The organism is Rhodococcus sp. 14-2470-1a, from assembly GCF_002259425.1.
GTDB classification, from domain to species: Bacteria; Actinomycetota; Actinomycetes; order Mycobacteriales; family Mycobacteriaceae; genus Rhodococcoides; species Rhodococcoides fascians_E.
In genome coordinates this window covers 1-57,671 of record NZ_NPFZ01000020.1, presented here as the reverse complement: position 1 = coordinate 57,671, position 57,671 = coordinate 1, and the positions used below count along the sequence as shown (strand labels likewise).

At 64.3% G+C, this 57,671-nt stretch carries 56 protein-coding genes and 1 pseudogene (1 of these 57 running past the window's edge); 38 read left to right on the top strand and 19 right to left on the bottom strand.

The annotated features are described in order from the left end of the window. Positions 1-39, top strand: partial view of a hypothetical protein gene (locus CH292_RS10315; RefSeq protein WP_094654637.1) — the end only. The gene continues 759 nt to the left of window position 1, outside the view; only the last 39 of its 798 coding nucleotides appear in the window; the start codon falls outside the window, past its left edge; the stop codon is at positions 37-39. Between the two features lie 2 nt (positions 40-41). On the opposite strand, the gene CH292_RS10310 is transcribed toward CH292_RS10315, so the two are convergent. Further along, positions 42-680, bottom strand: coding sequence for an isochorismatase family protein (locus tag CH292_RS10310; protein WP_026347465.1), 639 nt, complete (start codon positions 678-680; stop codon positions 42-44). Positions 681-787: 107 nt separating this feature from the next. Here CH292_RS10310 and CH292_RS10305 point away from each other — a divergent pair, with 107 nt between their 5' ends. Further along, positions 788-1,735 (top strand): GlxA family transcriptional regulator, encoded by a 948-nt coding sequence (locus tag CH292_RS10305; protein WP_094654636.1) that lies wholly within the window; start codon positions 788-790, stop codon positions 1,733-1,735. 9 nt (positions 1,736-1,744) lie between these two features. Here CH292_RS10305 and CH292_RS10300 read toward each other — a convergent pair whose 3' ends face one another. Further along, entirely contained in the window at positions 1,745-2,389 is a 645-nt protein-coding gene (locus CH292_RS10300; protein ID WP_026347464.1) for a VWA domain-containing protein, read from the bottom strand. Between the two features lie 135 nt (positions 2,390-2,524). On the opposite strand from CH292_RS10300, the gene CH292_RS10295 reads away from it, so the two are divergent. Continuing rightward, positions 2,525-3,208, top strand: coding sequence for a tellurium resistance protein (locus CH292_RS10295; RefSeq protein ID WP_094654635.1), 684 nt, complete (start codon positions 2,525-2,527; stop codon positions 3,206-3,208). A gap of 38 nt (positions 3,209-3,246) precedes the next feature. Here CH292_RS10295 and CH292_RS10290 read toward each other — a convergent pair whose 3' ends face one another. Together CH292_RS10290 and CH292_RS10285 are read right to left on the bottom strand one after the other, a co-directional pair. Further along, on the bottom strand, positions 3,247-3,789 hold the full coding sequence (locus CH292_RS10290) for a DUF2231 domain-containing protein (RefSeq protein ID WP_094654634.1): 543 nt from the start codon (positions 3,787-3,789) through the stop codon (positions 3,247-3,249). A gap of 75 nt (positions 3,790-3,864) precedes the next feature. Further along, on the bottom strand, positions 3,865-4,866 hold the full coding sequence (locus CH292_RS10285; protein WP_094654633.1) for an AraC family transcriptional regulator: 1,002 nt from the start codon (positions 4,864-4,866) through the stop codon (positions 3,865-3,867). A gap of 110 nt (positions 4,867-4,976) precedes the next feature. Here CH292_RS10285 and CH292_RS10280 point away from each other — a divergent pair, with 110 nt between their 5' ends. The 6 genes from CH292_RS10280 to CH292_RS10255 all read left to right on the top strand — a co-directional run bounded on the left by CH292_RS10280 (position 4,977) and on the right by CH292_RS10255 (position 14,002). After that, positions 4,977-6,422: an aldehyde dehydrogenase gene (locus tag CH292_RS10280; RefSeq protein WP_094654632.1), complete on the top strand. Its 1,446-nt coding sequence runs from the start codon at positions 4,977-4,979 to the stop codon at positions 6,420-6,422. A gap of 17 nt (positions 6,423-6,439) precedes the next feature. Continuing rightward, positions 6,440-7,231: a maleylpyruvate isomerase N-terminal domain-containing protein gene (locus tag CH292_RS10275; RefSeq protein ID WP_094654631.1), complete on the top strand. Its 792-nt coding sequence runs from the start codon at positions 6,440-6,442 to the stop codon at positions 7,229-7,231. Positions 7,232-7,262: 31 nt separating this feature from the next. Continuing rightward, positions 7,263-8,099 carry an SDR family oxidoreductase gene (locus CH292_RS10270; RefSeq protein WP_094654630.1) on the top strand — a complete coding sequence of 279 codons (837 nt, stop codon included), beginning with the start codon at positions 7,263-7,265 and terminating at the stop codon, positions 8,097-8,099. A 174-nt stretch (positions 8,100-8,273) separates the two neighbouring features. Further along, entirely contained in the window at positions 8,274-10,556 is a 2,283-nt protein-coding gene (locus CH292_RS10265; RefSeq protein ID WP_094654629.1) for an excinuclease ABC subunit UvrA, read from the top strand. 5 nt (positions 10,557-10,561) lie between these two features. Next, the gene (locus CH292_RS10260) at positions 10,562-11,443 is read left to right on the top strand and encodes a hypothetical protein (RefSeq protein ID WP_094654628.1); all 882 of its coding nucleotides are present in this window, start codon (positions 10,562-10,564) and stop codon (positions 11,441-11,443) included. Positions 11,444-11,596: 153 nt separating this feature from the next. Beyond that, complete coding sequence (locus CH292_RS10255; protein WP_094654627.1) at positions 11,597-14,002, top strand: ATP-dependent Clp protease ATP-binding subunit; 2,406 nt, start codon at positions 11,597-11,599, stop codon at positions 14,000-14,002. Positions 14,003-14,031: 29 nt separating this feature from the next. Here the strand turns inward: CH292_RS10255 and CH292_RS10250 are convergent, their stop codons facing one another. Then, positions 14,032-14,343: a hypothetical protein gene (locus CH292_RS10250; protein WP_094654626.1), complete on the bottom strand. Its 312-nt coding sequence runs from the start codon at positions 14,341-14,343 to the stop codon at positions 14,032-14,034. 73 nt (positions 14,344-14,416) lie between these two features. Between CH292_RS10250 and CH292_RS10245 the strand changes: the two genes are divergently transcribed. Both CH292_RS10245 and CH292_RS10240 read left to right on the top strand, forming a co-directional pair. Next, on the top strand, positions 14,417-14,713 hold the full coding sequence (locus tag CH292_RS10245) for an antibiotic biosynthesis monooxygenase (RefSeq protein WP_033187949.1): 297 nt from the start codon (positions 14,417-14,419) through the stop codon (positions 14,711-14,713). 37 nt (positions 14,714-14,750) lie between these two features. After that, positions 14,751-15,614: an alpha/beta fold hydrolase gene (locus CH292_RS10240; RefSeq protein WP_256978008.1), complete on the top strand. Its 864-nt coding sequence runs from the start codon at positions 14,751-14,753 to the stop codon at positions 15,612-15,614. On the opposite strand, the gene CH292_RS10235 is transcribed toward CH292_RS10240, so the two are convergent. Continuing rightward, on the bottom strand, positions 15,607-16,959 hold the full coding sequence (locus CH292_RS10235; protein WP_020112725.1) for a cytochrome P450: 1,353 nt from the start codon (positions 16,957-16,959) through the stop codon (positions 15,607-15,609). The genes CH292_RS10240 and CH292_RS10235 overlap by 8 nt on opposite strands. 86 nt (positions 16,960-17,045) lie before the next feature. Between CH292_RS10235 and CH292_RS10230 the strand changes: the two genes are divergently transcribed. The 3 genes and pseudogenes from CH292_RS10230 to CH292_RS29295 all read left to right on the top strand — a co-directional run bounded on the left by CH292_RS10230 (position 17,046) and on the right by CH292_RS29295 (position 18,075). Continuing rightward, complete coding sequence (locus CH292_RS10230; RefSeq protein ID WP_371828051.1) at positions 17,046-17,660, top strand: TetR/AcrR family transcriptional regulator; 615 nt, start codon at positions 17,046-17,048, stop codon at positions 17,658-17,660. A gap of 19 nt (positions 17,661-17,679) precedes the next feature. Beyond that, positions 17,680-17,808 (top strand): annotated as a pseudogene (locus CH292_RS29300) (DUF2256 domain-containing protein); the annotation flags it as partial. A gap of 15 nt (positions 17,809-17,823) precedes the next feature. Further along, positions 17,824-18,075, top strand: coding sequence for a DUF3253 domain-containing protein (locus CH292_RS29295; protein ID WP_230594088.1), 252 nt, complete (start codon positions 17,824-17,826; stop codon positions 18,073-18,075). Here CH292_RS29295 and CH292_RS10220 read toward each other — a convergent pair. Beyond that, positions 18,072-18,686: a TetR/AcrR family transcriptional regulator gene (locus CH292_RS10220; RefSeq protein ID WP_033187951.1), complete on the bottom strand. Its 615-nt coding sequence runs from the start codon at positions 18,684-18,686 to the stop codon at positions 18,072-18,074. The genes CH292_RS29295 and CH292_RS10220 overlap by 4 nt on opposite strands. Before the next feature lie 128 nt (positions 18,687-18,814). Between CH292_RS10220 and CH292_RS10215 the strand changes: the two genes are divergently transcribed. After that, entirely contained in the window at positions 18,815-21,025 is a 2,211-nt protein-coding gene (locus tag CH292_RS10215; RefSeq protein ID WP_094654624.1) for an MMPL family transporter, read from the top strand. Between the two features lie 67 nt (positions 21,026-21,092). Here the strand turns inward: CH292_RS10215 and CH292_RS10210 are convergent, their stop codons facing one another. Further along, on the bottom strand, positions 21,093-22,037 hold the full coding sequence (locus CH292_RS10210) for a sugar-binding transcriptional regulator (protein WP_094654623.1): 945 nt from the start codon (positions 22,035-22,037) through the stop codon (positions 21,093-21,095). A 130-nt stretch (positions 22,038-22,167) separates the two neighbouring features. Between CH292_RS10210 and CH292_RS10205 the strand changes: the two genes are divergently transcribed. From CH292_RS10205 to CH292_RS10160, 10 genes are all read left to right on the top strand, one after another. Beyond that, positions 22,168-22,809: an SIS domain-containing protein gene (locus CH292_RS10205; protein ID WP_256978007.1), complete on the top strand. Its 642-nt coding sequence runs from the start codon at positions 22,168-22,170 to the stop codon at positions 22,807-22,809. Beyond that, on the top strand, positions 22,806-24,290 hold the full coding sequence (gene xylB / locus CH292_RS10200) for a xylulokinase (RefSeq protein WP_094654621.1): 1,485 nt from the start codon (positions 22,806-22,808) through the stop codon (positions 24,288-24,290). The genes CH292_RS10205 and xylB overlap by 4 nt, the downstream gene beginning before the upstream one ends. Then, a complete protein-coding gene (locus CH292_RS10195; protein WP_094654620.1) occupies positions 24,287-24,904 on the top strand; it encodes a hypothetical protein in 618 nt (205 codons plus the stop codon). The genes xylB and CH292_RS10195 overlap by 4 nt, the downstream gene beginning before the upstream one ends. Continuing rightward, on the top strand, positions 24,901-25,944 hold the full coding sequence (locus CH292_RS10190; RefSeq protein ID WP_094654619.1) for an NAD(P)-dependent alcohol dehydrogenase: 1,044 nt from the start codon (positions 24,901-24,903) through the stop codon (positions 25,942-25,944). The genes CH292_RS10195 and CH292_RS10190 overlap by 4 nt, the downstream gene beginning before the upstream one ends. Then, positions 25,941-26,705: an SDR family NAD(P)-dependent oxidoreductase gene (locus tag CH292_RS10185; RefSeq protein ID WP_094654618.1), complete on the top strand. Its 765-nt coding sequence runs from the start codon at positions 25,941-25,943 to the stop codon at positions 26,703-26,705. The genes CH292_RS10190 and CH292_RS10185 overlap by 4 nt, the downstream gene beginning before the upstream one ends. Then, a complete protein-coding gene (locus tag CH292_RS10180) occupies positions 26,699-27,754 on the top strand; it encodes a zinc-binding dehydrogenase (RefSeq protein ID WP_094654617.1) in 1,056 nt (351 codons plus the stop codon). Before CH292_RS10185 ends, CH292_RS10180 begins: the two co-directional genes overlap by 7 nt. Next, positions 27,751-29,334, top strand: coding sequence for a sugar ABC transporter ATP-binding protein (locus tag CH292_RS10175; protein WP_094654616.1), 1,584 nt, complete (start codon positions 27,751-27,753; stop codon positions 29,332-29,334). Before CH292_RS10180 ends, CH292_RS10175 begins: the two co-directional genes overlap by 4 nt. Continuing rightward, on the top strand, positions 29,331-30,350 hold the full coding sequence (locus CH292_RS10170) for an ABC transporter permease (protein ID WP_094654615.1): 1,020 nt from the start codon (positions 29,331-29,333) through the stop codon (positions 30,348-30,350). Before CH292_RS10175 ends, CH292_RS10170 begins: the two co-directional genes overlap by 4 nt. 46 nt (positions 30,351-30,396) lie before the next feature. Next, a complete protein-coding gene (locus CH292_RS10165; RefSeq protein ID WP_019667692.1) occupies positions 30,397-31,437 on the top strand; it encodes a substrate-binding domain-containing protein in 1,041 nt (346 codons plus the stop codon). Between the two features lie 95 nt (positions 31,438-31,532). Then, positions 31,533-32,291: a GolD/DthD family dehydrogenase gene (locus CH292_RS10160; protein WP_094654614.1), complete on the top strand. Its 759-nt coding sequence runs from the start codon at positions 31,533-31,535 to the stop codon at positions 32,289-32,291. A gap of 18 nt (positions 32,292-32,309) precedes the next feature. Here CH292_RS10160 and sigJ read toward each other — a convergent pair whose 3' ends face one another. From sigJ to CH292_RS10140, 4 genes are all read right to left on the bottom strand, one after another. After that, positions 32,310-33,227, bottom strand: a complete 918-nt coding sequence (gene sigJ, locus CH292_RS10155; protein WP_094654613.1) for an RNA polymerase sigma factor SigJ — start codon at positions 33,225-33,227, stop codon at positions 32,310-32,312. Between the two features lie 7 nt (positions 33,228-33,234). Further along, positions 33,235-34,572, bottom strand: a complete 1,338-nt coding sequence (locus CH292_RS10150) for an NAD(P)/FAD-dependent oxidoreductase (protein WP_094654612.1) — start codon at positions 34,570-34,572, stop codon at positions 33,235-33,237. Positions 34,573-34,655: 83 nt separating this feature from the next. Continuing rightward, entirely contained in the window at positions 34,656-35,885 is a 1,230-nt protein-coding gene (locus CH292_RS10145; protein ID WP_094654611.1) for a DUF4185 domain-containing protein, read from the bottom strand. 238 nt (positions 35,886-36,123) lie between these two features. Continuing rightward, positions 36,124-36,960 (bottom strand): type IV toxin-antitoxin system AbiEi family antitoxin domain-containing protein, encoded by an 837-nt coding sequence (locus tag CH292_RS10140; protein WP_027498970.1) that lies wholly within the window; start codon positions 36,958-36,960, stop codon positions 36,124-36,126. Between the two features lie 159 nt (positions 36,961-37,119). Between CH292_RS10140 and CH292_RS10135 the strand changes: the two genes are divergently transcribed. After that, on the top strand, positions 37,120-37,776 hold the full coding sequence (locus tag CH292_RS10135; RefSeq protein ID WP_033187959.1) for a hypothetical protein: 657 nt from the start codon (positions 37,120-37,122) through the stop codon (positions 37,774-37,776). A gap of 12 nt (positions 37,777-37,788) precedes the next feature. Beyond that, complete coding sequence (locus tag CH292_RS10130; protein ID WP_019667685.1) at positions 37,789-38,715, top strand: ABC transporter substrate-binding protein; 927 nt, start codon at positions 37,789-37,791, stop codon at positions 38,713-38,715. Here CH292_RS10130 and CH292_RS10125 read toward each other — a convergent pair. The 4 genes from CH292_RS10125 to CH292_RS10110 form a co-directional block, all read right to left on the bottom strand. Next, complete coding sequence (locus CH292_RS10125; RefSeq protein WP_094654610.1) at positions 38,712-40,775, bottom strand: helicase-associated domain-containing protein; 2,064 nt, start codon at positions 40,773-40,775, stop codon at positions 38,712-38,714. The genes CH292_RS10130 and CH292_RS10125 overlap by 4 nt on opposite strands. A 72-nt stretch (positions 40,776-40,847) precedes the next feature. After that, on the bottom strand, positions 40,848-41,945 hold the full coding sequence (galK, locus tag CH292_RS10120) for a galactokinase (RefSeq protein WP_094654609.1): 1,098 nt from the start codon (positions 41,943-41,945) through the stop codon (positions 40,848-40,850). Next, a complete protein-coding gene (galT, locus tag CH292_RS10115; RefSeq protein WP_020112691.1) occupies positions 41,942-43,027 on the bottom strand; it encodes a galactose-1-phosphate uridylyltransferase in 1,086 nt (361 codons plus the stop codon). Before galT ends, galK begins: the two co-directional genes overlap by 4 nt. Next, positions 43,024-43,806 carry a DeoR/GlpR family DNA-binding transcription regulator gene (locus CH292_RS10110; protein WP_019667681.1) on the bottom strand — a complete coding sequence of 261 codons (783 nt, stop codon included), beginning with the start codon at positions 43,804-43,806 and terminating at the stop codon, positions 43,024-43,026. The genes galT and CH292_RS10110 overlap by 4 nt, the downstream gene beginning before the upstream one ends. 186 nt (positions 43,807-43,992) lie before the next feature. Between CH292_RS10110 and CH292_RS10105 the strand changes: the two genes are divergently transcribed. The 8 genes from CH292_RS10105 (at position 43,993) to CH292_RS10070 (ending at position 50,666) form a co-directional block, all read left to right on the top strand. Then, positions 43,993-45,699, top strand: coding sequence for a sodium:solute symporter family protein (locus tag CH292_RS10105; protein WP_371828052.1), 1,707 nt, complete (start codon positions 43,993-43,995; stop codon positions 45,697-45,699). A 13-nt stretch (positions 45,700-45,712) separates the two neighbouring features. After that, positions 45,713-46,000, top strand: coding sequence for a hypothetical protein (locus CH292_RS10100; RefSeq protein ID WP_094654608.1), 288 nt, complete (start codon positions 45,713-45,715; stop codon positions 45,998-46,000). Positions 46,001-46,094: 94 nt separating this feature from the next. After that, positions 46,095-46,349, top strand: coding sequence for a BatC protein (locus tag CH292_RS10095; protein ID WP_094654607.1), 255 nt, complete (start codon positions 46,095-46,097; stop codon positions 46,347-46,349). Between the two features lie 5 nt (positions 46,350-46,354). Further along, positions 46,355-47,605, top strand: coding sequence for a cupin domain-containing protein (locus CH292_RS10090; RefSeq protein WP_033187978.1), 1,251 nt, complete (start codon positions 46,355-46,357; stop codon positions 47,603-47,605). Positions 47,606-47,632: 27 nt separating this feature from the next. Beyond that, complete coding sequence (locus CH292_RS10085) at positions 47,633-48,754, top strand: YbfB/YjiJ family MFS transporter (protein ID WP_094654606.1); 1,122 nt, start codon at positions 47,633-47,635, stop codon at positions 48,752-48,754. A gap of 23 nt (positions 48,755-48,777) precedes the next feature. Continuing rightward, positions 48,778-49,173 (top strand): hypothetical protein, encoded by a 396-nt coding sequence (locus CH292_RS10080; RefSeq protein ID WP_094654674.1) that lies wholly within the window; start codon positions 48,778-48,780, stop codon positions 49,171-49,173. Beyond that, the gene (locus tag CH292_RS10075) at positions 49,170-49,577 is read left to right on the top strand and encodes a CoA-binding protein (protein ID WP_371828315.1); all 408 of its coding nucleotides are present in this window, start codon (positions 49,170-49,172) and stop codon (positions 49,575-49,577) included. Before CH292_RS10080 ends, CH292_RS10075 begins: the two co-directional genes overlap by 4 nt. A gap of 93 nt (positions 49,578-49,670) precedes the next feature. Beyond that, positions 49,671-50,666: an MBL fold metallo-hydrolase gene (locus tag CH292_RS10070; RefSeq protein WP_033187982.1), complete on the top strand. Its 996-nt coding sequence runs from the start codon at positions 49,671-49,673 to the stop codon at positions 50,664-50,666. Here CH292_RS10070 and CH292_RS10065 read toward each other — a convergent pair. Beyond that, positions 50,640-51,713, bottom strand: a complete 1,074-nt coding sequence (locus tag CH292_RS10065) for a DNA polymerase IV (protein ID WP_026348231.1) — start codon at positions 51,711-51,713, stop codon at positions 50,640-50,642. The two genes, CH292_RS10070 and CH292_RS10065, sit on opposite strands and share 27 nt — an antisense overlap. 126 nt (positions 51,714-51,839) lie before the next feature. Between CH292_RS10065 and CH292_RS10060 the strand changes: the two genes are divergently transcribed. Beyond that, positions 51,840-52,505 (top strand): SIMPL domain-containing protein, encoded by a 666-nt coding sequence (locus CH292_RS10060; RefSeq protein WP_037160181.1) that lies wholly within the window; start codon positions 51,840-51,842, stop codon positions 52,503-52,505. Between the two features lie 46 nt (positions 52,506-52,551). Here the strand turns inward: CH292_RS10060 and CH292_RS10055 are convergent, their stop codons facing one another. Then, entirely contained in the window at positions 52,552-53,226 is a 675-nt protein-coding gene (locus tag CH292_RS10055; protein ID WP_094654605.1) for a GntR family transcriptional regulator, read from the bottom strand. A gap of 263 nt (positions 53,227-53,489) precedes the next feature. Between CH292_RS10055 and CH292_RS10050 the strand changes: the two genes are divergently transcribed. Beyond that, positions 53,490-54,905, top strand: a complete 1,416-nt coding sequence (locus tag CH292_RS10050) for an MFS transporter (protein ID WP_094654604.1) — start codon at positions 53,490-53,492, stop codon at positions 54,903-54,905. Between the two features lie 3 nt (positions 54,906-54,908). After that, the gene (locus tag CH292_RS10045; RefSeq protein ID WP_020112672.1) at positions 54,909-55,631 is read left to right on the top strand and encodes an aspartate/glutamate racemase family protein; all 723 of its coding nucleotides are present in this window, start codon (positions 54,909-54,911) and stop codon (positions 55,629-55,631) included. On the opposite strand, the gene CH292_RS10040 is transcribed toward CH292_RS10045, so the two are convergent. After that, positions 55,586-57,325: a metallophosphoesterase gene (locus CH292_RS10040; RefSeq protein WP_373454675.1), complete on the bottom strand. Its 1,740-nt coding sequence runs from the start codon at positions 57,323-57,325 to the stop codon at positions 55,586-55,588. The genes CH292_RS10045 and CH292_RS10040 overlap by 46 nt on opposite strands. Positions 57,326-57,671: the final 346 nt, after the last annotated feature.

The window sequence follows — 57,671 nt, the reverse complement described above, 5'->3', positions numbered from 1 at the left end:
ACGAACCGCGAATCACGGAGCGCAAGCCGTCGACGCTGAGGTCACTCTCCTCCGAAAGTGTCGTTCCCCTGGGCTGCGGACACGACCAGGTTGTTCGCGGTGAGGCTCGATCCGGACTTGACGGCCTCGATCCAGTCCGACGTCGACGCCACCGCGGCGAAGTTGGACTGATAGAGCACCATCAACGTGCTGTGCAGATCCTCTGCCGACACCGTGCCGGCCTCGTTCGCGAGATTGATCGCGCCGGTGGCGTCGGAGAGGATCTCAGCGCTGACATCGAGCGCCTCCGCACCGGCTGCCGTGGCCAGGTCGCAGTTGTTGGTCATGTATCCGACGATCGTGATCGTGTCGATCCGGTTGGCTGTCAACCACTCCGCGACGGAGGTTCCCTCGAACACGCTGCTGAACTTCTTCTCGACGCGTTCGAACGTAGGTTGTACCAGCGCAGCGATCCGCGGATGGAGTTCCCAGGTGGGTGTGCCCTTGACGAATGCGGGCGACCCTTCCGGCATCTCGTGCTGCACGATCGCAACCGGAATATCCTGCGAGGCAGCAACTTCGATGGCGCTGGCAATGTTGGCCAGCGACTCCTCGCGCGGTGGGTATTGAATTTTCAGTACACCGTCGAAGTACTCCTGCTGGACGTCGACGACGATCAGCGCGCGGCGTGGTGCAGTCATGGTCATCCTCCTCGTGTTGGGTAGCTCCGATTCTTCAGCCTGATTCTTGCGCCGACGAGTGGCACGGATGCATACTTTCGATGACTTTGCGCCACAGTTGGAGGGGTATGAAGATTGCGCTGTACGCATTCGATGGAATCACCATGTTCCATCTCGCCGCGCCGCTCATGGTGTTCAGCGAGGTCACTCGACTCGACGAGGCGCAGGACTGGCAAACGCGCGTGTGGTCGGACGATGCACAGCAGGTAAGGACGGCCGAGGGCTACTCGTTGGGTGACCTCGCGGGACCCGAGGCAATCGAATGGGCGGACATCGTGATCGTCCCGTCCTGGCCGGTGTCCCTGCCGCCTGTCGACGTCGAACTCGGCTCACGCATACGACAAGCTCATCGGCGCGGCGCAGAGGTCGCCGGACTGTGCCTCGGCTCCTTTGCGATTGCCGACACAGGCATCCTCGCGGGCCGCCCGGCCGTCACGCACTGGACCAAGATGGCGGAACTGCAAGCGAGGACCACCCAGACACAACCCGACTCCTCGGTGCTCTACGTGGACCACGGCGACGTCCTCACGTCGGCGGGAACCGCGTCGTCGATCGATGCGTGCCTGCACATCGTCCGCAAGCACCTCGGATCCGCCGCGGCCACCTCCGTCGCGCGCAGCCTCGTCGTCGCACCCCACCGCGAGGGCGGTCAAGCCCAGTACATCGAGCGGCCCGTCACGCACGCCGAGGACACGACCATCGCCGACGTACTGGAGTGGGCTCTTGCACGCCTGCACGAGCCCCTACCGATCAACCGGCTAGCCGAACGTGCGCACATGAGCCGGCGGAGCTTCATCCGGCAGTTCCAGTCGGCAACCGGAACCACGCCCGCACGGTGGGTGCTGGATCGACGCCTCGACGAAGCCAGGAGCCTGCTGGAGACGACGACGAAATCCATCGACGACGTCGCGACTGCCTGCGGATTCGGCAGCACGGTGACCTTTCGCCAGAACTTCGCTTCGGCGTTCGCGGTTGCACCCACGACATACCGAAAACAGTTCGCCCCCAGGCGGTAGCGGGCTCGCTCACTCCCCTCGAGCTCGGCGACGATCCTCCTCCGAGAAGCCCTGCACCGGGGGCGCCCCCATCACCGAGGCGCGCTTGCGACTCTGATAGCTCGCCACCGAATCGAACGCGGACGTGACGCCCACTGTGGTGGACACGTACGTCATGGACTTGTCACGGGCGAAGCCGAGGCCGGTGCCCACGTCCACTGCATCGATGTTGGCGCCGAGAAACACGAAGTCCCACTGATAGTCCCGCTCCTGCTGTTCGATGAGGGTGCGAACAGCCGTGTTGCTCCACTCCTTGCTCGCGTTCTCGTGACCGTCGGTCATCACGAGGAAGGTGACGGAACCAGGACGCTCGTCCTCGGGTGTTGCTGCGAGCTCCGAGCCCACATCGGTGATGAGTCGGCCGATGGCGTCGTACAGCGCCGTCATGCCCCGAGGCTCGAGCACGAGAGGCGGAACCGAATCGATCGGTTGCGAGCTGTAGACCATGTCGTAGCGATCGTCGAACTGCGCAAGAGTGACCACCGTGTCACCCTCGTGCGCACGCTCTTTCGCGATGAACGAGTCGAAACCACCGCGAGTGTCATCGGCGATGGCGTTCATGGAACCCGAGCGGTCGAGCAACGCGGCCACCAGAGACAACTGTGGATTCGTCAAAGAAAACCTCCTGAGAAAGTGCGCGGACTCGCGCGGGTGAAGCTGATGAAAAGAACCGTACCGAGGGGTACCGACACGTTTGCCCGCTATTCTCGGACAAGGCAAAACGGACACCACGACGAGTAGGCAAATTTCATGGCGATCGACTACACCCGCAAGCCTTCGACCCCGGCAACGCCCGCAGTGAGCCTGAGCAAGGTGACGCTGTCCAAGTCGGCGCCCTCGGTGAACCTGACGAAGGCGGGCGAGCCACAGGGCACGATGCGTGTCAATTTGAACTGGTCGACGGGTGCGACCCCCGCACCGAAGAAGAAGGGCTTTCTGGCGAAGCTGGCCGCGGCGTCCTACGGGACCGGCGGCGTCGACCTCGACCTCGGCTGCCTCTACGAACTCGCCGACGGCTCCAAGGGCGTCATTCAGGCGCTCGGCAACAGCTTCGGCGCGGTCGATCGCGCTCCGTACATCGCACTGGACGGTGACGATCGCTCGGGCACTGTCGTCGGCGGCGAGAACATGCACATCAACCTCGCCCGCCCCGAGATGTTCAAGCGGGTCCTGATCTTCGCGATGATCTACGAGGGCGCCCCCAACTGGGCCGCAGTCGACGGCGTCGTCACCCTGTTCCCGACCTCGGGTCCACAGGTCGAGGTGAAGCTCGAATCGGACAGCAACTCCGCTCGAATCTGCGCAATTGCGTTGCTGGAGAGCGGGAAACAGGGAGTCACCGTAACCCGCTTGGTGGAATACATCCAGGGCAGCCAGTCGGATCTCGACAAGAAGTACGGCTGGGGCATGAAATGGGCTGCGGGACGAAAGTAGCCGAAGGCGATCGTCCCGCCCCGCGTGGATTCGAGGTTCTACGTCAGCTGGTGCTCGTCGAACGCGGGCTGCTCGGCCGGCTCCTCGGTGACACTGTAGGCAAGGTGACCACCGATGACGCCGCCGAGACCGGCGGCGGTGAGTCCGGCGAGCGCGAGACCCTTCGCGGCTCCGTCCGTGCGACGGCGTCGGCGGAGGAACGAGCCGAGAAACAGGAACACGCCGGTGGCGTTCGCTCCCGCATGGATGATCCCGACTCGGCGTGCACGTGGGCCGCGGGTGGACCAGTCACCCCACCCGGTGGCAATGGTTGCGGGCGCCGACAGCAGACCGAGCCCGATCAGCCGCTGAGCGGCCTTCGACTCGAAGCCGACGAGGTCGAGCACGACGGCGCTGGTCCATGCTCCGACCGTGACGTTCACCAACGCCGGGTGGATGGGGTGGCCTACGAACGACCCGCGTAGGAGCCCACCGACCACCGTGTCGTCGAGTGCGGGCTTCAGGACGCTGTTGATCGCATCGCTTTCCTTGTCCAGGAACGACGCATCTTCGAGACTGTTCAATACTCCGGGGAGGCTCATGTGATCTCGCCTACCCCGCGGATCACGACGTCAACCTCTGGGTTGGCTAACCACACCTGCCGAGACGGGATGCGATCAGGGTCGCGACGTGAGTTCTCGCCGCTTCGCGAGAGGAGTCATTCCGAACCAGCGCTTCGCACTGCGCGTCAGAGTGCTCGGCTCGGAGTAGCCGAGTTGTCTGGACACTGCGGACAGCGGGACGTCCGTGTTCGCGAGCAGACTCAATGCGAGCTCGCGCCGGGAGTCGTCCGCCAGAGCGTCGAACGTCGTGTCCTCGGACGCCAGTCGACGCTGGAGCGTTCGAGGATGCAACAGCATCAGAGCGGCCACGCGGTCGAGGTTCGCCGCCCCGGCGGGCAGTGATCGAACGATCAACGTCGACACGGCATCTCGGAATGCGACCGAGGTGTCTCGTCCTGCCATGTATCGCACAGCCACGTCGTAGGCCAGCGGATCGACCCGAGGCAGGTGCCGATGCAGGACCCCACGCGGGAAGTCGAGCGCGTTACGGTCGCAGCCGAACTCGACCGTGCACCCGAAATAGTCTCGGTACGTCGATATCTCGGAGATCCGCGGGTGTTGGAACGCGATTCTCGATGGGTGAAAATCCTGACCTGCCATCATCCGAACCGTCGTCAACGTGACGCCCAGCGCCAGTTCGACGACGTGCGCCCGGTGCGGTAGACGATGCAGCACCGTATCCACGGAGTACGACGCTTCCATACCCCCGACCGTCAGGTCGGCGGACAGCGCAGGGCTGTACACATGCGCGTACTTCACGACGCCACGAAGTGCATCGCCGACTGTCTCGGCGTTGCGGGCCGCGATCGCGACGGGACCGAGAATGTCGGGATCCTGACGAGCTGCGAGTCGCAGAGCGAAGTCCGGTGCGCTGAGCTCGCGCGCACACAGACCGAGCAGTGTGGACAGCGCGCTGAACGGCACGAAGTTGTCGTACGTTCCGATCACGTCCGGGTCGATGCCCACCCTGTCGCAGTACTCGTACGGATCTCCGCCACATTCCTCGATCAGCTCGGTCACGCGGGTAAGCGACGACGCGCTGATCAGATCGGCCATGTGTCGAAATGTAAAAAACTTGGCATGTGATGTCAATTATTGGGTGCTGTTGGGCGTGATGATCGACACAGCTGCCGTTCAACGCAGAACGCGCCTCAGGAGGAACCGACATGACCGCTCGCATCGACCACGACGCTCTCTTCATCGACGGAGGCTGGACACCTCCTCGTACCGACGCCCGGACGTCCGTCGTCTCGCCCCTCACCGAGCAGGAAATCGGCTCGTTTCCCACATCGACCGACGCTGACGTCGACTCTGCCGTGTCGTCGGCTCGGGTCGCGTTGCGCCGCCACGACTGGGCCGGGCTCACTCCCGCCATCCGGGCCGGGCTCATACGTCGATTCGCCGACGAACTCGAGAAGCGAGCCGAAGAGCGCGCAACGACGGTGACCCGACAGAACGGAATGCCCGTCGAGCTAGCTCGTTTCGCCGAAGGCGCTGCCCCGGTCCAGTTGCTGCGCTACTACGCGGACCTCGCCGAGTCGACGCCGCTGGAAGAGCGCCGCGCCAGCCAACCGATGCCGGGGACGACGATCGTGCGCCGCGAACCCGTCGGCGTCGTCGCCGCCATCGCGCCGTGGAACTTCCCAGCGGTGCTGTCGATGTTCAAGATTGCTCCGGCCCTGGCTGCAGGGTGCACAGTTGTACTGAAGCCGTCGCCGGAGACGACTCTCGACTCCTACGTTCTGGCCGAGGCCGCGATCGCCGCGGAACTCCCGGCCGGCGTGATCAACATCGTCACCGGCGGCCCGGACGTAGGGCAGTACCTTGTCGCACATCCAGGCGTCGACAAGGTTGCCTTCACCGGTTCGACAGCGGCCGGACGGCACATCGGCCGGGTCTGCGGGGAACTGCTCCGACCCGCCACCCTCGAGCTCGGAGGTAAGTCCGCTGCCCTGGTTCTCGACGACGCCGACGTCGAACGAACCGTGACGGGACTGTCCACCGCATCACTGCTCAACAGCGGACAGACTTGCTACATGTCTACTCGAATTCTAGTTCCTCGCAACAAGAGTCGCGCCTACGTCGACGCCATCACCGCCATGGCGTCGAGCCTGCCCGTCGGCGATCCCATGGACCCGGCCACCTTCATCGGTCCGATGGTCAGCGCCGCACAACGTGACAGAGTGCTCTCGCTGATCGATCAGGGACGTGCCGAAGGCGGAAACATCACCACCGGCGGTGGACGAGTAAACGGCGTCGGATACTTCGTGCAGCCGACGGTGTTCGCCGACGTCGACAACGCCAGCACCATCGCACGCCAGGAGGTGTTCGGTCCGGTTCTGTCCGTCATCGCCTACGACGACGTCGACGACGCAGTCGCTCTGGCCAACGACTCCGAGTACGGCCTCGGCGGGACGGTGTGGACCTCCGACGAAGAACGTGGCATCGGCGTGGCACGGCGCGTCGAGACGGGATCGTTCGGCGTCAACACCTTCAACCTGGACTGGGGCTCGCCGTTCGGCGGGGTCAAGGCCAGCGGTCTCGGCCGTGAACTCGGCCCGGAAGGTCTGGCCGCGTACCAGCAACTCAAGTCCATCTTTCTCGCATCGTAGAAGAAATCGAGGATTCGATGTCCGACGCAGGACTCGCCGGTGCCCGCGCACTGGCCGCCGACACACTGAAGATCGCCGAGCAATTCGGCACCGTCGAGTGGGAAGCAGACACCGCCTGCCACGGCTGGCGCGTGCACGACCTGATCGGCCACATGGCGTTCTTCTTCAATTTCATCGCCGATCCCGACCTGGTGTTCCCACCGAATCCGAGCGGAAAGTCCGAGCGTCTCAACGACGCTGCCGTCCGCGAACGCGCCGATCTACCGCACGAGGAAATACTCGAGTACTACCGCGAGCAGTCCGAGGCCGGACTTGCCACGCTGTCCGCACTGAACTCTCCCGACCTGCGGGACGGCACCCTCGACATGCTCGACCTCGGAACGTACAAGCTGCATCAGCTGAGCGATGCCGTGTCCTTCGATCACCTGGTGCACCTCACGTCGGATCTGTTGCAGCCGTTCGGCCCCGTGACCGCAGGTGACGTGGACGTGGCCACCGCGATCGATCCAGCGATCGACTGGATGATCGCCGGACTCCCCCAGATGTGCGGCGACAGCGTCGGCGCCTCGCTTGATTCACCTGTGGGGCTTCATCTCACCGGCGCTACCGACAGGACCTTCGTCCTGTCCCGGCAAGACGACGCCGTCGTCGTCACCGAGGACGGCGACCTCCCCGATCACGTCGCCACCTCGTCGGCGACGGATTTTCTGCGCTGGGGCACAACACGATCCGCATGGCGATCCGCCGTCACGGTCAGCGGTGACCGCACGCTCGTGGCGTCGGTCCTCGACGCCATCGACATCGTCTGAATTCGACCATCCACCGAAGAGAGAGAACACAATGTCTCAGCACCTGCAGGACAAAGTCATTCTGATCACCGGCGCCGGCGGCGGCTTCGGCCAGCTCATAGCCGAGAAAGTCGCAGCCCGGGGCGCCAAGGTCGTGGGCCTCGACATCAACGAAGCAGGCCTGAAAGCCGTGTTCGACGGTATCGACGCCAAAGGCCATGCCGGGACGTACTCTGTCGCCGACGTGACCGACATGGATCAGGTAGTCGCAGCAGCACAACACGCCGTCGACACCTTCGGCGCAATCGACGTGTTGGTGAACAATGCAGGCGTGATGCCCCTCGCATACTTCGCCGACCACGAGCGCGCATGGCAGAAGTGGCACAAGGCAATCGACATCAACATCAAGGGCGTCGTCAACGGGATCTCCGCCGTCTACGACCAGATGATCGAGCAGGGCCGCGGCCAGGTCGTCAACATCTCGTCGATCTTCGGCAACGCCGGTATCGACGGTTCCGGCGTCTACAGCGCAACGAAAGCCGCAGTCACCACGATCTCCGATTCACTGCGGATCGAGGCCAAGGGCAAGATCAAGGTCACGACGGTCAAGCCCACAGGTGTCACAGGCACGAACCTGGCGAGTTGGATCGTCAACGACGAGGCGATCCTCGGACTGACCGGTCAGCGCGGTGCCATCTTCACCGAGAACATGACTGCCGCGACCACAGACACCCTGCGCCCGGAGCAGAAGGACGTCGACAACATCGAGTACTGGCTCATCAAGCCCGACGACCTCGCCGACGCCGTGGTGCACGTCATCGACCAGCCCTGGGGAATCAGCATCAGCGACATCACCGTCCGCGCCAGCGGCGAGGACTATCTGTACTGATCCCTGTAGGAGTGGAAATGTAGGCCCTGGCCTGCATTTCCACTCCCATAGGTGAGGGTCAGGCCACCTCCGAAGCCTGCGTCTGTGTCTGTGTCTGCGAAAACCAGGAACGCCTGACGTACAGCGTACGGTATACTGGCCGCTCACTCGACCGGCGAAAGGCAACTACACGCGATGACCACGGCCGAATCACTCGACACCATCCTCGTTCGAGGCGCACGCGAGAACAATCTGCACGGCGTGGACCTCGACCTGCCCAAACGCGAACTGATCGTGTTCGCCGGAGTCTCCGGTTCCGGCAAATCCTCGTTGGTGTTCGACACCATCGCCGCCGAAGCGCAGCGCCAGATCAACTCGACCTTCACCGCATTCGCCCAGACGTTCCTTCCGTCCTACGGCCGACCCGATGCCGATCTGATCGCCAACCTCTCCGCCGTCGTCATCGTCGACCAGAAGCGCCTGTTCGGAGGACCCCGGTCGACCGTCGGCACCATCACCGACATCGGTGACTGGCTGCGCATGCTGTGGTCCCGCGGGGTGACGCCGTCGATCGGCTACGCGAACGCGTTCTCCTTCAACGACCCGGCCGGCATGTGCCCCGAATGCGAGGGACTCGGGGAAGCGAAGATCATCGACATGCACGAACTCGTCGACGAATCGAAGTCGTTGCGCGAAGGCCCTTTCAAGCACCCGGACTTCGAGCCGGGCAAGTGGCCGTACCGGGTGTTCGCCGACTCCGGGTTGTTCGATCTGGACGTTCCCGTCGAGCAGTACTCCGCCCGTGAACGCCACATCTTCTTCGATGCCAAGCCCGGTGAGGTCGACGTGGTCAACACCGAGGCCCTCATGAAGAGCTACGAAGGAATCGTTTCGCGCTTTCGTCGCAGCTATCTGTCGAAGGATGCCGATGCACTCAAGGGCAAAGCGAAGGCAGCGTTCGACCGGATCGTCACACGCGGCGAGTGCGAGGCATGTGGCGGCACCCGCTACAACGAGACCATCCGCGGCGCGACCCTCCACGGACTGTCGTTACCCGACGCCTTCGCCATGCAAGTGTCCGAACTCGCCGAGCGCATTGCCGGATGGAACCTGAGGGAACTGAACACCTTCCGTGACGAGATCGTGCTGCAACTGCGCAGGCTCGTCGATCTCGGGCTCGGCTATCTCAGTCTGAACCGAGCGACGTCGACCCTGTCCGGGGGCGAATCTCAGCGCATCAAGATGGTGCGCCACCTCGGCGCGACGCTCAACGACATGCTCTACGTGTTCGACGAGCCGACCACCGGCCTGCACCCACGCGACGTGCACCGCCTCAACGACATGCTCCTTGCGCTGCGAGACAAGGGAAACACGGTCCTCGTCGTCGAGCACGATCCTGAAGTGATGGCCATCGCCGATCGCATCGTCGAAATAGGCCCAGGCGCAGGCAAAACCGGCGGGAACGTGGTGTTCGAAGGAACCTACGACGAATTGGTGGCCGCCGACACCAGAACAGGTAGTGCGCTCCGCCGCGACGGTCACTCCATCTCCGCTCCACGAACACCCACCGACTACCTGCACATCACCGGTGCCGACACCCACAACCTCCGAAACGTCAGTGCCGACATTCCACTGGGCGTTCTGACAGCCGTCACCGGCGTCGCGGGATCGGGGAAATCGAGTCTCATCCACGGTCATCTGCGTTCGGTCGCACCCGACGCCGTCATCATCGATCAATCGCCCATCCGCGGGTCACGGCGCTCCTCCCCCGCAACGTATTCCGGACTCCTCGACCCCATCCGTGCGTACTTCGCGAAGAAGACCGGCCAGCCGGCGTCTCTGTTCTCTCCCAATTCCGACGGTGCCTGCCCCGACTGTCAGGGCAGCGGCATCATCTTCACCGATCTGGGGTTCACGGACCCGGTGTCCAGTACCTGTGAAACGTGCCAGGGACGGCGTTTTCGGCCGGGAGCGATCCGGCACACCGTCGACGATGTCAGTATCGCGGACGTATTCGAGATGTCCGTCGAGGACGCGCAGGACTTCTTCGAGGTCAAGAAGATTCGTGACATCCTGCACCGGTGCTCCGACGTCGGCCTCGGATATCTCTCGCTGGGCCAGAATCTTTCGTCGTTGTCCGGTGGAGAACGTCAGCGCCTCAAGCTCGCGACGGAACTGGTCGGGTCGTCTCCCATCCTGGTCCTGGACGAGCCCACTACCGGCCTGCACCCGTCGGATGTCTCGAATCTCATCGCACTGTTGTCCGGCATGGTCGACGAGGGCCGCAGCGTGATCGTCATCGAGCACAACCTCGACGTCGTCGCAGCGGCCGACTGGGTCATCGATCTCGGACCCGACGGCGGTCTGGGCGGAGGTGAGGTCGTGTTCACCGGAACGGTCGCGGATCTGGTGAACACCGACACGCACACAGGTGTCCATCTCGCCAAGAGCCTGAGGCGCCGACCCGACGGCAGGTAGGTTCGGTGATCATGAGCAGCGACACATCGACCGGCCTGGCCCGCGCCGCCTACACGACGTTCGAGCCGTTTCACATCACCGCCTATTTCAATCCCCTGCTGAAGACGGTCTCCGCGGACGCCGGGTTGGACGGGCACGCGTGGTACGTCGGGTCGCGTGCCGCACCGCTCGGTGAGACCGCGGCGAGTGTCGTCGCAGCGACGTTCTACAACTTCAATCCCGCGCTGATCGAGCGCGTGTGGCCGGCCGCCGTCGACGCCGGGCTGGAGAAGATCACCGAACGCCGCTGGACCACGCTCGACACCGTCCTCGGCGACGCACTGGGCGAACTGGTGTCCGACCCCGATCTCCCCCGTGTGGCCGATCGACTGCGCGACATCGGCGACACCGCCTGTTTCGCAGGTCGGCCACTGTCTGCAGCATGGCACTCGACACAGCGACCGGACGCACCACATCTGGCGCTGTGGCATTCCATCGCCGTGATCCGCGAATGGCGAGGCGACGGTCACCTGGCCGCACTCGTCGACGCCCAACTCGATCCGACGGAAGCCGTCGTGTTCCACGAGGCGGAGCATCCGGACCCGAAAGCTCGACGAGTGCTCGGCAAGCGCATCACCCAACTCACCCGCCAGTGGTCGGACGAGGAGTGGGCCGCCGCCGCGGATCGTCTCGCCTCCCGCGGACTGCTCACGACCACCGACGGGCGAGAAGCCCTCACCGATCGAGGCGTCGAACAGGACGCGCACATCGAAGCCAGGACCGATGCGCTGGCGTCGTCGATCTGGAAGAACGTGCCCGACGCGGAAGCCCTGGTCACCAGTGTCCGCCCGTACGTCAAGGCCGTCATCGATGCGGGCATTCTGCCCGGCACCAAGAAGAAGAGCTGATCGACCGAGCGTCTCCGAGCACGAGGCCCCGTCGACCGTGGTCGGCGGGGCTTCGTGCTGCCCGGGGGAATTTATTCTTGTCGGAGGGAATTGATATCGTCGCGAGCACGTTAATTGAGCCGAAGACGCTCAACCTTGCAGTAGGAGGAACGCATGCCGGCATACCTGGGTCCGCAGGGTCCCCGCCGTATCGACATCAGCCGTTTGATGAGCACGGCTACCCAGTCGCTCATCGGAGATGCAGCCACGTTCGCTGCCGGTCGCGGTGATGCAGAATTGGATGCACTGCACGTTCTGCACGTCATGGCGAAGAACGACCCCACCCAGGACCTCATGCAGCGCGCGGGTGCGACGCCCGACTCGGTGGCGGACGCCGTGGAGCTTCGGCTCCCCCAGGCGCGCGAGACCTCGGTCAGCGCCACCACCCTGAGCAGCACCTTGAAAACCGCCATTCTCGAGGCCCACCACATCGCACAAAGCCTCGGTTCGACGTACATCGATCCCGAACACCTGTTCCTGTCCTTCGCCGCCGATCCGGAGCACATCGCCGGCCGGCTGCTTGCGGACGAGGGCATCACTCCCGAAGGCCTGCAGACCGCACTGAAGGGTGGTTCCGTGGAACCGCAGTCGCAGTCCGAGACGCCGACGCTCGACAAGTACGGCGTCGATCTGACCGAGCGTGCGCGCGAGGGTGGTATCGACCCGGTCATCGGCCGTTCCGACGAGATCGCGCAGACCATCGAAATCCTCTCCCGTCGCACCAAGAACAACCCGGTCCTCGTCGGCGAGGCAGGTGTCGGCAAGACTGCCGTCGTCGAAGGGTTGGCTCAGCGCATCGTCGACGGTGACGTTCCCGATCGCTTGTCGGGCAAGCGCATCGTGCAACTCGACCTGTCGTCCATGGTCGCGGGCACCCGCTACCGCGGTGATTTCGAGGAGCGCTTGACCAAGGTGATCGACGAGATCGTCGCGCACTCCGACGAGCTCATCGTGTTCATCGACGAGGTGCACACCATCGCCGGCGCGGGCGGAGGCGCCGAGGGCGCCATGGATGCCGGAAACATCCTCAAGCCCAAGCTCGCTCGCGGCGAACTGCACATCGTCGGCGCCACCACCCTGGACGAGTACCGCACGAACATCGAGAAGGACCCCGCCCTCGAACGCAGGTTCCAGCCGGTGACGGTTCCCGAGCCGAGCGTGGACGACGCCAAGGCCATCCTCACCGGGCTGCGTAGTCGGTACGAGGAGCACCACGGTGTCACCTACACCGACGAGGCAATCAGTGCCGCCGTCGAACTCTCCGATCGCTACATCGGTGACCGCTTCCTCCCGGACAAGGCCATCGACCTGATCGATCAGGCGGGTGCCCGCAAGCAACTCGCCAGGCCGAGCATCGACGTCGACGCGATCGAGAAGAAGATCGCCGCAGTGGAAGTCGAGAAGGCGACGGCCATCGAGAAGGAAGACTACGAGCGCGCATCTCAGCTTCGCGACGAGGCACAACGGTTGCAGGACCGTCTGAACGGCAAGTCCGGTGACGATGCACCCGAGGTGTCCGCCGAGGACATCGCCGAGATCGTCTCGCGGGCAACCGGAATTCCGGCAAGCCAGATGACGCAAGAAGAGAAAGAACGTCTACGGCGACTGGAATCCGAGCTGCACGAGCGCGTCGTCGGACAGGACGAGGCCGTCGAGGCCATCGCCCGTGCGGTGCGGCGCAGCCGGACCGGCATGAGCGACCCGGACCGTCCCGTCGGCAGCTTCCTGTTCCTCGGGCCGACCGGCGTCGGCAAGACCGAGCTCGCAAAAGCACTGGCCGCGTCTCTGTTCGGTGACGAGAAGAAGATGCTTCGCCTCGACATGAGCGAGTTCGGTGAACGCCACACCGTCAGCCGACTCGTCGGTGCACCTCCCGGATACGTCGGTTACGGCGAAGCCGGCCAGCTCACCGAGCAGGTGCGACGCAATCCGTACTCGGTGGTGCTGCTCGACGAGATCGAGAAGGCCCACCCCGACGTGTTCGACACACTTCTCCAGGTGCTCGACGACGGCAGGTTGACCGACGGCCAGGGCCGCACGGTGAACTTCAGAAACACCGTGGTGATCATGACCAGCAACCTCGGTTCGGACATCATCTCCAGCAAGTCCGGTGGTACCGGATTCAACACCGGAGCACTGGACGAGAAGCCCTTGCGTGCGCGAGTCATGGGACGCCTCCGTGAAGCGATGCGACCGGAGTTCCTCAACCGCATCGACGAAATCGTGGTGTTCCGCAAGCTCGATACCGAACAGCTCCACCGGATCACGGACCTGATGCTCGCCGAAAGCCGGGAACGTCTCTCGGCCAAGGGCATCGAGATCACGTTCAGCGACTCGGCCGTCGACTGGCTGGCGAAGAACGGTCACCAGCCCGAATTCGGTGCCCGGCCGTTGCGTAGGTCGATCCAGCGAGCACTCGACGACAAGATCGCCGACCTGCTGCTCGACGATGCCCTCACCGAAGGCGGCAGCGTATCGGTCGACGTCGCGGACGACGAACTCGCCTTGAACGTGGCGTAGCGCAACTCCGTCGAAACCCTCCCGTGCAGTCAGGCGCGGGAGGGTTTCTCACGTAGTGTCCACCGCCGATACCTGCGTACCGCTACGACGTAGCGCACCCACGCAACCAGCAGCGAAACAACAAGGATCAGAATCCATCCGACCATGACGAAGTACCAGGTTCCCCAAACCAGGACGAGGGCAGCAGCCGCCCCTGCAGTCTCCGGCGAGAACACCCCATTCATTGCCGCCAAGACCCAGAGGACGACAATCGCAGTCCCTTCGCACACCCCGTAGGTCGCGACAGCACTCACCACGAGCGATTCCCGCCACAGCCACACGAACGACGGCTTCTGTTCCACTGATCCCCCACCAGCGCCATCGACGACACTCCCCGACCGGCAGAGTACAACGCACTGCGGCAAAGATGAGCAGATGATTCTTGAACATGCTCTACTTCACGTCACATCCGATCGCTCGGAGGAATTCGAGACCGCTTTTGCGCACGCCAAGTCGATCATCTCGGCGATGCCGGGGTTCGTGACGCTTTCCCTCTCGCGCGGCGTGGAGCAACCAGGGGTCTACCTTCTGCTCGTCGAATGGGAGACCCTCGAAGCCCATACCGAGGGTTTCCGCGGATCAGCGGAGTACCAGGAGTGGAAGGCGTTGCTGCATCATTTCTACGATCCGTTTCCGGTCGTCGAGCACTTCTCGCCGGTTCTTCGGGCCTAGCATGGATGCACCCCTCAGCACCGAAGGAGACCAACCAGTGCCCACTGCAGCGTCGTACACCTCGAAGCAGGATCAGCTCGAGATCAGCACCAATACCTGGCCCACAGCGGTCACTCCTGCTCGTGGTGTCGTTCAGATAGCCCATGGTCTTGCCGAGCACGGCAGTCGATACGCCCGCTTCGCCGGGGCGCTGAACGACGCCGGGTTTCACGTCGTGGCATCCGATCATCGAGGCCATGGCGCGTCGATCGAGCAGACACCGGGCGATCTGGGGGCACGGGGCTTTCCTGCGCTGTGGGCGGACATCGAACAACTGGGCGAGCAACTGTTGAACGAGTACCCGGACCTACCTCTGTTCCTCTTTGCACACTCGATGGGTTCGTTTGCTGCCCAACATGTTCTGATCGAGCGGTCCGATCTGTACGAGGGCGTGGTCCTGTCCGGGTCTACCACCCTCGATGTGCTCGCCGCGGGCATGGTCGACGCCCCGGCCGGTGATCTCAGCGTGTTCAACAGCGCCTTCGAGCACCGCACCGGATACGAGTGGTTGTCGCGCGACGAGTCGGAAGTCGACGCCTACGTCGCCGACGAGCTGTGCGGCTTCGACCTGCCCGCGGCGACGGTGCCCGCGTTGTTCACCGAGGCGGACAAGCTTGCAGATCCGCACGAGCTCGAGGAGATCCGGTCCGATCTGCCGCTGCTGATCACGTCGGGATCCGACGACCCGCTGGCCGGCGGCGGACAGCTGATCGAACAACTGGCCGCGCGCTACCGCGAGGCCGGGCTCAGCGATGTGACGGTGAAGATCTACCCCGGAGCCCGCCACGAGATCCTGAACGAAACGAACAGGGACGAAGTCACCGCAGACATCGTCGGATGGCTGACGAGCCGCCTCACCTGAGCCGGAGCTTCACGGGCTGCCCGTCCTCCGGGAAGGGCAGCGACGTGAAGTTCAGTGGTGCAACGTAACTCGGGTCGACCTCCCAGTCGAATCGGAGCAACAGATGATGCATGATCGTCTTGATCTCCGCTCCGGCGAAGAACATTCCGATGCACTTGTGCACTCCGCCGCCGAACGGCTCCCACGCGTAGCGATGAACCTTGTCCTCGCGACGATCTGCACAGAACCTGTCCGGATCGAACTTCTCCGGATCCGGCCAGTACTGCGCCATGTGATGAGTGAAGTGCGGGGCGACGGATGCGTATGTTCCGGCGGGGACGAACTTTCCCTGCACCTCGGTGTCCTTCACAGCGCGACGAGCCACGACGGGAGTCGGCGACACGAGGCGCAGGCATTCCTTCATGACCAGGTCGACGCTCACCAGTTCGTCGAGTTGATCCAGCGTCGGCGACTCCGTTTCCAGCGCAAGCGATTCGGCTCGGCACTTCTCCCGCCACTCCGGATGCTGCCCGAGATACTGCATCATCGTCGACAGCGTGATGGTCGAGGTATCATGCGCCGCCATCAGCAAGAAAATCATGTGGTCAACCACTTCGTCGTCCGAAAAACGCTGACCCGTATCGGATTCGATGTGACAGAGAACGGAGAAGAGATCATCGGTCTCGCGGGCGCGACGCGCAGGCAGATAACGCCGGAAGAAGTCGTCGAGCACCTTCCGTCCGTCGAGCCCACGCTTCCATCGAGTCCCGGGTAGGCGGTATCGAACGATCGACGTGGCAGCCTGGACGCAGGCCACGAAACTTGCGTTCACGACGTCGATCTCGGCATCGCTGCTGTTCTCGGCTCCCCCCATGAACACCGACGTCGCGACGTCGAGAGTCAGCGCCTTCAGTGCCGGATAGACCTGTACGGCGTCACCGGCATGCCACCCGTCGAGCCCCGAGGCGACCACCGGATTGAGAGAGTCGACCGATCTGACGAGCCTCTCACGGGTGAACGCCTGCTGCATGATTCGTCGATGTCGCAGGTGCTCGTCGGAATCCAACAGCATGAGCCCGCCGTGGAAGAACGGGCCGATGAGCAGCGACCACCCGTCGCTGTTGACGAACGCCTTGTCCTTGTTCTGCAGGACCTCCTGGCATGCGTCCGGCCCGAGGACGGTGATCCATCGCTGCCCGGCCATCGTCAGCCACGACACGTCGCCGTACTTGTCCCATCGACTACGAAACAGAGTCAGGGGATCGCGAATGTATTCGAGCGTGTGACCGACGACGGGCAGTCCCCCGTCACCGGAGACTGCTTTCAACGGGGATCGAGCCGGTGGTTCCGCCAGGATTCGTGCCATTCGCCAGACCTTCCTCGATCTGACAGGGAGCCCTGTCAGATAACTGTAGTGTGCGTCACACTTCTCGCGTCTGTCAACATCTACTCATGTCGACAACCCGCAGATACGCAGGCATGAGCGCCGACGACCGTGCCGCCGACCGTCGGGCACGCCTGCTCGAAGCTGGGCTGGAGGTGTTCGCGGCCTCAGGAGCCAACGGCGCAACCATGACGGCGATCTGCGCACAGGCCAAACTCACCGAACGCTACTTCTACGAGAGCTTCACCAGCCGAGACGATTTACTGCGCAACGTCGTCGACGCGGTGTCCGACGAGATCCGCACCGCAGCCCTGGACGCACTCCACTCCCCCGCGGACAGCGTCGAAGCACAGGTCCGACACGCCATCACCGCGTTCGTCACGGTCCTCACCGACGATCGACGCAAAGGCCGCGTCGCGATGATCGAGTCCTCGGCCGTCGAGTCGCTGCGCACGCATCGCCGGGAGTCGATGCGTGAATTCGCCCGCCTCGTCGCCGCAGAAGCCCACGAACTCTACGGCGACCACGCGTTGCCCGAGCCCGAGTCGCAGATCACCGGCCTCCTGTTCATCGGAGGCCTGGCCGAACTCGTCGTCGCCTGGTTGAACGACGAGATCGACGTGACCCCGTCACAGATCGTCGACGCCGCAACGCGCCAGTTCGTCGCGACGACGCATCGCTGAAAAAGCTACAGTCGAGAAAGTGGCCCACACTCGTCGACCGAAGCAGTCGACACCCGCGGACAAGACCTGTGCGTCGTGCGGGCGGCGCATCGAGTGGCGCAAGAAGTGGGAGAAGAACTGGGATGACATCAAGTACTGCAGTGATTCCTGCCGGCGGCACAAGGTGAGCGCGACGGACCGTCAGCTGGAGGACAAGATCCGGGAGCTGCTCGACGCCCGCTCGCGGGATTCGACGATCTGCCCGTCGGACGTAGCGCGCGCGATGTCCGAGAACGACTGGCGAGACCTGATGGAGCCGGTGCGCAAAGCTGCACGCCGCCTGGTCGACGCCGGGGAAGTTCAGATCACCCAGAAAGGTTCGGTCGTGGATCCGTCGACAGCCAAGGGCCCGATCAGGATCCGGTGGACGCGCTAGTCGTCCAACCGTGGGAGCAGTGGGGGTTCCGAATGCAGCTGCTGCATCACTGATTTCAAGTTTCCCAGGATCCGCGGCAGCGCTTCGGCATCGTCACCCAGTTCGCGCATGGGGCTTCCTTCGCCGACGAGCTCGAGCACCATCGTCGCCATCCGGGCAGTCGCCTTGCTGTACAGGTCGTCGTGCGGGCGTCCGAGCCTGTCGGCGACCGCCTGCTCGAGCATCACGCGCTCATGCATGTACTGCTCGAACAGCCGTGTCGTGAGCGACGGCGTCACGTCCAGAATCTGCTGAATCTGCACGAAGCGCTCACTGCCCGCCCGAGGCGTGAGGAGCAGCGCACGGAGCGCATGGCCCAACGACACCTCCAGTGGCTCGTCCTCGGGGCGCGAACGCAGCTCGTCCGCCATCTGCCCGTTGAGCTCCAACGGTCCGACGACCAGTAGGTCCTTCGTTGGGTAATACCGGTACAACGTGGTCGTGCCGATCTCGGCCTTGGCCGCGATCTCTTCCATCGTCGTCTTCTCGTATCCGCGATCGAGGAACAGCGAGAATGCCGCGTCGAGTATCAACTCACGCGTCTGCGCCGCGTGCACTTCACGTAACCCCATGCTCAGCAATGTAGCAGCTGCCCCCTTTCCGGTAGTGACTACCGTCACGGGTCAGATATGTGGTAGTCACTACCAAGTAGGTTTACGCTTCTCAATCAGAGATCACCTCCAATCGAAAGGTGCCACCCATGGCATGGCAACTGTTCAGGCTGGGCCGATGGTCCTTCCTGCATCGCAAACTCGTCGCCGGCGTCTGGGTGGTATTACTGCTGCTCGGAGTGCTCGGCGCGTCCACGTTGAACACCCAGACGTCCGACTCGTTCGAGCTCGACGGCATCGAGTCCACCGAAGCCTTCTCGCTCATCTCCGAGCGCAGCGGTGAATCCGCAGACGGTGCCACCGCACGCATCGTGTTCGAAGCGCCCGAAGGCCAGTCGCTGACGGAACCATCGAATCGAACCGCAGTCGCCGACGCCATCGCGTCGGTCCAGTCCGAGCACGTCGCGTCGGCAACGGATCCGTTCACCGCGGGCACCATCTCGGAGAACGGTCGGGCCGCCTACGCGACCGTCACTTACACGACGCCGGCTATCGATCTCGTCGACGCGGACCGCACCGCTCTCGACGAGGCGAAGACGGTCGGTGAGAACGCAGGACTCACCGTTGCTGTCGGTGGCGACGCCGTCACGGCCATGGGAGAGGTTCCCCTCGGAGAACTGATCGGCATCGGTGTCGCGATCATCGTCCTGGCCATCACCTTCGGATCGCTCGTCGCCGCAGGCATGCCCCTACTGACGGCACTCATCGGTGTCGGAATCGGCATCATGGGCATCACCGTCCTCGGCGCATTCGTCGAACTCAGCTCGGTCACTTCCGCATTGGGCACGATGCTCGGACTCGCCGTAGGAATCGACTACGCGCTCTTCATCATGTCCCGCTACCAAAGCGAAGTCAGACAGGGACATTCACTGGAGGAAGCGGCAGGCAAAGCCGTCGGCACTGCCGGGTCGGCGGTCATCTTCGCCGGACTGACCGTCATCATCGCGCTCGCCGGACTCTCGGTGTGCGGCATCGGATTCTTGACGCAGATGGGCGTCGGCGGCGCCTTCATGGTGTTCATCGCCGTGCTCGTCGCACTGACGTTGCTGCCCGCGATCCTCGGTTTCGCCGGCAAGAAGGTCCTCGGAGGGAAGATCAAAGGCCTGAAGACCGTCGATCCCGAGAACCCGGAGACACGCACCAACGGGCAGCGGTGGGTCGAGAAGGTGAGCGCGTTCAAATGGCCCGCGCTCGTCGCAGGTCTGCTTGTCGCCGCTGTGGTCTCGCTGCCCATCGCCTCGATGGAACTGGCACTGCCCGACGACGGTACCGCCCCCACCGGCAGTGACAACCGCGTCGCGTTCGACACCATCGCCGACAACTTCGGCCCCGGCGCCAACGGTCCCCTCGTCGTCGTCGTCGACACCGAAGGTGCTGCGGATCCCGTCGCGGCCGTCGGCACCGCCGTCGACAAGCTGGAAGGAATCGGCACCGACATCTCGACCATCGTGCCTCCAGTCGCCGAGGTACTCGAACCCCAGCTTGCAGCAGTCGGATTCACTACGGTGCAGATCATTCCGGACAGCGCACCGTCCGACGCTGCCACCAAAGAGTTGGTCTCGACGATCCGCGACACGATGTCGGACCTGCCCGCCGAAACCGGCGCCCGTGCCCTGGTCACCGGACAGACGGCAGTGGGAGTCGACATCGCCGACGAACTCACCTCGGTGTTCCCGCTGTACCTGGCTGTGGTCGTCGGGCTCGCCTTCATCCTGCTGATGTTGGTCTTCCGCTCGATCCTCGTGCCTCTCAAGGCTGCTCTCGGATTCCTGCTGTCCGTAGGCATCTCGCTCGGAGCGACGGTGGCAGTGTTCCAGTGGGGCTGGTTGGCGAACCTCATCGGCGTCGACACCCAGTCACCCGTCGTGTTCATCCTCCCGCTGCTGCTGACCGGCATCCTGTTCGGTCTGGCCATGGACTACGAGGTGTTCCTCGTCAGCCGCATGCGAGAGGCCTACGTCCACGGCACCCCCGCGAAGCAGGCCGTGATCGTCGGATTCCAGCACAGTGCTCGCGTCGTCGTCGCGGCAGCCGTCATCATGTTCGGCGTCTTCGCCGGCTTCGCGCTGACCGACCAGGTGATCATCAAGACCATCGGATTCGCCTTGGCCATCGGCATTCTCGCCGACGCGTTCCTGGTCCGCATGATGATCGTCCCGGCCGTCATGGCCATCGTCGGCGACAAGATGTGGTGGTTGCCCAAGTGGCTGAACCGAGTCCTGCCGAACCTCGACGTCGAAGGCGAAGGCTTGAACGACAAGCTGGCCCCGGCGAGAACTCCGGAACCTGCACACAGCTGACCTCGGGATCCGTCGTGGCCGCCTCGATCGCTCGAGGCGGCCACTTCGGCTTCGTGCGGGCGGCGTGTCAGCGAAGCAGGCCCGCAGCGGTGGTCGCGTCGATGATCAGCGAGGACACCAACCCGGACTTCAGAACGGACCGAACAGCCTCGAGTTTCTTCTCGCCCGCGACGATGGCGACGACGTCGGCGATCCCCCTCAAGTCCTCTTCCGACACCCCGATCCGGCGATCGTCCAATCCCTCGACGCGATTACCGTCGGAGTCGAGCAACAAAGCACACGACTCGGCAACCACACCTCGCGCCGTCAGTTCTTTTGCCTCAGCCGGCGACACCAAGTCGTAGACCTGAGACAACCCCGGTTGCCACGCGCCGATGGACACAACAGCTTTGGTCACCGACGCATGATGTTTCAGCGTCTCCTGAATGCCACGACTTCCCCGCAACGCGTCGCCGGTTCTGGAGTCGGCCACCACCAGCGGCGCATACATCGACCACGCGTGTCCGCCACCGAGTTCGGTGATCCGACGCACCAACTCGGCCGAGGTCGAGCTGACTGCTCCCGCCATTCCGGTCAACTGCACCACGTCGCACGTCGCGATCGAATCCAGATGCGTCGTCATCCTCGACAACGTTCGACCGCAGTCCACCCCGAGTACGTCAGTGGGAGTGACGATTTCGCTGAGCAGATCAGCGGTGACACGGCCGACGGCGTCCCAGAGAACGCCCTGCTCCTCCCCTGCCGTACGCACTGCGAACGCCATGCGTAACCCGAACGTGTCCTTGAGCGCACGAGACAGTTCGATGTCGATGGACTCGGGTGCATGAACCTTGATCTCGACCATGCCCGACGCCACGGCGTCCTCGAGTATTCGCGCCACCTTGAATCGGGAGAGCCCCAGTTCCTCGGCGATCTGTATTCGGGTACGGCCGTCGAGGTAGTAGCGCCGCGCGACCAGTCCGCGTTGAGTCAGTTCTTCCGGACCAACCCGCGGAACATTCTGCTCCGGCATGACCCCTCCCTTCGGCTCACATGAGCCTCATCATGATGCCTCACGCTCATATGAGCAACCTCGTTGACATATGAGCAACTGGCCATGCATGATCCTGTTCACAAATCACGTGAGTAGTGAGGTACTACATATGAGCGAGCTCGACGACGCTGAACTGCAGCGTCTCGCGCACACGGTGTTGGTCCGAGAGGCCTCGGGCCTGAACGGCCTGGCCGACACCGTCGAACCGAGCGTCGTTCGCGTCGCCCGGGCACTGGTCGACACCAGGGGCAAGGTCATCACCACCGGTTCCGGCACGTCCGGGATCATGGCCGAACGACTGGCTCACCTGTTGTCGGTATGTGGAACCCCGTCCCTGTACCTCCCCGCGATGGATGCACTCCACGGCGGGATGGCTGCGATCAGCACCGACGACCTCGTCCTCGCGATCTCGAAGACCGGTCGATCGGCCGAACTCACACAATTGACGAGCCGACTCGTCGGTCGCGGGATTCGAGTCGTCGCCGTCACGGAAGCTGCGAACTCTCCGTTCGCCCGGGCAGCAACCGACATCGCCGAACTACCCGCCACCGCACCCGATGCCGATCCCGGCAACATGATCGCGCTCGCCAGCACCTTGGCCGTCGGCGCATGGGGCGACGCAGTCAGCGTCGTCGCCATGGCGCTCACCGGCCACACCCTCCACGACGTCGTCAACTCGCATCCCGCAGGGGGCGTCGGTACCCGTGAGGACGTATTGGACAGCAACGACGCACCGGTGGTGGGACTGTGAGCCGCAGCGTCGTCATCGGCATCGACTCGTCCACTCAGTCGTGCAAAGCGGAGGTCCGCGACGCCGACACCGGTGACCTCCTCGGCTCCGGCACTGCGCCGCACACACCCGCATTCCCGCCGTGCAGCGAACAGGATCCACGGTCGTGGTGGGACGCCCTGGTCACCGCCGTCCGCGCCGCGCTGGCGGCCGCAGGCGACGTCTCGGTCTCCGCGATGTCGGTGGCAGCACAATGCCACGGATTGGTTCTTCTGGGCGCGGACGACGAACCCCTACGTCCTGCCAAACTGTGGAACGACACGACCGGCGCCGACCAGCTGGCGGAACTCGTCGAGCGAATCGGCGGGCCGGAATGGGTGCGCCGGATCGGGTCACTGCCCACCGCCGCCTTCACGATCGCGAAGCTCGCATGGGTGGCCGAGCACGAACCCCGTGTACTGGATGCCGCGCAACGCGTTCTTCTTCCGCACGACTACCTGACCTACCGCCTCACCGGCCGAGCCGTGACCGATCGCTCCGACGCGTCCGGCACCGGATACTTCGACGCCACGACCGATTCCTGGCTACCCGAGTACCTCGATGCCGCTGCAGGCGCACGTGACTGGCTTCCGATGCTGCCGACTGTCCTCGGCGGCGCCGACGCGGCAGGCCACGTGACCGAGCGCGCAGCCACCGAGCTCGGCATCACCGGACCGGTACTCGTCGGCGCAGGTGCAGGCGATCAGCACGCCGCGTACCTCGGTCTCGGCCTGCGCGACGGCGATCAATACGTCGGTCTCGGCACGTCGGGCGTCGTCGCGACCTCCACGCGCACCCCGGTGTTCGACGAAGGCGGCGTCGTCAACGGGGTCGCCGACGCGACGGGCGGTTACCTACCGCTCATCTGCACCCTCAACGCGGCACGGGTAGGAGACACTGCGGCCAGGATCCTCGGAACCGATCACACCGGTCTCGCCGAGCTCGCACTCGCCGCGGGACCGACTGTCGGCCCCACGCTGGTGCCGTTCCTCGACGGCGAACGCACGCCCAACCGTCCCCACGCCCGTGGGCTGCTGTCCGAGATCACGTCGGCGACGACGCGCGAGGAAATGGCACGTGCATTCCTGGAAGGCCCCCTGCTGTCCCTGCTTTCGGGCCGAGACGCACTACGCTCGTTCGGCATTCGCTGCGAAGGCCCCCTGACGGTCGTCGGAGGCGGTGCCCGGTCGCGGGCGACCCTGCAACTGCTGGCGGATCTCGCCGGCGACACGGTGACCGTGCCCGACGCCGACGAGGCGACCGCTCGCGGCGCGTGCGTACAGGCCGCGGCGGTCGCTGCGGGTCACGACATCGACGGCATGGTCGCGCTCTCTCAGCGCTGGACGCCCGCGGACCGCGCGACGGTTGCGCCCCGCAAGACCGAGCGCGACATCGACGCGGTTCGCGAGAACTGGCGTCGGGCTTCGGCTGTCGACGTTCTGGACAGGAGCGTCGCGCCATGACGGTCGCCCTCGCTCCGTGGCACGCGGGTCACGAAGATGTCCTGTCGGGCAGCATCTACGCCTCGGCTCCCGGCCGCCGAATCGATGCAGCACGCGCGCTCGTGGCTGCCGGCATCTCGGTGCACGTCGACGTCATGGCCCCGGGGGAAGGACTGCCGGCCGGAATCGATACCGCCGAGCTTGCCGAACTCGCCGACGTGGTTCCACAGCACATGCTCGGGATCCATCTCATCGGGAGCGCAGCCGGAGTCCGAAAACTACTCCCGACGATTCCTCATTGTGGAGATCTGTACGTACCCATCGGCATTCGCGACGAACGTGACTGCCGACTCTGGGCCGCGGTCTGGGACGAGTTCGACGACACTGCGCCGACCGCCGAGGATCTGGACGGCTATCACGGAGTGCTCGTCATGCTCCTCCAGCCCGGCACGTCCGGTACCGCCGACCCGGATCGACTGAAGTTCGCCCGAATGTTCTCTGCCCGCGGCGACGTCACCGTCGACGGGGGTGTCACACCCGAACTCATACCTCGCTGCCGGTCTTCAGGAGCTACGACGCTCGTCGTCGGCCGCGCCCTACTCACCGATCACTCACTGCCGGAAGGACACTCATGACCACCGCCACCCCCACACCTCCCGCATCGTCGATGCGCGCGAGCGTGATGACCGGCGTGCGCACGCTCGAGATCGAGGACCGACCCGTCCCCGCCCCGGCACCGTACGAGGTTCTGATCGAGGTCGCTGCCGTCGGCGTCTGCGGCTCGGACGTGCACTATTACCGCGAAGGCCGCATCGGTGACTTCGTCGTTCACGATCCGATGGTGCTCGGGCACGAACTGTCCGGTCGCATCGCCGCTGTCGGTGAGGGCGTCGACGCAGGACGTATCGGCCAGCGCGTCGCCGTCGAACCACAGCATCCGTGCCGCCGCTGCAAGCAATGCATGGCCGGCCGTTACAACCTGTGCCCCGACATGAAGTTCTACGCGACGCCACCGATCGACGGTGCGTTCTGCCGATACGTCACCATCGACGCCGACTTCGCACATCCGGTACCGGATTCCCTCTCCGACGAAGCCGCCGCGCTGCTCGAGCCACTGTCGGTGGCCGTCACGACGATGCGCAAGGCAGGCATCGTGCCGGGGTCGTCGATCCTCATCGCCGGCGCCGGACCCATCGGCATCATCACGGCGCAGGCCGCACGTGCTTTCGGTGCAGCACGCATCGTCGTCTCGGATCCGGTCGAATCGCGCCGAGAACGCGCCCTCACCTTCGGTGCAACCGAGGTCATCGACCCGATGAACCAGGACGTCGCGGCACTCGATCCCCAGGTGGACGCCTTCGTCGACGCCAGTGGAGCAGCACCTGCGGTGCAGAGCGGCATCCGTGCGGTCGGCCCCGCAGGACACGTCGTCCTCGTCGGCATGGGTGCCGGCGACTACCCCCTTCCCATCAGCCACATCCAGAACCTGGAAATCACCGTCACCGGCGTGTTCCGATACACCGACACATGGCCGGCGGCAATCCATCTCGCATCCAGCGGCCTCGTCGATCTCGATCGACTCGTCACCGGACGCTACGACCTCGAGCATGTCGCCGACGCGCTCGAGAGTGACACCGACCCTGCCAGCCTCAAGTCGATAGTGGTGCCTGCATGAGCAACAATCCTTTTGATCTGACCGGACGTACCGCGATCGTCACCGGCGGTAACCAGGGACTCGGACGCGCATTCGCGTTCGGCCTCGCTGCCGCGGGCGCCCGCGTCGCCATCGCCGGACGAAGCGCCGAGCGCAATGCCAAGGTCGTCGCCGAGGCCGCGGCCGAGGGATACACGTTCGAGGCCATCACCGCCGACATCACCAAGCACGCCGACATCGAGCGAATGACCACCGAGGCAGTCGAGAAGCTGGGCCAGATCGATATTCTGGTCAACAACGCGGGCACCTGCTACCACAACGATTCGTGGGATGTCACCGAGAGCGAGTGGGACAACGTCTTCGATCTCAACGTGAAAGCCCTGTGGGAGTGCAGCATCTCCGTCGGTGCACACATGCGTGAACGCGGCACGGGCTCGATCGTCAACATCGGCTCGATGTCCGGCATCATCGTCAACCGTCCGCAGATGCAGCCTGCCTACAACGCGTCGAAGGCCGCAGTCCACCACCTCACCAAATCGCTTGCTGCGGAATGGGGAACGCTCGGCATCCGCGTGAATGCCGTGGCCCCGGGATACTGCAAGACGGAGATGGCCCCGGTCGACCGACCCGACCTACAGCGCTACTGGATCGAGGACGCACCGATGCAGCGCTACGCGATGCCGGAGGAGATCGCACCCAGCGTCGTCTTCCTGGCCAGCGACGCCGCAAGTTTCATCACCGGATCGGTTCTGGTTGCGGACGGAGGCTACACAGCATGGTGAGTACCGAATCATCCACTGTACGACGCATTCTCGTCGAGGGTATCGACGACGTCAGCGTCGAGACCGTGTCGACGCCCGAAGCCGGCGCCGGTGAGGTCCGCGTCCGCAGCACGGTCGTCGGGATCTGCGGATCGGACATCCACGCCGCGCACGGCCGTCACCCGTTCATCGACCTGCCGTTCCGGCCAGGTCACGAAGTGGTCGGCATCGTCGACGCCGTCGGGGAGGAAGTGGACAGCTCGCTCGTCGGCACCCGCGTGGTGATCGAGCCGAATCTTGCGTGCGGGCACTGTACGCAGTGCCTCGCCGGGCGCTACAACATCTGCGCCGAGCTCGCAGTCTTCGGGTGCCAGACGCCCGGGGGTCTGACGGATGCATTCACGATCGCCGAGGATCGGGTCATCCCGTTGGCCGATGGCCTCGACGATCGCCATGCTGCACTCATCGAGCCGCTGGCCACTCCGGTCCATGCAGTTCGCCGAGCTGCGACACTCGTCGGCGGGTTGGACGGGAAGCGCGTCGCGGTATTCGGTGCAGGCCCGATCGGTCTGTTCGTCCTGCTCGCCGCACGCCGCGCGGGAGCAACGGTCGTCGTCGCGGATCTGCTCGACTCCAAGCGTGCACGCGCCGAACGCCTCGGTGCCGTCGGTAGTTTCGACCCGACGTCGGGCGACGCCGTCGCCGCGGCGAAAGCTGCGCTCGGCGGACCGGCGGACGTCGTCATCGACTGTGTTGCCCGCGAATCGTCCGTTGCACAGGCAATCGACATCGTCGACAAGGGTGGTGCCGTTCTCATCGTGGGTGTCGCCGCTGGTGCTACCCCGGTCCCCCTCGATCTGATCCAGGACCGCGAGATCATCGTCGCAGGATGCCTCATGTACGTCCGTGAGGATGTCCAGGAAGCGATCGACATGCTCACCGAGGGCGCGGTACCGATCCACGAGTTCGTGACGGCGGAGTTCCCGCTGGAACGGGCAGCGGAGGCGTTCACCGCCTCGACCGACCCCGAACACGTCAAGGTCCTGATCACTGTCGGTGACCGACCATGACCGGCCTGCTCGAGTGCCAGGACGTGACCAAGAGTTTCGGCGGTGTGCCTGTGCTGAAAGGGATCACGCTCGAACTCGAACCAGGTACCGTCACCGCGCTCGCCGGCGAGAACGGGGCGGGCAAGTCCACGCTCATGAAGATCGCAACCGGACAGCTACGCGCCGACACCGGAACGGTCACGATCGGCGAGCACACCCTCTCGTCCGGTGACCCGCGCGATGCGGTTCGCCACGGCGTCGCGATCGTCCCGCAGGAACTGGCGTCGATCGACGACATGACGGTGTACGAGAACATGTTCGTCGGACGTGAGAAGCGTCGTGGCATCTTTCTCGACCGCCGCGCGATGATCAAGGAAGCCGCCGAAACACTCGGCGTCTTCGACGTCGCGATCTCCCCGACAGCACGGATGGGATCGCTGCCGGTCGGACTTCGGCAGATCATCGAGATCGTCAAGGCCGCCCGCACCGGCGCCCAGGTCGTGATGCTCGACGAACCCACCTCGGCCATCTCCGAGCGTGAGGTCGAGGGTTTGTACAAGGTGATGCAGCAGCTGCGTGACCGCGGCGTCGCCATGGTCTACACGACGCACAAGATGGCCGAAATCCGCGCGATCGCAGACCGTGTCGTCGTTCTGCGTGACGGCAAGTTGATCACCGACGAGAAGCTCACGGACATCACCGACGACGACATCGTCACTGCGATGATCGGCCGTGAACTCGAGAATCTCTTCCCTTCCGTCGGCAAGGACACCGGAGACATCGTTCTCGAAGTCGAGAACCTGCACGTCGTCGGCGCATCCGAGCCGGTGAACCTGACGGTCCGCAGAGGTGAGATCGTCGGCCTCGCCGGGCTTGTCGGCGCAGGGCGTACCGAGCTCCTCGAGGCCTTGTTCGGAATGCGATCGGTGTCGTCGGGAACAGTCAAGATTTCCGGCAAAACGGTTCAGAAGGGCAAGCCTGCCGCGGCGATCACGGCCGGAATGGCTATGGTCCCCGAGGACCGCAAGGTCAACGGTGTCGTGCTGTCGATGAGTGTGCTGGACAACGGATCTCTGCCCAGACTGTCCTCGTTCAGCATCGCCGGATGGCTCCGCACCAAGTCTCGCTCGGCGGCGGTGTCCGACGCGATGAAGTCGGTTCGGCTTCGCAGCCGGGGACTCGGGCAGAGCGTCGGCACCCTCTCTGGTGGAAATCAGCAGAAAGTGGTCCTCGCACGCTGGCTTACCGGTACCGTCGACGTATTGCTCCTCGACGAGCCCACCCGCGGCGTCGACGTCGGAGCTCGCTCCGAGATCTACCGCATCATCACCGAATTCGCGAGCCGCGGAATGGCTGTCGTCATGGCGTCGTCGGACATGCCCGAAATCGTCGGACTCTCGCATCGTGCATTCGTGATGCGCGAGGGGGCTTTCGTCGGCGAGTTGGATCGAGATGCGCTCGATCACCCAGAAGTTCAGGACTCGGTGTTCAGGCTGGCAACGGCTTTGGACACCCGGACCACAGAAGCCCGGGATACCGGCACAGCAAGCGAAACCGTCGCGACCGACAAGCGGTCGTCACTCGAGGAGGCACCACAGTGACAACACCCGTCGCTGAACCGGACGAGAAGACGTCCGTATCGGCCGTTACCGGAGAGCCTGTTCGCCGGTTCTCCAGCGCGTGGGCCGGCGCGATCGCACTGCGTTACTCGATGGTCATCGTCATGTTGCTGGTGATCGCGTATTTCTCATACCGCAGTGCGCGATTCGGCACCGTCGACAACCTGCAGACCATTCTCGTCGCGGCTGCACCGTTCGCGCTGATCGCACTCGGTCAGACGCTGGTGATCCTGACCGGTGGAATCGACCTCTCGGTCGGCAGCGTCATCGCAGTGTCCGCCATGGCGTCCGCTGCTGTGGCCAAGGCCAACCCAGGACAGGTCTGGCTGACCGTGCTGGTCGCGATGTTCGTCGGCCTCGTCGCAGGTTCCATCAACGGATTCCTGGTTTCCCGCATCAATGTTCCTCCGTTCATCGCGACACTCGGTATGCTCACCGCAGGTTCAGGTTTCGCGTATGTGATCGGTGGTGGCGCTCCGATCAACGGCCTTCCGGCCGAGTTCGGCCAGATCGCCAACACCAAGATCTTCGGACTTCAGATTCCCGTCCTCGTGATGATCATCGGCATCGTCGTCCTGGCAGTGGTGATGAAGCGGACCGCCTACGGCATGCGTGTCTACGCGGTCGGTGGAAACCGTACCGCTGCAGAGATCGCGGGCATCAATGCCAAGAACGTTCTCTTCAGCGTCTACGCGCTGTCCGGAGTGCTCGCCGGATTGTCCGGTGTGATGCTGGCGTCGCGCGTCATCTCCGGTCCACCGAACCTGGGCCAGGGCTACGAGCTCGACGCCATCGCGGCCGTCGTCATCGGAGGCGCAAGCCTCATGGGCGGACGCGGCACCATCTGGGGAACTGCGCTCGGCCTGTTCATGATCCAAACCCTCAACAACGGTCTCGACCTGCTCGTCGTCCCCGCGTACTGGCAGGACGTCATCAAGGGCGTGCTCATCGTCGCTGCCGTCTCGGTCGACGTCTGGTCGTCCAAGCGAAGAACCTGACCGCTCTCGTCCCTCACCTCACTACCCACCGATCCGGAGAAGAACAATGAAGTTTGCTTCCAAGATGCTGACCGTGGCGGCCACGGGCATCCTCGCCGTCGGCGTCACTGCCTGCGGCGCAGGCGACACCAGCGCCCAGGACGGCAAGACGCGCATCGGCGTCACCGTGTACGACATGAGTTCCTTCATCACCGCAGGCAAGGAGGGCATGGAAACCTACGCTGCGGCCAACGACATCGAGCTGCTGTGGAACTCGGCGAACAACGACGTCTCGGTCCAGGCCAGCCAGGTCGATTCCCTCATCAACCAGGGCGTCGACGCCATCATCGTCGTTCCGGCACAGGCTGATTCGCTGGCACCTCAGGTCCAGTCCGCCAAGGACAAGGGCATCCCGGTCATCGCCGTGAACGCCGAACTCGAGACCGACCAGATCTCCGGCAACGTTCAGCCCGACGACGTCGCAGCAGGCGCGCAGGAGATGCAGATGATGGCCGACGAGCTCGGCGGGCGCGGCAACATCGTCATCCTGCAGGGACCGCTCGGTGGCTCCGGTGAGATCAACCGCGGTGCGGGCATCGATCAGGTACTCGCGAACTACCCGGACATCAACGTGCTGGCCAAGGACACCGCCAACTGGAAGCGCGACGAGGCAGTCAACAAGACCAAGAACTGGCTCTCGAGCTTCGGCGACCAGATCGACGGCGTCGTCGCGCAGAACGACGACATGGGCCTCGGCGCGTTGCAGGCGCTGAAGGAAGCCGGACGCACCGACGTCCCGATCGTGGGAATCGACGGTATCGAGGACGGCCTCAACGCCGTCAAGAGCGGTGAGTTCATCGGCACGTCCCTGCAGAACGGCACCGTCGAACTCTCGGCAGGTCTGGCAGTCGCCCACAAGATCGCGCAAGGCGAAGACGTCGACACGGCACCGGTGTACGTCATGCCTGCCATCACCGCAGACAACGTGGACGTTGCCATCGAGCACGTCGTGACCGACCGTCAGGCGTTCCTCGACGGACTGGTGGATCTGACCGCTCAGAACCTCGAGACCGGCAACATCGCCAACGAAGGAATCCCCGGGCAGTAACTTTCCCGGTTCCGATCTTCGAGGCGGGGCGGCAGCTCTCCCCCTCCAGCCCGCCCCGCCTCGAATCCCACCTGTACAGAGAAAGGCCCGTCTTCATGACCGCACTGCCCGCACCCGTCGATCTGTCCCTCGATGGCAAGGTCGCCGTCGTCACCGGCGGTGCGTCGGGCATCGGCGCAGCGATCGGCGCGGCCTACGTCGCCCAGGGAGCACGCGTCGTCCTGCTCGATCGCGACGGAGATGCGGCAGCGAAGCAGGCCGCCGACATCGGCGCGCACAGCGTCGAGTGCGATGTAGCCGACCGATCGTCCGTTGCACACGCCGCACACAAGGTCGTCGAAGACTTCGGACGCGTGGACATCCTGGTCAATTCAGCTGGAGTCGCCCGACTCGCTGCCGCCGAGGATCTCTCCGACGACTTCTGGAACCTGACGATGAACGTCAACCTCACCGGAACGTTCCTCGTATGTCAGGAATTCGGGCGCGTCATGCTGGATGCAGGCAGCGGCCGGATAGTCAACATCGCGTCCCAGGCGGCAACTGTCGCCATCGAAGAACATGCGGCCTACTGCGCGTCGAAATTCGGCGTACTGGGTTTGACGAAAGTCCTCGCTGCCGAATGGGCGAGCCGCGGCGTCACCGTCAACACCATCTCCCCCACCGTCGTGATGACACCGCTGGGCCGAGACGCGTGGACCAATCCGAAGGGCGACGCTCTCCGGGCGCGTATCCCGGTGGGCCGCTTCGCCGAGACCGACGACATCACCACGGTGGCCGTCTTCCTGGCTTCCCCTGGCGCGGCCATGATCAACGGCGCCGACATCCTCGTGGACGGCGGTTACACGATTCTGTGACCCGAAGACGGTGACGGGTCAGATGTTTCGCGGCAGCCAGCTGGTCAACTTCTCCGGGTTCAGCATGAACCAGACGTCGACGATGCGGCCGTCCACCACGCGGAAGCTGGCCGTCCCGACTGTCCGGTCATCCGCTACGAGACGGTAACCGAGGCCGTCCGCCATCCGGGCCTCCTCGACACGCAGAGCGGGCTGCTTCGCGACGACACCGAGCACGAAGCGCGCCACGCGATCGGAGCCGAGAACCGGCCGTCTGGCAGCACTGACGAATCCTCCACCGTCGGAACGCAAGGTCACGTCGGGCGCCAGCACCTTCATCAACTCGCCGATGTCGCCGCCGCGGCTGGCCGCCAGAAACGAACGAACCGCAGCGTCGTGGTCGGATTCCGCCACGAGAGTCGAGCGTCGCTCGCGCACATGCCGTCGAGCGGCCGACGCCAATTGCCGGGTTGCCGCAGGCGAGCGGCCCACGATCCCCGCGATCTCGTCGAACGGCACCGCGAACACGTCGTGCAGTACGAACGCCACCCGTTCGGCAGGAGTCATCGCTTCGAGCACCACCAGAAGCGCCGTGCCGACGGCGTCGTCGAGGGTGACACGGTCGGCCGGATCGATCTCCGCAGCAGTGCCGGCGAACAGGTCAGCCGGCACCGGTTCCGGAAGCCACTCTCCGACATAGCGTTCACGCCTCGCTCGTGCAGAACCGAGGAGATCGAGAGCCACCCGACTCCCGACGCGCGTCAACCACGCCGCCGGATTCGCGATCTCCGCCCGTTCCTCCTCGCTCAGTCGATACCACCGCAGATACGTCTCCTGCACCACGTCCTCGGCGTCGGAGAGCGTCCCGGTCATCCGATATGCCATCGACAGCAACCTGCGTCGCTCGTCGTGGACGTCGCCGAGATGTGCAGGCAAGAACTCGGTCTCGTCGTCCATCACCGGATCATGCCACTTCCCCGTCGACGTTCGCGCGCGGTTGCCCGGCCCTCGTGAATGCATCCCGCGGGGCCACGGTCGCCGCGAGCGAGGCAATGTCGCGGCGACCGACGAACGCGCCGACCCAGCCGAGCAGAACCCGAATCTTGCGCTCCCACGTCGGTACCGCAAGGACGTGGTACCCGCGGTGCATCGCCCATGCGGGCCATCCCTTGACGACGATCCACTTGTACTGGAACAGACCGTGTCCCCGGCCGAGAGTCGCGACCAACCCGAGGCTGCTGTGCACGTAGTTCTTCGGTTCGCGGCCGCGCACACTTGCAACGATGTTGGACGCCAGCCTTTTTGCTTGCCGAACCGCGTGCTGCGCATTGGGAACCGTCGTCGCGCCGTGCCCGACGGCGAGGTCCGGCACCACCGCGTTGTCGCCTGCCGCCCAGGCGTCGGCGACGGTCTCGTCCTCGGCTCCGACGCGCAGGTCCGCACGTGTCACAAGGAATCCTCGTGCGTCGACGGGGAGGTCCGTGTGCCGTGCGACGACGCCGTTCGCAGCGTTGCCCGCAGTCCAGACGATCAGATCCGAGTCGAACTCTTCCCCCGTCGACAACACGACGTGGCCGCCGACGGCCGACACCATCTGGGCGTTCAGGTGCACGTGCGCGCCGCGACCCCGCAGATGCCGGACGACCCAGCGTCCCGGCCCGTCGCTCACCTCGGGCAGAATCCTGCCCTGCGCCTCGACGAGGTGGAACGCAAGCTCGCGGGCCCCGATCTCCGGGTAGTACGTCAGCTGCTCGGTCGCGAGAGACAGCGCCTCCGCGAAACCTTCGACTCCCGAGAATCCACCGCCGACGAACGTCACGGTCAGCAGGCGGGCACGCTCGGGGCCGTCGGGCAGAGCAGCTGCCCGGTCGAACGCGGTGAGCAGCCTGTCCCGGATCGCGACGGCCTCCTCGACGTTCTTCATGCCGATCGCCTCGTCGACGAGGCCCGGAATCGGGAACGTCCGCGTGACGGCACCCGCCGTGACCACGACGATGTCGTAGTTCAGTTCGATGTCGCGGCCGTCGAGGCCGTGGGCTCGGACGAGCTTTCGTGCGTGATCGATCCGGTCCACGGTGGCGGCAACGAGGGTGGTGCGGCGCAGGTGCCGACGCAGCGACACGACGGTGTGCCTCGGCTCGATCGCGCCGGAGACCACCTCGGGCAGAAACGGCTGGTAGGTCATGTAGGGGCGAGGATCCACCAGAGTCACGTGCGCCTCGTCGCGGTGAAGCTTCTTCTCGAGATTCAGCGCTGTGTAGAGCCCGGCATACCCGCCGCCGACGATGAGGATCTCCGTCATGTCCCGCCTCCGATTGTGTCTGTACCTCTACGACGACACAGCCGACTCATATGTGAGGAGGCATCAAGTGGTGCGGGACTCGGCTACTTCAAAACGTCGACGTTGGTCCGCAGCAGCAGCACGTTGTAGTCCGACCACCGTGACGCGGTGAAGTAGAGGTCGTTGCCGCTGGACAGTGGGTGGATGTACGGCGCGTAGATTCCGCCGCTGGTCTGCCGGCTGTTCAGGAGCGTCTTCGGCGCACTCCACGGCCCTTCGGGCTTCTCCGACGTGCGGGCCACGATGGTCCTGTCGACCTCGTTGCCGTACAACATGACATACCGCTTCAGAGTGTCGTTCCAGGCCACCGACAATTCGCTGACGGGTTCCGTCACCACCGACTTCGAATCGGCCACATTCGTCGACCAGGGCTTGGCCTGATCCTGCGTCGAGTACTCGTACTTCGTCAGGTCGAGGATTTCCTCCGGCTTCACGCGGGCAACGAACGCAGCACCGAACCGACCGTTGGGCGTACCGAATTGGTAGATGTAGCCGTCCTGACCTTCCGCGTAGGCGTTCATCTGGTACTTGCCGTTTCTCTCCTCGACCTGAGGGAACGCCGGAATCGTGATGCCTGCGTTGACCCGGATCGTCGCGGCCGCAGTCTGCCAGCTCTGCCCGTTGTCCTTCGACGTCGCGATCGCGGAGAAGTTGGTGACCCACCGACCGGGTGCTCCCCACGAGCGCACCGACATGTAGTTCATGTACTGCACACCGCCGATCGAGATGGCTGCAGTAGGAATGACGGTGTCCTCGACGCCTGCGACGCCCAGACTGGGTACGACCTCGCTGGCGAATCCTGCTGGTTCGACGACCGCGCCCGACGTGGAATCGCCCGGCACTCCGTCGGCTACGGTGATGCCGTCGGCGAGGTTCTTGTCGTCCGACCGCAGCAGAACGTTGCTTCGCCACTGCGCCCCGGTCACCGAGCAATTACCGAACGTGTCACCGAACGCCATCAGCGTCTGCCCGGACCCGTTGTCCCAGCTGATGCCCAGATCCGTCCCGGAGATGCCGAACCGGTCGTAGGTGTTGTTGGGGCTCAACGGCCCGGTGACCCATGCAACCGACGTCGCGTTGCCGGAGATCGCCGGAAGCTGGCCCTGCGGTCCACGCGGATTCTTCTCGGGTCCACCACCCGCGCTGCCCGAGGACCCGAACAGCGGCGACGAGCCCGGCCCGCCGATGCCTCCACACGGTTCCGCACTGGCGGTGGGTGACGAGAGAACGGTGAGTCCACTCGCCGCGAGGGTAAGAACAGCGCCGATCGCCATCTGCCGAGTACGTGCGCGCATGAACGCTCCCCACCGTGTCGTGTGACTCGTGTTACTCATGAGACTGATGGGGTGAGTGTTACGTAAATCCTCACTTCTCGCAAGGCGTCCAGGCACGACAAATACACAAGCAGCAGAATGACATCCGTGTTGTTCAGCACAGCCAAGGCCCGATCCTGACGCTCCACTATCGACTCGAATGCGCGGAAAACCGCAGATTCGTCCAAGGAATGGAGCGTCAGGCACCCCTGCTACGTCTACGGCGTCGCACAACGCCGACAATCTGATCCGCCACGGCGTCGACATCGCGGTACACCGTTGCAGCGGAGTAGCGGAGCACCAACCAGTCGTCGAGGATCATCCGGTTTTGTCTGACCCTGTCGTTGTCGAAAGGCCCGGGCGCGATGTGGTACTCGCGCCCGTCGATCTCCACGTCGACCTTGGCGTGATAGTCCACGAGATCTCCGAGGTACGGGCCGATGGGTGCGTTGATGTTCATCCGAACACCGCGAGCCCGGACGGCCCTGGCAACCATCCGCTCCGGTTCGGAGAATGTGCCTGGGCAACAGTGTTCCAACTGACGACGAACCTCACGCATGCCCTTCATTCCTTTCGTGGCAACGATGTGGTCGGTGACCGCTCGCCACGACACCCGTGCGCCGATATTGCGGTCGAAGAACTGGTCGAGCGGATCACCGGTCAGTGTGGACGCGACATCCACGAAGCACTGGGCGGCGAATACCACCGGTAGGCCGTGCCTTTCGGTCGACGACACGGACCGGCGGTGCAGCACGAATCCGTCGACACTGCTGACCCGTACCGATACCGGCACGGTCGCGTGAACCGTCGACGGCTCGTCGTCGAGCAGGCCCCAGAGCCACGCTGCGCTGTCGTGACTGAGTACTGCATCGCTCCGCCACAGGGTGAGGGCGGTGCACAGGTCGAAGTAGGACGGTTCGGGATCCGAGTAGATCCGAGGAAGGACCCTGAACAAGCGACCCGTCCGTACCCTCCGTGCGATGCCGGACCGTGCAATCCCCTGACTCTCCAGTTGTGCACGCGTGTAGACCCCCATGGCTCGTCACTCTGCACCGTCGTCGGCGCGTCCAACCCTCGGCGAACGGCCGCCTGTGGATAACGAGAACGCCTGTGGATGAACCAGCTGCAGTCGAATTTCGTACCGACAGGACGATCGATTGGGAATGGTTGCCCGCATGTAGTTGGATCGTCAGTCATGGCGGCAACCGAGCGTTTCACCTTTCCGACCGAACGAGCCCAGCGCACGACGGTGCTGACCGGCACGGCGTCCGGCCACCGAACCAGGTACTGGGAACTGTCCGATCACATCGCCTATCCCGACATCCGCAACATCGTCGCGGACTACATCAACGCCACGATCTCCGACCCGGCGAACACCGTCCGGCACGGGTGGACCGTCACCGCGCTTCCCTCGGCAGACTCACCCGCCCACGAGCGTCGACTCCTGACCCTCACCTGCGGCGGCGTCGACACCCTCGTCGTCACCGAATTCAGCAACGACGAAGACGACTCGATCGAACTGGAAATGCTCGTCAACACCGACACTGCGAACGGGTACTCCGACGAGCAACTCGACTTCTCCACCGAATTGGTCACCGCCACACGAGGAACGGCAGACACCGCGGACGTCTGGTCGTGGCGAATCGACATCGGCGCACTCCTCACCGACGACGCCGACATCGACTTCGGAATCTCCGACGACGAATTCGACGACCTGGCCTACGCACTCAACTCACGTTCGATGGCCGACCGCGCACCCGACACCAGCGACCACAGCGACGATCTTGCCGGCGACCTGCTCGCCGAGGCCTATCGGCAGCTGCGGGACGCCGACGACGCTACCGTCGACTGACACGTCGAAGGAATGGGGAACATGACACATCGACCGGTGCGCATACCGACAGTTCTGGCCGTGATGGCGGCGACCGTTGCCTTGACTGTCTCGGGGTGTGGGAGCGATACGACCGACGAACAACCCGCGGATAAGGCCGCCGGTGACGGGACGTTTCCCAGGACCGTTGCGTCCGACGTCGTGATCGAGTCGAGGCCGACGTCCATCGTCTCACTGAGCCCGACTGCGACGGAGACGTTGTTCGCCGTCGGTGCAGGCGAGCAGGTGGTCGCGGTGGACAGTCAGTCCGACTTCCCGACCGACGCACCCAGAACCGAGCTGTCCGCGTACACACCGAGCTTGGAGGCGATCATCGGCTACGACCCGGATCTGGTGGTTGCCTCCGACGACATCGACGGCCTCGTCGCCGGTCTGGACGCAGCCGATGTACCGGTACTGCTCCTTCCCGCCGCGACGAGCATCGACGACACCTACGCCCAGATCGAGACCATCGCCGACGCCACCGGTCACGACACCGAAGGTGACGCAGTGGTCGCGGACATGCGCACACGCATCGATGCCGCGGTGGCGAGCGTTCCCCAGTCGAACGCGACCTACTTCCACGAACTCGATTCGATGCTCTACACCGTGACGAGCGAGAGCTTCATCGGCCGAATCTACGGCCTGTTCGGCTTGACCAGTATCGCCGACGGTGCCGGCACCGATTATCCGCAGATGTCCGACGAAGGTGTTGTCGCGGCCGACCCCGACATCGTCTTCCTGGCCGACTCGCAGTGTTGCGGGGTGACGGCGGAAACCGTTGCAGCTCGGCCGGGTTGGGCGTCGACCACCGCGGTACGTGACGGTGCGATCATCACGATGGACGAGGATCTGTCGAGCCGGTGGGGTCCGCGCGTCGCGGATCAGGTCGAAGCCGTCGCCACTGCGCTCAGCAGCTAGTCACCGGCCGACGCGAGCGCCTCGGCCAGTTCGTCGTACGACGGTGCCGTACCGAGAGCGTAGGACGGCGCCGGCTCTGCGTTCGGTGCCACCTGCGTGCGCCCGATGATCACCTGGCCGTCCGAATCACGATGCACAGGCGCATACCCCGCTGATCGAAGCGCCTCCAGCGACGCCTCGATCGGCGCGGTGAACCCGACAACCGTGGGCGCGAGAACAACCGGACCGAGCTTCGACAACCGTCTGTTCGCGGTGATCTCCGAGATCAACGCTTCGTCGGGCGCCACCACTGCACAGGCAAGCGTGTAGGCACCGATGCTGCCGTGCGTGCGGGCTACATCGTTTACCAGATAGGTCAACGCCTGCGGGATGCCGCCGGTCGAGAACCTGTCGAGCCCCTCGAGCACCTCGGTGACGGTGAGGCCGTCGTCGAAAGCTTCACGGACACTGGCCTGATCGAACCGCCACGTCGTCGCGGCCCCGGTCGCCTCGCGTACCGCGACACTGTCGAAGAAGTGGGCCAGCGTGGTTCCGGGTGGCCCGAACACCACTGCCGTCAGATCCGCGCCGACGGTCGCGCGCATGTGCGCTGTGGACACGGCCCGCTCCACTGCGTCGAATACGTTCTCGGACAACAAAGCTCGACCCAGTTCGGTGCCGGCGCCCAGCGCCCGGGCGCCGACGAGTTCCGCCTCACGCTGCGTCATCTGCAGTATGTCCAGGCCCTCCTCGACGGGAAAGCACGGGAACGTCCACCCGAGCATCGTCACCACTGCCCCGTCGTCGGCAAAGGCCTGTCCCGCCTGAACGAGCTCGTGTGCCGACACGACCGCGCGGCGCAACAATCTCGGCGGGATCTCGCGCGATTCGTCGGCAACGCCTTCGTACTCCGCGAGATACACGGCGTCGGCGTTCCACCATGTCTGGAGCAATGATGCAGCCTGGGTACCCGGATCACTTGCCAACCACCGGACCGATCGGTCCGTCGCGACCAGAACATGCGAGGCCGGAGCGTGCCTTCGGCCCTTCGGCGCCGGCAGAGCTTCGAAGTCGAGCAGACGGTCGCCCAACGCGAGTTCCAGAGCCATCTGGACGGCGTCGACCTCGCCGTGTAGATCCTTGGCCATCGCACGCACCGTGCGCACGCCGACGGCATTGGATTTGAGCAGCTGGATCGGCGTGGTCGATGCAGATTCGATCACCCCGGTCACGAGCTCCACCATGCGAAGAACGCGCGCCGACGCTTCCGCCTCCACGTGCCCTGCGTCGACCGGTTCGGAGTCGACCTCGGGCGGAGTCGGGCTGAATGGTAGAACGAAATCGGCACCGAGAAGCGCCCGGGTCACCTGTACCGGCATCGACACCGGCCCGTTCGCGACCTGCCATGCCAATCCCCGCTGCACTGCCCATGCGCCGGGACGCGCGGCCGTCAGATACACCGGATCCGCGTAGAGGATCGAGTCTCGGCGGGCAGCGTCGTACAAAAACTCTTTTTCGCCATCCGGCGCAGTCTCCACCACGCTCCGCAGTGCATCGGGGTCGTCGAACAACGACACGAGCTGTTCCACCACCTCGGGCCGGGCCCCGTCTCCGCGGAGACCCAGCTTCGTCGAGACCGAACGCAGCACCGGAAGCGCAGCCGCATCCAAGGACCGGCGAACATCGGTGCCGTAACTCCGAACCGCGTACACCGGAAGAGGATGTACCGCTGTCAGCACCCCATCCGACACCCACGCGATCTGCAGTTCGGCCAGATCCACCACTACAGCCTCGAAGCCCGACTCCGGATCTCCCAGCAACCGACGGACGGCATCGACCGTCGCCGGCATCCGCAACTGCTTGCACAACGCAACCGCGGACAGCACCTCCACCGCCGGCCGCGGCAGCGTCAGGTAGACATCTGCGAACGAATCGCCCCCGACCAGATGACGTGCCAGCTCGTCGAGATCCTCGGGAGCATCGGTCCGCGCCACATGACGGCGCCGCAGCAGCAACGCCAGCGCATCCACGTCCAAAGCCGCAATTCGCTCGCGAACGGACTCCTCGACAGCGGTAAGCATGACCGCAACCCTAATCCTGGCCGCGGAAGTTCCCGAACAGCAGGAACGTGACCTGCAGAACGATGTCCGGCGTTACGTCCGGTCGTTCACGAGCGCGGCCCCGCGGCCGGCCCGGGCGGTGAAGATCGTCGGGTCCGGGAAACCCCGCTCGGCGATGTCGGACGTCACCGCTGTGGTGATGCGGTCGACGTCGGGTGCCGGAACGAGTGCGATCACGCATCCTCCGAAGCCGCCCCCGGTCATGCGTGCGCCGAGAGCTCCGTGGACACCGAGTGATTCGGCGATGAGATCGATGTGGGGTGTGGTGATCTCGAAGTCGTCGCGCATCGAGGCGTGGGACTGGTCCATCAGAGTTCCGACTCGACGAAAGTCACCGCTCGCCATGGCTTTCGCGCACTCGAGTACGCGTTGATTCTCGCTGAGGACGTGACGAACTCTCGCCCGGTCGACCGAGTCCCCTATCCGCTCCAGAACGTCCTCGCCCTGCACGTCTCGCAGAGTGTCGACACCCAGCTCCCGCGCCGCGCGGGTACACGACTCGCGACGTGCCCGATACTCTCCGGTCGAGTGCTGATGCGCTGCATTGGAATTGACGACCAGCAGTACCAGATCGTGCGCGTCGAGCTCGAACGCAACCGGTTCGACGGACGAGGTCTCGAAGTCGATGAGCAGCGCCCGGTCGACCTCGCCGCCCAGAGACGCCAACTGATCCATCAGGCCCGTCGGCGCACCGACGAAATCGTTCTCACCGCGCTGCGCGAGCCGTGCGACGTCCAGATTGTCGAGTTCGGTTCCGGTGGCCGCGTTCATACTCAGGAGCACGGCGCACTCGAGGGCCGCCGAGGAGGACAGACCCGCTCCGATGGGCACGTCGCTGTGAACGCTCATCGCGCCTCCGACGACGGGGTGTCCCGCCTGCGCGAGAGCCCAGACCACACCGGCCGCGTAGGACGCCCAGCCGTCGACGTCGCCGGGCTGCGCGGTCACGTCGAACGCGGAACCGACGCCCTCTTCGTCGCTGGCCAGCGTGATTCGGTCCGACCCGTCCGGCTCGAACGTCACCGTGGTGCGTTCTTCGAGCGCGATGGGCATCGCGAAACCGAGGTTGTAATCGGTGTGCTCGCCGATCAGGTTGATCCGCCCGGGCGCGTACGCCGTGTACGTGGTCACAATGCCTTCAATCTGTCGGCCATCTGCTCGGGGGTGACGTCGGTGATGAACGCGTCCATGGCCGATTCGGATCCGGCCAGGTACTTGAGTTTGGTCTCCGACCGTCGCACCGACATCAGCTCGATGTGAAAGTACCCGTCCGCCTGGATTCCGTCGGACCGATACTGGTGCAGGGCCGAGATGTACGGCAGCGGTGCCGGATACATCCTGTCGAAACGGCCCAGAACGTCGAGGTAGACGCCGGTCAGCGAGTCGAGTTCGTCCTCGGTCAGATCCAACAGACTGTGGACGTGTCGATTCGGGTAGATGTGCACCTCGACGGGCCAGCGAGCCGCGAACGGAACGAATGCCGTGAAGTGCTCGCCGGACACCAGCACCCTACGACCGTCGGCGATCTCCTGCCCGAGAATGTCGGCGAACAAGTTGCGTCCGTGGACCGCGGCGAACTCGCGAGCCTGACGCAGCATCGACGTCGTCCGCGGCGTCAGGTACGGGTACCCGTAGATCTGCCCGTGCGGATGAGACAACGTGACGCCGATGTCCTCCCCTCGGTTCTCGAAACAGAAGACCTGTTCGATACCGTCGCGTCCCAACAGATCTGCGGTTCGCTCGCGCCACACGTCGACGACAAGACGTGCATGGTCGTGAGACAGATCAGCGAAGGACGCGGTGTGATCACTGGAGAAGCAGATGACCTCGCAGCGCCCGATTCCGGGAGCCTGCAGATCACCGTCGTGCAGAATCGGTGCATCGGGGCCTGCGTGCGACAGGCTCGGAAAGCGATTCTCGAACACGACCACGTCGTAATCCGCTGCGGGAACTTCACTTCGGTCTCCGCCCGGCGACGGACACAGAGGGCACTGATCCGCGGGCGGCTTGTACGTACGGTCCTGCCGCAACGCCGCGATCGCAACCCAATCACCGGTCTGACGGTCACGCCGTACCTCCGACTGCGCCCCGTTCGGTCGCGCGGCCAGAGGCCGAACGTCCGGAACCGGGTGAGCGACGTGGCCGGGCAACGAGAAGAAGAGGATCTCCCGGCCGTCGGCGAGATCGGCTCGAACGGGGTGCTGCGTGGTCATGATTTCTCCGTCTCGGCTACCAGGATGTTCTCCACGTGCGGCGCCAGCGCGGCCCTGTCGGCCACGTCGAGACCGTCGTCGACGACGAGTGTGTCGATGTCCGACATTCGCCCGAACACGTTGGTGCCCACTTCTCGATACTTGGTGTTGTCCGCCAACACGAACAATCGTCGGCTGGTTGCGATGAGCCGACGATTGGTCTCGGCCTCGGCGATGTTCGGTGTGGTCAAGCCGGATTCGATGTCGAAACCGTGCACACCGAGGAACACTGCGTCGACACGGAACACGTCGAGAGCTGCGTTGGCGATCGGCCCGACGAGCGCGTCCGACGGGGTGCGTGAGCCGCCGGTGAGGTAGACGACAGGATTGGGCTCGTCGGGGTGCCCGGTGAGCTCCTGAAAGATCGAAATCGAGTTGGTGACAACAGTGATGGCGTCGCGGCCCCTCAGCAGTCTTGCCAGTTCCAGCGTCGTCGTGCCGGCACTGACGGCGATGGTCATTCCATCCTCGACTGCTCCGAGGGCGGCACGGCCGATAGCGACCTTCTCGGCGTGCTGCCGTGCTGCCTTCGCCGTCGACGGTGGCTCGATACCTCGGTTCCCTCGCACGATCGCACCGCCGTGGACCTTGCGCAGCACTTGACGCTCGTCCAGAACGTCCAGATCACGCCGGATCGTCATCTCCGAGACGCCCAGGAGATCGGCCAGTTCGACCACCTTGACTGCGCCGTCGGTATGCAGCGCCGCCAGGATCGCGGAGTGTCGTTCCGCTGCCAGCATCGGCACCTACCTCTGATTTCGGGGCACGACTGAATCGGTGCACCAGCGACCTTGATGAATCGAACATTACCAAACAGAACCGGACACAAATGCGGGAACGGATGTACGTAATTGTTTGAACCTGTTACTTTGTGTTCACATCGCTCACACCAGTGAGCCAGCTCACTCAACCAGGGAGGTTGACGCGTGACGTCGACTCTTGCGGCAGAAGGCGTGCTTTCGTTCAACACGAACGCGCTGGACTACGTGCTCATCGCCGTGTACTTCGTGTTCGTTCTCGGGATCGGCTACGTCGCCCGCCGACAGCTCTCCACCAGTTTGGACTTCTTCCTTTCCGGACGCAGACTCCCCGCGTGGGTCACCGGCATCGCCTTCGTGTCCGCGAACCTCGGCGCCGTCGAGATCATGGGCATGTCCGCGAACGGCGCCCAGCTGGGCCTCGCCACCATGCATTACTACTGGATCGGTGCGATCCCCGCGATGCTGTTCCTCGGCATCGTGATGATGCCGTTCTACTACGGCTCCAAGGTGCGCAGCGTCCCCGAGTTCATGCGCAAACGATTCGACACCAAAGCCCACCTCGTCAACGCCATCAGTTTCGCCGTCGCACAGATTCTCATCGCGGGCGTCAACCTGTTCCTGCTGGCCACCGTCGTGAAAGTCCTTCTCGGATGGTCACTGTGGGTCTCGCTCATCGTGGCCGCAGCCATCGTGCTCACCTACACCGTCCTCGGTGGCCTCTCCGCAGCGATCTACAACGAGGTGCTGCAGTTCTTCGTCATCCTCGCCGCCCTGGTTCCGCTCACGGTGATCGGTTTGATCAAGATCGGCGGGTGGTCCGGCCTCAAGGACAAGGTCGTACCGACGGTCACCGACGGCACCGTCACTGCGTCGGCGGGAGAACAACTCTCGTCGTGGCCGGGGCAAGCGCTGAGCGGGTTCGACTCACCGATCCTGTCCGTGATCGGCATCGTGTTCGGTCTCGGATTCGTCCTGTCCTTCGGATACTGGACGACCAACTTCGTCGAGGTACAGCGCGCGATGGCGTCGAGCTCGATGTCCGCAGCGCGGCGCGCACCGATCATCGGTGCGATCCCGAAGATGCTGGTGCCCTTCGTCGTCGTGGTCCCCGGCATGATCGCTGCCGCCGCGATCGGGGACATGATCAACCTGAAGGAGAACGGAACCGGCGACATCACGTACAACGACGCGATGCTGCTGATGATGCGAGACATCCTCCCCAACGGCCTACTGGGCGTGGCCGTCGCCGGCTTGATGGCTGCTTTCATGGCAGGTATGGCCGCGAACATCTCCGCCTTCAACACCGTCTTCAGTTACGACCTGTGGCAGCAATACATCGTCAAGAACCGCGAGGACGGTTACTACATCACCGTCGGTCGCGTCGCGACTGTCGCCGCAACGATTCTCGCGATCTTCACCGCGCTCATCGCGTCGGGCTACTCCAACTTGATGGACTACCTGCAGACGCTGTTCGGGTTCTTCAACGCTCCCCTGTTCGCCACGTTCATCCTCGGTATGTTCTGGAAGAAGATGACGCCCGCAGCCGGATGGATCGGACTTGTCTCGGGCACGTCGGCAGCGGTCCTCGTCTTCATTCTGTCCGAAGTCGGCGTGATCAACCTTCCAGGACAGGGCATGCCGTTCGTCGCGGCGTCGGCTGCATTCGTCGTCGACATAGTGGTCAGCATCGGCGTCAGTATGGTGACACAGCCGAAACCGGTGAAGGAACTCGTCGGATTCGTCTACTCGGAAACTCCGCGAGACATGTTCACCGACCCCGAAGACGCCACGAACCCCTGGTACAAGCGACCGGTTCCCCTGGCAGGCTTCGCGCTCGGCCTCGTCGTCGTCCTCAACATCGTCTTCCACTAGAGGAGAACCGGAAATGACTACACCCGACAAGAATCCCGGCCTGGTGGCGCGGTTGTTCGACATCCGCTCCGTCATCGGCGCACTGCTCGGCATCTACGGGATCCTGCTGACCCTCGCCGGCCTGTTTCCATCGGTCTTCGGTAACAAGACCCACTCGTCGCCGTCGAACAACGTCGTCGACATGAGCGTCGGTACCAGCGCCAACCTGTGGGTCGGACTGGTGATGCTCGCAATCGCACTGATCTTCGGCGGCTGGGCAATCGTCCGTCCCGCAGTCGTGGGCGACGCACCGGCCGAATAAGCGCTGGGTTTAGAAGCCCGTCGAACCGTCAATCCACGACTTCGAGCGGGACAGCCCCTCGTTTCCAGAAGTCAGGTCGACCGGAAGGTTTTCGATGAGCATCAAGGACGACGACATCACCACCAGCGGATCCGGCGGAGAAGGCCCCGCTGACGGTGGATCCAACCCCAACGGCCACGACGGCGGAGCCGACGGCACCGCAGGCCCGGGTGAAGGACCCGCAGACGGCGGATCCAACCCCAACGGCCACGACGGCGGAGCCGACGGCACCGCAGGCCCGGGTGAAGGACCCGCGGACGGCGGTTCCAACCCGAACGGACACGACGGCGGTGCGGACGGCTCGGCTTGAGCGACATGCACGCAGACCAGCGCGGACCGGAATTCCGGTCCGCGCTCGGTCGTCTGATCTCCATTCCCGAGCGCGCTTTCTCCGACGAGGTGTGGGGGCGCACGCCGTTGCTCACCCGCGCCTCGGAACTCGACCGCACATTCGAGGATCTGCTGACTCCGTCCGACGTCGACGAGCTGGTGTCGCACCGCGGCGTCCGCACTCCCTTCGCACGGATGGCCAAGGACGGCGCGCTGCTGGACAAGTCCGAGTTCACGTCGTCGGCCGGCTTCGGGGCCGAGATGCCGGATCAGCTCGACTCGTCCGCGGTGTTGTCCGCGTTCGCCGACGGACACACGCTGGTGTTGCAAGGACTTCATCGCCTGTGGCCGCCGCTGATCGACTTCACCCGTGATCTGGTGGACGACCTCGGTCATCCGAGTCAGGTCAATGCGTACATCACCCCCGCCGCCTCGACGGGGTTCTCGCCGCACTACGACGTGCACGACGTGTTCGTCCTTCAGATCAGTGGCGAGAAGCGGTGGATGATTCACCCTCCCGTTCATACGCATCCCTTGTCGAACCAACCGTGGTCCGACCGGCGCGAAGCCGTCGAGAAGCAGGCCAGCAACACGCCGTACCTCGACACAATCCTGACGCCGGGTGACGTCCTCTATCTGCCGCGGGGATGGATTCATTCCGCGGAAGCATTGGGCGACACGACGATTCATCTCACCATCGGCGTGGCGTCGTTCAACAACTACGACATCGCACATCGCGTTCTCGGCGCGCTCCAGGACGACGCGCGCATCCGCGAGCCATTGCCCGCGGGACTGGACCTGACGGATCCGGACTCGACCGCACCACACGTGGACCGCGTACTCGACGACGTCGCAGCGGCATTGGAACGCATCCGATCGGATCCGGATGCCCGCCGTGCGATCGCCGACGAATTGGCCGCGCGCCTGGTCGCGATCACTCGACCGGCACCGGTCGATCCGCTGCGCACGGTCGCGTTCATCGCCGCCCTCGACGCTGCTTCCGTGGTCCGATGGAGGCAGGGGCTGTCCCCTCGCATCACCCGCAGCAACGGACGGGTCCACGTCGGCCTTCGCGACAAGACGATCTCCCTGCCCGACGAGTGCGCCGGTGCACTCGACGATCTCCGCAGCGGACAATCCCGCCGTGTCGCGGACATGCGCGGTCTCGACCCCGACAGCGCGCTGGTGGTGGTGAAACGGCTACTCAAAGAGGGCATCGTTGTGCCGTCGGAGTGATCTGCTCCCGCACGTATAGTTAGCCCAGTGAACGGAATCGCAGGTGGCCGCCGCGTCTCACTCACAGCAGCCGCGGGACTCGCCGCAGCGATGGGCGTCGGCCGGTTCGTCTTCACCCCTCTCCTACCGATCATGGTGGACTCCACCGGAGTCACGCCGAGCAGCGGCGCAGTCATCGCGACGGCAAACTACACCGGTTACCTCGTGGGAGCGATACTTCTGTCGCTCCGACCCACCCTCAACAGCACAACGGCGTTCCGTGCCTGGGTCGCCCTGCTCGTCGCCAGCGAGGTCGCGATGGCGTTCGCCGACGGCACCCTCGTGTTCTCGATACTCAGGTTCGTCGCCGGTCTGGCGAGCGCCGCCGTGTTCCTCGGCTGCGCCAGCACCGTCGCGCGGCACGTCGGCGCGTCACCCGGCATCGCGTTCGGCGGTGTAGGAGCGGGAATCGCCGCGTCCGGCGTTCTCACTCTCGTTGCAGCACCCCATCTTTCGTGGCAGGCACTGTGGATTGCGTCCGCCGCGCTGACCGCCGTCGTGATCTCACCTACGTTCGCGCTCGAAATTCGCGCCGAGTCCAGGCGGCCCAGCGGCAACGTCGGGCCCTCGCCACAGGAACACCGAATCTGGCGAGTGCTGCTTGCTGCGTACTTCCTCGAAGGACTTGGATACATCATCGTCGGCACCTTCCTCGTCGCCGCCGTCGGCGGACACGGAAGCTCGTCCGTCGGCCCCGTGGTGTGGATCGTCGTCGGGTGCGCCGCAGTTCCGGCAACCGTGCTGTGGCACGCGGTCGCCCAACGCATCACACCGCCGCGAGCACTCGTCGCCGCCTTCGGTCTGCAGACGGTGTCCGCGATCCTGCCTGCAGTCAGCGACAGCCCGGCGGTCGCACTCGTCGCCGCAGTTCTCTTCGGCGGCACGTTCATGGGCATCACCATGCTGACCATGGGCATGGCCGCCGGCCTGCCCATCGGGAGAACGGCCGCAACACTGACGACCGTTTACGGCATCGGACAGGTCATGGGCCCCCTCGTCGTCGCCCCGGCGCTCGGCGACTCCTACTCCACCGCCTTCGTGGTGGCGGCCGTCGTGTTGGCACTGGGCACGGCGGGAGCCGTCCTCGCCGCGCGACTGCACACGAACTGAACGAACCCTGGCACCATGTGGTCATGAAGGCCATCGCTCGACTACTGCTCGGCGCATTCCTCATGTTCGCGGGCTTCAGCCATCTGTTATGGGCGCGCACAGAATTTGCCGCACAGGTGCCGACGTGGGTTCCTTTGGACACCGACTTCGTCGTTCTCGCGTCGGGCGTAGTGGAGATAGCCCTGGGACTGGCGCTCGTGTTCGTCCGTAGGCCGGCTGTGGGCTGGATCGTCGCGGCATTCTTCGTCGCGGTGTTTCCGGGAAACATCAGCCAGTTCCTGACGCACACCGACGCGTTCGGTCTCGATACCGACGCCGCACGCGGAGTCCGGTTGCTGTTCCAGCCACTCCTGATCGTGTGGGCGTTGTGGTGCACCGATGCGATCGGACGACGGCGAAGAGTAGCGTCGCGATCATGACGTCCTGGCGGGAATCCGAGTCGGTGAATCTGATGCTCGACGACCTCGACACCTGGGCCGTCGTGGGCCTGTCCGGTAATCCGCAGCGCACCGCCTACGAGATTGCTTCCCTCCTTCAACGCAGAGGCAAACGTATCGTCCCGATTCACCCGGACGCGCCGACGGTTCTCGGCGAACAGGGATACGCGACGCTCGCCGAGGTGCCGTTTCCGATCGATGTCGTCGACGTGTTCCGTCGATCCGAGCAGGCAGGTCGGTTCGCCGACGAGGCCGTCGCGGTGGGCGCGAAAGGCGTGTGGTTTCAGCTGGGCGTCATCGACGAAGCCGCCTTCGCTCGGACTCTCGCCGCCGGGGTTCCCATGGTGATGGACACCTGCCCGGCCATCGAGTGGCGTCGCCGCTGAGCTCTCGATCGGTACCCCGATTTCCCTTGTGCTCCTCGCCGGGGTCAGTATGAAGAGAAGAACTGATTACTTGGACCAAGCAACGAGGTAGGCATGAGCGACGCAGCAGCGATCGGGGACGGCATCCTCCAGATCCCCGTCCCCATCACCGACAGTCCGCTCGGCCACACGCTTGTCTACGCCATGGAGTCTCCCGGCGGCCTGGTCCTCGTCGACGCGGGATGGGACGACGACAACGCTTGGGCCGGCCTCACCTCCGGTTTGGAAGCCGTCGGACGCTCGATCACCGACGTCGAGGGCGTGGTGCTGACGCACTTCCATCCTGATCACACCGGCCTGTGCGGCCGCGTCCGCGAGGCATCGGGAGCATGGATCGCGATGCACGAGGCCGACCACGCAGAGTTCGAGGACATGACGACACCGCGAGGCCCCGAGTGGATCGAGCGCCAGCGCGCGAACATGACCGCCGCCGGCGCACCGAACGCCGACATCGCCGCATGGGAGGAACTCGAACTGCAACCGCCGACCGGGCCCGACTCGGCGCCCGATCGCATCCTTCGCGACGGCGAAACGATCGCGCTGACCGGACGGAATCTGCAGGCCGTGTTCACCCCCGGCCACACCCCGGGTCACGTGTGCTTTCATCTGCCCGACGCCGACGTCATGTTCACCGGCGATCACGTCCTGCAGAAGACGACACCCCACGTCGGCAACTTCGTCTACCCGCTCGAGGAGCGAGATGCGCTTGCAGAGTTCTTCGACTCGCTGCGCCACGTGCAGTCCATGAACGTGACGCGCGGACTGGGTTCCCACGGAATAGGCATCGACGACGTCGGAGTGCGCGCGGGCGAACTCATCGAGCACCACGAAGAACGACTCGACCATCTCTGTCAAGCATTCGCCGACGACGAGATCACCGTCTGGGAGGTCGCCGAACGCATGAAGTGGTACAAACCTTGGAGCGACATCTCCCCGTTCCACAAGACACTCGCACTGTCCGAAGCTGCCGCGCATCTTCGACACCTGGTGTCCCGCAACCAGGTTGTTCAGGTCGCCGGCTCGTCACCCGCGCTCTTCGCCAGGGCCTGAACCAGCGGGAGGCGTCATCTCGAGGCGCACGCCCATCAGGCGTACCTTGCGCGAGTGGTCCAACCTCTGCACCAACGCGGCCGCCGCGTCGGAAATGATCTGTGTGTCGAAGGTGGGCGGACCGTCGAGGGCAGCTGTGGTGGTGTGGGTTTCGAAAGGCGCGTAACGCACCTTCAGCGTTACCCGCACAGCAGGTCTGTCCTCTGCGACGAGGTCCTCACGCACCTTCAGCGCCAGAGCCCTCACCTCCTCGGTGATCGCCTCCCAATCCTCCAGGTTCTCCTGAAACGTGGTTTCCCGGCTGTGAGAACGAGCAATCCACGGCGCCGCGGACACCGGCGACAGGTCGACCCCTCGCCCTTTGGTTCCGATCCACGGCCCGGTTTTCGGACCGAACGCAGCTGCCAGCGCGGAATCGTCGGTTGCCGCCAACTCCGACACCGTGGTGATACCGAGACTCGCAAGCTTCTTCGCGGTCTTCTTCCCGATTCCCCACAACGCATCCGTCGGGCGGTCTCCCATCACCTCGAACCAGTTGGCGGACGTCAAGGTGTAGATACCCTGCGGCTTGCCGAAATCCGTTGCAATCTTCGCGCGTAACTTGTTGTCCCCGATGCCGACCGAACAATGCAGCCCGGACGCATCGAACACCGTGTCGTGAACCCTGCGTGCGAAGGACACCGGATCCTCGGTCTCGACGCCGAGAAACGCCTCGTCCCAACCCATCACTTCGACCACCACGTTCAAGCTTCGGAGTGCGTCCATCACGATGTTCGACGCCGCCGTATATGCCTCCCCGTCGACCGGCAGGAAGATCGCGTCGGGCAGCTTCTTGAACGCGACCCGCAACGGCATCCCCGATCCGACGCCGAACGCCCGCGCCTCGTAGGAGGCCGTCGACACCACTCCCCGTTCGGTCGGGTCCCCCCTACCGCCCACCACGACCTGCTTCCCCGCCAGCTCGGGATTTCGTAGCACCTCCACCGCCGCAATGAACTGGTCCATGTCCACATGCAGCACCCATCGTCGGCGCACGGATGCGGTCATGCCGCCCATTCTGCGCCAACCTCGCACCGCGCGTCGATCCCCCGGTCGGGGATGTCGCCGCGGGTCGGGTAGACACGCGTCGTTCGCTCGAATGAAGCGCTACCCCTTGTGTGCCACACTCCCATCATGGAGTCGAACCCTGTCGAGATCACGGTCGTCGGCCGAGGCCAGGCGACGTACCCGCCGGAGCGATGCACGGTGTCCCTGGCGGTTCGAACCGACGGCCGCACAGCCGAGGCTGCGGCCGAACCTGCTCACCGCCTGGTCAGAGAGCTGACCGGATTGATCGATCCGCTGTACAACCCTTCGAGCGGCCCGATCGACGCATGGGCTCTGGATCAAGTGCGGCACTCGCGGTCCAGGCCGTTCAACCACAACGGGGAACAGTTGCCGTACGTCTATCAGGCACTTGCGTCGATCGAGGTGAAATTCAGCCAGATCGACGTGGTCGACGCGTTCGTCTATGCGGTGTCGGCGCTCGACGGGGTCGACATCGGCCACTTCGATTGGTCGCTGACCGAGGCGACGTCGGCCGAGAACACCCGTCGAGTCCGCGCGAGTGCCGTCCAGGACGCAGTGAGCAAGGCAGAGGTGTTCGCGCACAGCGTGGGCCGATCGACGGTCAGCGCCCGTGCGATAGCGGACCCGGGACTCCTCGGTGTTGCAGCAGCATCCCATCAGGACTATGTGGTCGCATCTCGAGCCTATGCCGCACCCGACGACGGATTCGAACTCAAACCACAGGACATCGTCATTCGCGCCGAGGTTCACGCACGGTTCGTCGCAACCTGACACCTCGATGCAGTCGTCGGGAGGTGGCCGTGACGCCCCACTGGCATCACGCCGTCGGATCGAATCCCGGAACCGAGGACAGTGTCTCGAACGTGCGCTGCCGACCCCATTCGACGTGTGAGTACGCAACGGCCGCAGCAAGTTCGGGATTACCTTCGGCTATCGCATCGACCAACGAGAGATGTTCGTTGTGCCTGACGCTGGGGTCGCGTTCCATGTTCGCGACGTTGAGCCGGTTGCTGCGTTCCCGCAAAGGTTCCATGATGACGACGAAAAGCCGGTTGCCTGCGAGTGATTCGATCGCGGCGTGAATGCCGCCACTCTCGCGATGGAACGACGGCAGGTCGCCTGCGTCCAACGTTTCTCCGGCGCGCGTCACCGCACCGACGAGCGCCGACACATCAGCACCCACCGCGACCGCGGACGCAGCCTTTCGGGCCGCGAGCGGTTCCAGCGCTGAGCGCAGATCGTACAGTTCGTCCACTCCGCTCCGCGTCACCATTGTCACGACGGCGGGTCGACGCGGCGACAACGCAACGAGTCCGGCGGCCTCGAGCATAGGAAGCGCCTCACGGATCGGCACCCTGGACACATCGAGTTCGGCACTGAGATCTCGCTCGCGCACGGGTTCACCGGCCGGGATTCGTCCATCGAGTATGCGCGCGCGAATCTCGTCGAACACACGGCGGGACAAACTCGCCGACGCTGCACCCTGTTCCATGCACTGTCCTCCATCATCGTTCGCCCATGTGTACCAGCACCAACAGCAACACCACTTCAGGTATACCAAGTGCCGAACTCGACGATGCAGCCCCAACACGCTGCGACGCCAGAGAGCTCGTGTTACGCCATCTAGTCGCCGCTCTTACATGTGTTTAACAGAACGGAAACCCAACAGCGGACATCCGGCCGTAGATTTTCGCTCATCACTTGGTATACCAACGACGGTATCCATCGACCACCAGCCGCGAAAGGCACACCGGGATGAGCACCCTGCCCTCGTCGATGAACTCTCCACAGGATTCACCCGCCGACCGAACGACACTCGGCACACAGATCGAATCCGCGTACTCACGTATCGGCGTCACCTCCGCTCACATCGGGATCGTCGCCATGGTGTTGTTCGGCGTCTTCTTCGACGCCATCGAGCAGAACGCCGTCGGCATCTCCGGACCGGTCCTCCGCGCCGACTGGGGTCTCGGGGGCACCGAGATCGGGTTGCTCAACACCGCTACGTTCACAGCGGTTGCCCTCGGTCGCATTCTCGCAGGTGTCGTCATGGACCGTCTCGGCCGTCGAACTCTGTTGGGCGCCAACCTTCTGGTGTTCGCCTTCGGATCGCTTCTGTGCGCTGTCGCGCCCAACTACGAAGTTCTCGTCGCGGCACGGTTCCTCGTCGGCCTGGGACTCGGCGGCGAAATAGCCGTTGCGGTCATCATGCTGTCGGAGTTCTTCTCGGCTCGGCACCGAGGGACAGCCGTCGGGCTGATCAACGTAGCCGCGGCAGGACTGGGCAACATGCTCGCCCCTCTCTTCGGGGTCATCGTGTTCGCCATCTTCACCGGCGAGGACCGCTGGCGATGGCTGTTCGGCATGCTGGTTCTGCCTGCACTCGCAGTGGTGTTCTATCGGAGGTCACTGCCGGAGACTCCCCGATACTTGGCGGCCACCGGACGAATCGACGAGGCCAACACCGTCATCAACCGCCTTGCTCAAGGCAAGCTCCGCGGAATTCTCGGCTCCGAGGAGGTCTATTTGGACAAGACAACGCTCGCAGCGGACACGGCTGCCCCCAAGGTTCGGTGGACCGAGATGTTCGGTGCGCGCTATCGCCGAAGCACGCTCGCCTTGGGTGTCGCAGTCTGCATGTCGTACGCCGCGCAAATCTCCATGCTGACGCTCATTCCCATCATTCTCACCGAACGTGGGATGTCGATCACGAGTGCACTCTGGTACACGCTCGTCATGCAGTCGGGTTCCTTGATCGGCGCGGTCACCGCGGCCCTGATCGCACGAAAGCTTCCCCGCAAGATCACCCTGACGGCCGGTGCAAGCCTCGGTACCGCCGCGGCACTCGGTTTCGGTTTCTTCGCCACCGACATCGGACTGGTGTTGTTCTTCGGTGCACTCTTCAACTTCTCGGTGATCGTTCTGAACACCACCATCTGGCTGTTCGCCCCGGAGCAGTACCCGACTCGCATTCGCGGACTCGCCACCTCCGTCATCCTTGCCATCGGCTCTCTCTCGGGTGGTCTGTTCCCCTTGATCGCCGGAGCGGTACTGGACAGTTCAGGAGTCCCCGCGATGTTCGCCGTTCTCACCGCACTCTTCGTCGTATGCGCCGTCGCAGTTCAGTTCCCCCGAGAAACCTTCGGACACCCCATGCCAGAGGATGATTGATTCATGAGCAGCGTGCCCACGATTCTGGTGGTCAACCCCAACACCAACGCCTCGACCACCGACATGCTCGTCGCGGTTGCCGAGAAAGTTATGGACGGATCGAGATACGACGTCGTCGGAGTCACCGCAGCGGCGGGTCCGAGCATGATCGTCGACGCCGAGGCTCTGGACGAGGCGGCCGAACACACTGTTGCTGCAGCGCTCTCCGGTATCGACGTGCACAGGCCCTGCGCGGTGATCGTCGGCGCCTTCGGAGATCCTGGAGTCGCTGCCCTTCGGCAGCTCGTCGACATTCCCGTCGTCGGAATCGGGCAGGCCGCAGTGTCGACAGCAGCTTGCGGAGGGCGACGATTTGCCATCGCGACCACCACACCGCTGTTGGAGCCGTCGTTGCGGACGCTGGTACGACACTGCAGCCCCGATGCTGATTTCGCAGGAATCTTTCTGACGGATTCCGACCCGCTCGTCCTCGCCCGAGATCTCGACGCCACCGTGGACGAACTCGGCACAGCGGTCGACGACGCCGCCGCGGCGGGCGCCGAAGCAGTGATCATCGGCGGCGGTCCGCTCAGCGACTCAGCTCGGCAGCTCGCCCTCCGTACCGACGTGGTGATCGTGGAACCTGTTCCGAGCGCTGCATTGTGGGTGCTCGAACGCATGGAATCGAACCACGACCTCGATCAGGACGAACCGAACACACCGCTCATCGGGACATCTCGCCGATAGGTGACGCGATCGAACTCGCGGCCGTACTCGTCGATCGCGGAAATCTTCATCTCGCTCGGTGTGATTCCGGGAATCCCGGGAGCGACGTCGACGGAGACGAACGAGTAGTTTCTGAAGCGAACCCGAGACCACCCGACGGCTTCAGTGGCCTTCTCACCGTCGGGCGTCCAGACGTAGCTGTTCGGAACAGCGTTGTCCGGCAACTCGTTTCCTCTGTACGTCTCCTGCTCGGAGGGCTGAAATGTGTACCGAGGCCGGCCGCCACCGCCTACCGTGTAATACACCGTCCCGTCGGACTTCGGATACACGACGGCGTGGTCGGCCGCCGTCCGTGTCGGATGGCCGGCCCGGATGGGGTCGGTTCGTTCGAACACGTGATTGTGCCCTTGCAGAACCACATCCACCTCGTAGCGGTCGAACAACTCAGTCCATGCGTCGCGAACACCACCGTCGGATGCATGGGCTTCGGTAGTCGAGTAGGCACAGTGGTGGAAGAAGCACACCACGAAATCGATGTTCGGATCCGCCCTGAATCGTGCAAGGGACCTTTCCACCCATGTGTTCTGCCTGCCGCCGCTATAGCCGGTGTTGGCCTTGATCTCGTACGACACATCGTTGGCGTCGAGCGACAGCACGGCGACATTGCCGTACACGAACGAATAGACCGAAGGGCAGCCAGCAGGACCGTTCTCGGGTTGATCGAGCCTGGCCGCATGTCCCCCGTACCCGTTCGCACCGTACAACGCTTCCATGTCGTGGTTACCCGTGGCGAAGAACCAGGGTGTGCTCGCCGCACTTCGCTCGATGGCGGCGAAGTAGCCGTCCCACACGAAAGGGTTGTACTTGTCGAAGCCTCTCGGCTGAGTCACCCCGCTGGGAGCGAACTGAGCAGGGAGGCCGGCGCCCGACGGATCCGCGTACGCGATGTCGCCCGCCAGAACATGAAAGTCCGGTCTGCGCGCCGCGATCTGCCCGACGATGTTCGCCGCATGACGAACAGATGGCTCGTTGTCGGCTTTGTAGTACAGATCGTCGTAATCCCCTGCCTTCAGACCCGGCGGCCGAGAGGGTGTTTCATCGACACCTTGATCGCCCATCATCGTGAAGCGGAACGGAGCACTCCGTCCTGGAGGCAACGCTGTCCACACCGTCTGCACATCACTGACGTAGCCGTCGTTGGTACGCCAGCGATAGAAATGCGGAGTCTTGGGAGCCAGACCGTCGACGGGCACGTGAACGTAGAACTGCTCGGCACCGAGGATGCCGCCGTCGGTCTGCGGCACCTGACTGACCAGATTACGAACCTCCGCTGCAGTTGTCGCCCCCAGCGCCGGAGTCGGCCCATGATCGAGGAACACCCCCGTCACCCCGGGATTTCGCGACAACTGAGCCGAGAATCGAAGCTGCGTGGCCGAATGCACACCGAACGACGTGTGACGACCACCCACCGCCAGCGGCGCATCCTGCGCATACGCACGACCGGACCACGCTGCATTCCCAACGGCAGCCGCCGCAGCAGTCGCCGCCGAGCCAACCAGAAAGCGTCTCCGGGATACAGGATTCCGCTTCAGAAACGAACGAATCCAATCGTGCTGCTCCGCCATGGTCATATCAGCAGCAAGAGCCTCCGGAACCCCGGCGGCGACGGTTTCTCCTCGCGGATTCGTCGGCATACCCCGACTGTTCCGCTGCAAAGAATACTTACCGACGCAAAAGATCGACTTGTCGATGAAGTCGACGTGAACAGCGATGAAGAACGGGACGAACGAGTATCAAAAGGACCTTGCTCGACCTGCGTCTCAAACGCTCACCGTTGTGTCGGATGCACGGCCAGGTGCTAGCACTGGGGTGAGCGTCCGGCACGTAGGCGAGCGTTTGACTCGTGGGTGTGCTCGACCTGTGGCTCGTGGGGGTCCTGCATGGTGGGGTGTTTTTGGTGTGGGTATGCAGAACACCCCCGGGGACCGTGTGGTTCCCGGGGGTGTTCTGTGAAAGTGTGTTCGGCGGTGTCCTACTCTCCCACACCCTGTCGGGTGCAGT

Coding starts and splice junctions, on each gene's coding strand:
- CH292_RS10310 (WP_026347465.1), bottom strand. CDS start 680: ATGACTGCACCACGCCGCGCGCTGATCGTCGTCGACGTCCAGCAGGAG.
- CH292_RS10305 (WP_094654636.1), top strand. CDS start 788: ATGAAGATTGCGCTGTACGCATTCGATGGAATCACCATGTTCCATCTC.
- CH292_RS10295 (WP_094654635.1), top strand. CDS start 2,525: ATGGCGATCGACTACACCCGCAAGCCTTCGACCCCGGCAACGCCCGCA.
- CH292_RS10290 (WP_094654634.1), bottom strand. CDS start 3,789: ATGAGCCTCCCCGGAGTATTGAACAGTCTCGAAGATGCGTCGTTCCTG.
- CH292_RS10285 (WP_094654633.1), bottom strand. CDS start 4,866: ATGGCCGATCTGATCAGCGCGTCGTCGCTTACCCGCGTGACCGAGCTG.
- CH292_RS10280 (WP_094654632.1), top strand. CDS start 4,977: ATGACCGCTCGCATCGACCACGACGCTCTCTTCATCGACGGAGGCTGG.
- CH292_RS10275 (WP_094654631.1), top strand. CDS start 6,440: ATGTCCGACGCAGGACTCGCCGGTGCCCGCGCACTGGCCGCCGACACA.
- CH292_RS10270 (WP_094654630.1), top strand. CDS start 7,263: ATGTCTCAGCACCTGCAGGACAAAGTCATTCTGATCACCGGCGCCGGC.
- CH292_RS10265 (WP_094654629.1), top strand. CDS start 8,274: ATGACCACGGCCGAATCACTCGACACCATCCTCGTTCGAGGCGCACGC.
- CH292_RS10255 (WP_094654627.1), top strand. CDS start 11,597: ATGCCGGCATACCTGGGTCCGCAGGGTCCCCGCCGTATCGACATCAGC.
- CH292_RS10245 (WP_033187949.1), top strand. CDS start 14,417: ATGATTCTTGAACATGCTCTACTTCACGTCACATCCGATCGCTCGGAG.
- CH292_RS10235 (WP_020112725.1), bottom strand. CDS start 16,959: ATGGCACGAATCCTGGCGGAACCACCGGCTCGATCCCCGTTGAAAGCA.
- CH292_RS10230 (WP_371828051.1), top strand. CDS start 17,046: ATGTCGACAACCCGCAGATACGCAGGCATGAGCGCCGACGACCGTGCC.
- CH292_RS10220 (WP_033187951.1), bottom strand. CDS start 18,686: ATGGGGTTACGTGAAGTGCACGCGGCGCAGACGCGTGAGTTGATACTC.
- CH292_RS10215 (WP_094654624.1), top strand. CDS start 18,815: ATGGCATGGCAACTGTTCAGGCTGGGCCGATGGTCCTTCCTGCATCGC.
- CH292_RS10210 (WP_094654623.1), bottom strand. CDS start 22,037: ATGCCGGAGCAGAATGTTCCGCGGGTTGGTCCGGAAGAACTGACTCAA.
- CH292_RS10205 (WP_256978007.1), top strand. CDS start 22,168: ATGAGCGAGCTCGACGACGCTGAACTGCAGCGTCTCGCGCACACGGTG.
- CH292_RS10195 (WP_094654620.1), top strand. CDS start 24,287: ATGACGGTCGCCCTCGCTCCGTGGCACGCGGGTCACGAAGATGTCCTG.
- CH292_RS10190 (WP_094654619.1), top strand. CDS start 24,901: ATGACCACCGCCACCCCCACACCTCCCGCATCGTCGATGCGCGCGAGC.
- CH292_RS10185 (WP_094654618.1), top strand. CDS start 25,941: ATGAGCAACAATCCTTTTGATCTGACCGGACGTACCGCGATCGTCACC.
- CH292_RS10180 (WP_094654617.1), top strand. CDS start 26,699: ATGGTGAGTACCGAATCATCCACTGTACGACGCATTCTCGTCGAGGGT.
- CH292_RS10175 (WP_094654616.1), top strand. CDS start 27,751: ATGACCGGCCTGCTCGAGTGCCAGGACGTGACCAAGAGTTTCGGCGGT.
- CH292_RS10165 (WP_019667692.1), top strand. CDS start 30,397: ATGAAGTTTGCTTCCAAGATGCTGACCGTGGCGGCCACGGGCATCCTC.
- CH292_RS10160 (WP_094654614.1), top strand. CDS start 31,533: ATGACCGCACTGCCCGCACCCGTCGATCTGTCCCTCGATGGCAAGGTC.
- sigJ (WP_094654613.1), bottom strand. CDS start 33,227: ATGGACGACGAGACCGAGTTCTTGCCTGCACATCTCGGCGACGTCCAC.
- CH292_RS10150 (WP_094654612.1), bottom strand. CDS start 34,572: ATGACGGAGATCCTCATCGTCGGCGGCGGGTATGCCGGGCTCTACACA.
- CH292_RS10145 (WP_094654611.1), bottom strand. CDS start 35,885: ATGGCGATCGGCGCTGTTCTTACCCTCGCGGCGAGTGGACTCACCGTT.
- CH292_RS10140 (WP_027498970.1), bottom strand. CDS start 36,960: ATGGGGGTCTACACGCGTGCACAACTGGAGAGTCAGGGGATTGCACGG.
- CH292_RS10135 (WP_033187959.1), top strand. CDS start 37,120: ATGGCGGCAACCGAGCGTTTCACCTTTCCGACCGAACGAGCCCAGCGC.
- CH292_RS10130 (WP_019667685.1), top strand. CDS start 37,789: ATGGGGAACATGACACATCGACCGGTGCGCATACCGACAGTTCTGGCC.
- CH292_RS10125 (WP_094654610.1), bottom strand. CDS start 40,775: ATGCTTACCGCTGTCGAGGAGTCCGTTCGCGAGCGAATTGCGGCTTTG.
- galT (WP_020112691.1), bottom strand. CDS start 43,027: ATGACCACGCAGCACCCCGTTCGAGCCGATCTCGCCGACGGCCGGGAG.
- CH292_RS10110 (WP_019667681.1), bottom strand. CDS start 43,806: ATGCTGGCAGCGGAACGACACTCCGCGATCCTGGCGGCGCTGCATACC.
- CH292_RS10100 (WP_094654608.1), top strand. CDS start 45,713: ATGACTACACCCGACAAGAATCCCGGCCTGGTGGCGCGGTTGTTCGAC.
- CH292_RS10095 (WP_094654607.1), top strand. CDS start 46,095: ATGAGCATCAAGGACGACGACATCACCACCAGCGGATCCGGCGGAGAA.
- CH292_RS10090 (WP_033187978.1), top strand. CDS start 46,355: ATGCACGCAGACCAGCGCGGACCGGAATTCCGGTCCGCGCTCGGTCGT.
- CH292_RS10080 (WP_094654674.1), top strand. CDS start 48,778: ATGAAGGCCATCGCTCGACTACTGCTCGGCGCATTCCTCATGTTCGCG.
- CH292_RS10075 (WP_371828315.1), top strand. CDS start 49,170: ATGACGTCCTGGCGGGAATCCGAGTCGGTGAATCTGATGCTCGACGAC.
- CH292_RS10070 (WP_033187982.1), top strand. CDS start 49,671: ATGAGCGACGCAGCAGCGATCGGGGACGGCATCCTCCAGATCCCCGTC.
- CH292_RS10065 (WP_026348231.1), bottom strand. CDS start 51,713: ATGACCGCATCCGTGCGCCGACGATGGGTGCTGCATGTGGACATGGAC.
- CH292_RS10060 (WP_037160181.1), top strand. CDS start 51,840: ATGGAGTCGAACCCTGTCGAGATCACGGTCGTCGGCCGAGGCCAGGCG.
- CH292_RS10055 (WP_094654605.1), bottom strand. CDS start 53,226: ATGGAACAGGGTGCAGCGTCGGCGAGTTTGTCCCGCCGTGTGTTCGAC.
- CH292_RS10050 (WP_094654604.1), top strand. CDS start 53,490: ATGAGCACCCTGCCCTCGTCGATGAACTCTCCACAGGATTCACCCGCC.
- CH292_RS10045 (WP_020112672.1), top strand. CDS start 54,909: ATGAGCAGCGTGCCCACGATTCTGGTGGTCAACCCCAACACCAACGCC.